Here is a 56,951-nt window from a genome sequence, read left to right as displayed (position 1 = left end):
ACCATCTTTGGACCGCTCGAGCACGCCGCGACACCGATCAGGGTGCCGGTAATTGCACCGGCGACAAATAAAGTCCGGGATACCGCGTACGCCATGTCTTACCTTTCAGCCATCCGAGCTAGATGAATCGGCGAAAGTATTGCATGCCAAACCGATGTAATATCGTGCATTTAAGGTTAAGTTTACGTTAATCACGACCACCAAAACTCGACAATCGCGGACGCTGGTAGGCGCCGTCAGCTACGGTTCCAGCAACCCGCCAGCGGCGCACCCACGGCCACGATGGGCGGGCGACTCGACAAAGGAGCGCATTGATGAAAACTCCGGTGGCCGCGGCGGCGGCCTTCATGGCCGCCACCGTGCTGGTAGGACTATCGGTGGCCGGCTGCAGCAGCAAGTCAGACAAGTCGGCGGCGACATCATCGTCGTCGGCTGCATCGTCCACCGCCACGAGCTCGGCCGGCTCGGAGCCGAGCTCGTCGGCGGAGGCGGGCGGTTATGCCAAGTTGTTGATCAAGCCCGAGGACATCGCGCTCCCCGGCGACACGTTCTCGGTGTCGACGCCAACCGAGAACCCTAACGGAAAGCCCGGCGTCGCAGCGGTTTTCAGCAACCAGGCAGATACCCGCGAAATCGGCGACACGATCATGATCCTGCCCGACTCGGCGGGTGCCGCCACCTCGTTGGAGGGCGCCAAGTCGTCACTCGGCAGCAACGTGACCGGCGGGGACCCCCAGCCGGCAGCGGTGGGTGAAGGCGGAACGATCGTGCAGGGCCACTCGCCCGACGGTGCCAAGTCGGTGACGGTGTTGCTCTTCACCGAAGGCAAAGCCTTTGTGACGCTTGAGTTTGACGGCAAGCCCGACGATCCCGTGCCGCCCGCGTTCGCCACTGACATCGGCCAGAAGCAGGACGCCGCCATCAAGAGCGGTCTGGCCGGCTGACCAGCTTGGTGCCGCGATACCGGGACGGCGCTTAGCGCCTTATCGCGGCACCAAGCTCAGCACCAGGTCCGGGCCGACCCGTTCGACGCCGTCGTAGCGCCAACGCAGGGCCCGGGCGATGCTTGGTACCCCGACGTCGTCGACCGCGGCGATCGGCCCGCCGAGCAGTATCGGCGCGACGTAGGCCAGGATGCGGTCGATTGCCCCGGCGCGCAGGAAAGCCCCCGCAAGGGTCGGGCCGCCTTCGAGTATCACGTCGGTCCGGTCAGACAGCGCCCTGAGTACCTCGGCCGGGTCGTGCGTGCGAATCACCATGGTCCGCGAGTCGTCGTTGAGAACCTTTGCCTCAGAAGGTATATCGCGCATACCGACCACGACGCGCATCGGCTGACGGTCGGCCAGGCCGTTGTCGGCCAGACGGGCCGTCAGCGTCGGATTGTCGATGAGCACAGTGCCGGTGCCGACCACTATCGCGTCGGCCGTCGCCCGCCGGCGATGCACGTCGGCGCGGGCGGCCTCGCTGGTGATCCATTGGCTGGAGCCGTCCGCGGCCGCGCTACGACCATCGATGCTGGTGGCGTATTTCCACGTCACGTGCGGCAGCCCGGTGCGCTGTTTGTGCAACCATTCGCGCAGTGGGCCGGCGCTGACCAGGTCGGCTTGCACATCGCCGATGACCTCGACACCGGCGGCGGCCAGACGGGCCGCCCCCCCGGCGGCTTTCGCATTCGGGTCGCTGACCGCGTAGATGACCGAGGCGATGCCCGCCTCGAGCAGCGCATCGACGCACGGAGGCGTCTTGCCCTGGTGGTTGCAGGGTTCCAGGGTGACGACGGCGGTTCCGCCGGACGCCAGCCGGCCCGCCCGGCGCAACGCCATCACCTCGGCATGCGCGCTGCCCGTCCGCTGCGTGCCGCCAACCCCGACGACCTTGCCGTCGCGGTCCAGGATGACCGCGCCAACCGGCGGATTCGGATATGTCTTGCCCTTGACCAGATTGGCCTGCTCGACGGCCAACTGCATGGCGGCGTCGTGGCTGATGGCCGCCACTGGACCCATTAGCGCCACTCCTCCACGCCGGCCACGCCGGCGTGATCGTCGCTGGCGCGGCTCATCGGCGCAGGTGCGGTGACACGGCACTGGCCTGTCGCCGCAACGCTTCGACCGCCGCGGCCGGGTCAGCGGCGCCGTAGACGGCCGATCCGGCGACGAAGCAGTCGACGCCGGCCTCGGCGGCCTGCTCGATCGTGTCGGCGTTGATGCCGCCGTCGATCTCGACCAGGATCGTCAACTCGCCGGAGTCGACGAGCTTGCGCACCTCGCGCACCTTGCTCAGCACCTCGGGAATGAACTTCTGTCCGCCGAAGCCGGGCTCGACCGACATCACCAGAAAGGTGTCGAAGTCCTTGAGGATGTCCAGGTACGGGTCCAGCGGGGTACCGGGCTTGATGCTGAGCCCCGCCAAGGCGCCCGCGGCCCGGATGTCTCGGGCCACGCCGACGGGGTTGTCGGTGGCCTCGGCATGGAAGGTGACGTTGTAGGCGCCGGCCTCGGCATACGGCGGGGCCCAGCGGTCGGGATCCTCGATCATCAGATGGCAGTCCATCGGAATGTCGCTGGCCGCCAACAGGCTTTCCACCACCGGCAGCCCGATCGTGAGGTTCGGCACGAAGTGCGCGTCCATCACGTCGACGTGCAACCAGTCCGCACCCTCGACATCGGCGGCCGCGTCGGCCAGCCGGGCGAAATCGGCGGCCAATATCGAGGGAGCGATAAGCGGCCGGTCGGTCTTGCCTGACATGAACGTCACCTTACTGGGACCCCATTCGATGGGATGCGTGCCGGCGGGGGCGAGCCGCGGACATGCCGGAGTGCACCGTCGGTGAATTTGCGTAACCTCGAGTTGTCGACGACTACGAAGGATCTGCAATGACGAAGGCAACGGTCACCCCCGACGCCGAAAAGGCCATCGACGAGATCGCCGGGCGCTACGGACTTTCCCGCGGGGCCGTGTTGGCGATGCTGTTCGCCGTCCACGCCGGAGGCGGAACCATGGCGCAGTTCTCCATCCCCGAGCTCGGCGGCTCCGGGCAGTGGATGCGGGGCGGGATGACAATGGTCGGCGACATGTTTGACAACGGACTGAAAGCGCGTGTCGACGCACTCTGCAACGAGCTGGCCCAGCTGCTGACAACCACGACGGTCTTTCCCGCCTCGGCCGAGGGAGCCGCGCGCGGGTTCACGTCGGCCAACTGGTGGCCGGCCGAGCTCGGAGTTCCCAGCGCAACCGGCGCTCAAAACGAGGCGCGCTATGCCGTCTTTCCGGGCACGCGGCGGCTGGCCATCCAGATTAACGGTGTGACAAAGGTTTTCGACACCGGCGAGCACCAGATTGCCGGCGTACAGCAACAGCAGGGAACCGGGTATGGCTCGGTCGCTTTCACCAGTCAGCTCGGTACCTTCTCGGTGTCCACTCTCGCCGAGCTCGGTGCCCCGCAGGTCCACGAGACTCCGGTCGCCGCCCCCACCCCGCAACACCAGAGCCAGCACCAGTCCAGCCGGCCATCCCCATTCCCCACTCAGACGCAGGCGCAAGCGCCCACCCCGCAATATCAGGGTCAATACCAGTCCAGCCCACCACGGAGTTCAGCTCCGCCGCCGCAGGCAGCCGCACCCCCTCCGGGAGATCCGGCGGGCATCGTCGCAGCCATCGAGTCGCTGGCTGGGTTGCACCAGCGCGGCATCCTGTCGGATGAGGAGTTCGCCGCGAAGAAAGCCGAACTGCTCGCCCGGCTCTAAAGGCGTCGAAGGCAGGTGAAGCGCGCACCGGGCCTAGCCGGTTGACTTGACGAGAGCCGCGGCGAACATGGCGTCGGTGCCGTGGCGGTGTGGCCACAGCTGAACGTACGGGCCGTCGCCCAGGTCGGCCACCGGCTCGAACAGCGGCCGGGCATCCAACGCGGACACCGGATGCCGGCGCAGCGCGTCAGCGACCACGCCGACCGTCTCGGCCAGATGCGGCGAGCAGGTCGCGTAGAGAACCACGCCGCCCGGCCGGGTCAGCGCGATCGCGGCCGCCAGCAGCTCGCGTTGCAGTTTGGTCAGCGCCGGCACGTCGGCAGGCTGACGCCGCCAGCGCGCGTCCGGCCGTCGCCGCAGCGCACCCAGCCCGGTGCACGGCGCGTCGACCAGGACCCGGTCGAACCCAGGTACGAGCCCGCTGCTGCGCCCGTCCACCCGCAACACCTCGACGGGCAGGCCACGGGTGTTTTCGATCACTAGGTCGGCGCGATGATCCGCAGGCTCAACCGCGGTAACCCGAGCTCCCGATCCGGCGGCCAGCGCGGCCAGTAGCGCCGTTTTGCCGCCCGGGCCGGCACACAGGTCCAGCCATCGACCGGCGTCGTCTGCCACCGGCGCCAAAGTCAGTGCGCGCGCGACTAATTGGCTACCTTCGTCCTGGACCAGGGCCTGGCCGTCGCGCACCGCGGCCACTTGCGCCGGGTCGCCGGCGGGCAGGTACACGGCGTACGGCGAATAGCGGCCCACACTGCCCTCGACCGCCGCGGCCAACTCCTCGACCGTCAGCACGCCGGGTCGAGCCGCCAGGTGGACCTGGGGCCGCGCGTCGTCGGCGGCCAGCGCCGCATCGAGTTCGCCCGCGGCGGCGCCCAGAGCGTCGACGAATGCCTGCGCGATCCAGCGCGGATGGGCGTGCAGGAAGGCGGCATTCCCGATCGGATCGGCGGACTTGGCGGGGGCCAACTCGTCGAGCCAGGACTGCTCATCGCGAGTGCTGATCGTTCGCAGTACGCCGTTGACGAAACCGGCTCGTGCCGTGTCGAATTCGATGCCCGCCTGTTCGACGGTGGTCGAAACGGCGGCATGCGCGTCGACGCGGGTGCGGAGAAGCTGGTACGTCCCGAGTCGCAACAGGTCGAGTAGGACCGGGTCGATGGCGTCCGGCGACCGGCCGGCCGCGGCCCCGATGACGGCGTCCAGCAGGCCCCTGATGCGGCTGCTGCCGTAGGTCAATTCGGTGGCGAAGGCGGCGTCGCGGCCGCCGATCCCCCGCTCGCGCAACAGAACTGGCAACAGCAGGTTCGGGTAGGCATCACGCTCTCGCACGGCGCGCAGCACGTCGAACGCCGCCCGACGCGCGGGGTCGAGCGGCTTGCGCCTCGGGGGCCGCTGGGGGTTGCGGCGCGGCTTGTCCTGCGGTCGGCTCATGAGGCTCGCGCCGCGGGTTCGAGACGGGCTCCCCTGGCCCAGTCGACCGCATTCATCAGCTTCTTTCCCGGCGCCTGCACCTGACCCAACCGCACCGCACCGGACGCCGTGCCGACGCGCACGCTGCGGCGATCGACGTGGATATCACCGGGCGCCAACGGGTTTGGCAGACTCTGGCCGTCGGTGTCGAGATAGACCGGTCCGAGTTTGACCCGCAGGTCGCCGATCAGCGTCCACGCTCCGGGATTGGGTGTGACGGCACGGATGCGCCGTTCGACGACTTCCGCCGGCAGGTCCCAACGCACTCGCGCCTGCTCGACGGTGATTTTCGGTGCGATGCTGACACCGTCGGCGGGCTGCGGAACGGGCGTGAGCGCCCCGTCCGCGATGCCGTCCAGCGTGGTCGACAGCAACGCCGCGCCCGAAACCGCCAGTCGCTCAAGCAGATCCCCCGCGGTGTCGATCGGACGTACGGACTCGGTGACCACTCCGTAGACCGGCCCGGAGTCCAGACCTGACTCGATCTGGAATGTCGTTGCGCCGGTGACGGTGTCGCCCGCGGCGATCGCCGCCTGCACCGGGGCCGCCCCACGCCAGGCCGGTAACAAAGAGAAATGCAGATTGACCCAGCCGTGGGTCGGGACTGCCAGCAACTCGTCCCGCAGCAGTGCCCCGAACGCCACCACTGGACAGCAATCGGGTTCCAACGCCGACAGTTCCGCGACGAATTCCGCAGAGTTGGGTCGCTCCGGTCGTAGCACCGGGATGCCCTGCTCCAGCGCGAGGCGCGCTACCGGCGACGGCTTCGGCTTGCCGTGCCGGCCCGACGCGGCGTCCGGCCGGGTGAGCACGGCGATCACCTCATGACGCGGCGAGTCGATGAGACTGCGCAGCGCGGGCAGCGCGGGTTCGGGTGTTCCGGCGAAGACGAGACGCACCGGACCAGTGTAGGAAGAAGCAGGCGTCGCCCATCGAGCTAGGGAGTACGGGAATGACACTGACGACCATCTCAGGCCTGCCTGCCCACGTGCTACTGGTGCACGCATTGGTGGTGTTGGCACCTTTGACGGCGCTGCTGGAAGTTCTGTGCGCACTGTGGTCCGCGGCGCGGCGGCACCTGGTATGGCTGGTCCTCGCCCTCGCCGCGGTGACGACCGCGCTGACACCGATCACCACGGAAGCCGGTGAGTGGCTGTACGACCAGGAACACCGTCATCGCGACATCTTGAATATCCATGCCGGTCGCGGCAGCGTCATGATCTATTTCTCGATCTCGCTGCTCGTCGTCGCCGTCGTACTGGCAGTGGTCCACCGGCGTGAAGTCCGCACTGGAAAACCCGGGCTGGCCCTCAGCGTGGCTGTCGCGGTCTTCGCGATCGTGGCCGGCGTCGCTTCCGTCATCCAGGTCGTGCGCATCGGCGACTCCGGCGCGCGGTCGGTGTGGGCGAATGAGCTGACCAAATCGGACAAGCCCTAGCCCGCCGGCCAATACGTCCGCCCGAGCGACCGCGAAAATAACTAGTCGCGGTGATACTGATCCGTGCTGAGGATTTCGACCCCGCGCCATCCCCAATACACCCGGTGGGCCTGGATGAGTCCGTCGTCGATTTCCATGACTTCGACGAAGTCCATCTGTTCTCCGTCTGGCGTCTGGCGCGGGTATTCCCACGTCGCGCGGCGCCCGTCGGTGAAGAACCCGGCGCGGTGGTACTGCCGCTCATCGGGCGTGCGCGCCACCACCTCGGCCAGGAATGGGCGCAGCTCCTCGTGGCCACGGCAGATCCCGGGACCCCCGAGTATGTGCGCTGCGACGGGGCTTTCCAAGACCGCGTCGCGGGCGTAACAGGCCAGCAACGCCTCAGCGTCGTGACTGGCCAGCGCGTCTTCCCAACGTTGGATTACCGCTTCGATGCCGTCCACCTGGCCATACCTACTTCTCTTCCTCGGCCAGACGCGGGATCAGGCCACCGGCCAATACATCCTTGACTTGCCGCGGCGAAAGTCGATGCCGCACAGTGAAAGACGTGTCCTTGGTGACGTTATCGACCTTGAGGGTGTCGGTGTCGCCGAGCGCGTCGCGAATTCCCTTGATGCGCAACGTGTCGTCCTGGTCGATGCCGTCGTAGTCGTCGGGGTCGTCGAACTCGAGCGCCAGCACCCCGAAGTTGGCGAGGTTCTGCCAATGGATCCGGGCGAACGACTTGGCAATGACGACCGCGAGCCCGAGGTGCCGCGGGGCGATTGCGGCGTGCTCCCGCGACGAGCCCTGGCCGTAGTTGTCCCCGCCGACGATGATGTGGCCGGTCTCGTCGGCCTCCTTCGCCCGTTCCGGGTACGACTCGTCGATCTGGGTGAAGCTGAACTCGGCGAGCTTGGGAATGTTGGATCGATACGGGAGAGCGCGCGCGCCGGCCGGTGAGATCTCGTCGGTAGAGATGTTGTCGCCGACTTTGAGCAACACCGGCGCCTCGATCTCGTCGGCCAACGGTGGAAGCTCGGGCAGGCTGGATACGTTGGGCCCCTTGACCGGCTCGACCTTTTTCGCCTCTTCCTCGTCGAGCGGAGGCACCAACATGGCGGTGTTCACCGAGGACTGAGGCGGCAGGTCGAGCGTGGGATAGTCCATCTTGTTGTCGCGCGCCCAGTCGCGGGGATCGGTGATCACTCCCGTCAATGCCGATGCGGCCGCGGTTTCCGGCGAGCACAGCCACACCGAATCCTCCTTGGTGCCCGAGCGGCCAGGGAAATTGCGCGGCATCGTTCGCAAGGAGTTGCGACCCGTGGCGGGCGCCTGGCCCATGCCGATGCACCCCATGCATCCCGCCTGATGTATGCGGGCCCCGCCGATCACCAATTCCGTTGTGGCGCCCATCTTTGTCAGATCAGTCAGGATCTCACGTGACGTCGGGTTCACGTCGAGGCTGACGTTCGGCGATGTCTGCCGCCCGGCAACCATCGCCGCGACGATCGCGAAGTCGCGCAGGCCGGGGTTGGCGCTGGACCCCACGACGGCTTGCGCGATCTCTTCGCCCGCCACCTCGCGCACCGGTACCACGTTGCCCGGTGACGATGGCTTGGCGATCAGCGGCTCGATCTGGGACAAGTCGATCTCCTCGTCGACGTCGTAGTCGGCATCCTTGTCGGCGAGCAGTTCGATCCAGTCGTCCTCGCGGTCCTCCGCGCGCAGGAATTCGCGCACCGCCTCGTCGCTCGGGAAAACCGTTGTGGTGGCGCCGAGTTCGGCTCCCATGTTGGCGATGACGTGGCGATCCATCGCGGTCAGGCTCTCCAAACCGGGACCGTAATACTCGATGATCCGGTTCACTCCGCCCTTGACGTCGTGGCGACGCAGCATTTCGAGGATCACGTCTTTGGCCGAACACCATTGCGGCAGTTCACCTTCGAGCCTGACGCCCCATATCTCGGGCATGCGGATGTGCAGCGGACGGCCGGTGATCGCCAGCGCGACCTCCAGCCCGCCCACGCCGATCGCCAGCATGCCGAGCGAACCCGCGGCCGGGGTATGCGAATCCGATCCCACCATGGTCTTGCCGGGAACGCCGAACCGCTGCATGTGCGTCGGGTGCGAGACCCCGTTGCCCGGCTTGGAGAACCACAGCCCGAATCGCTGCGAGGCGGTGCGCAGGTATTCGTGGTCCTCGGCGTTCTTTTCGTCGGTCTGCAACAGGTTGTGATCGACGTACTGCACGCTGACGTCGGTGCGGGCCCGGTCGAGCCCGAGCGCTTCCAATTCCTGCATCACCAATGTGCCCGTGGCGTCCTGGGTCAGCGTCTGGTCGATGTGGATGGCGATCTCTTCGCCCGGCGTCATCTCACCGGATTCCAGGTGCGACTCGATCAGTTTGCGCGCGACGTTGAGTGGCATGACGACCGTCCTGAAGTGACGTGGCTGAAAGATCACCTACGCGTACCCGGATATCGCCGCGGCCATGCGTCCGCGGGCCTCGCTACGGGGTGATCGTCGTCTTCTCGTCGATTGTGCTGGTCGCCGGCAGGGCCTTCTCGACCTGATCCGGCAGCGCATCGGCGTTGAGCTCGAGCAGGTAGATGACGTCGTCTTTGCCGTTGATCACGACGACCTTGTCCGCGACTGCCTTCACCTGGCCGTTCTGCGTCCAGGTGCCACCGATCTGGAAGGCGGGGAAACCGCCGAGGTTGTCCTCGGTGCCGTCACCGTGGGGCTTGAAACCGGGCAGGTTCTTGGTTGCGCCGGCCGCGAGCTCGATGAGTTTCTGCGGGTCGACATCACCGTCGAGCTTGGACACCGTCGCGATGATGCTGGGTGTGTACTTAGCGGCCTCCGGTCCGTTGTCGACGATCGCCCAGTACGCCGTGGGCGGGGTGTCCGGTCCGGCATCGGCCCAACCATCGGGAATCGGGAAGTTGATCGTCGGCGCTCCGGGATCACCCCGGTGGACCGGTGTCGCGGTGATGTGGTTGTCCTTGAAGTAACCGGCGATGGTCGGATTGGGGCCGTCGGCGGTGACGCGCGGGGCCACCTTCGGCTGCGGCGTGACGCTTGCCGAGGCAGAGGTGTTACTCGCCGCATCGTTGCCGCTCGGCGAGGAACCGCAGCCGGCCAACGTGATCGATGTCGCGAGGATCGCGACGGCTGCACCGGTGAGCGCCGTCCACTTCATTGCACTGACTCCTGTCGATCGACGCGTTCGCCGCTGGACAAAAACCGGCGCCCGCTCGGCCCACCCTAAACGGGCCGGCTTCCACGGCTGCGTGCTACGCGTTTTCGCTGAGTTCGCGGCGATCGAAGCTGTCGTGAGTCACCCGCCACGACGCGAATCCGTCGCCTGCGACATGCAGCGTGATCTGTGGGTCGCACGCGCATTCCTCGACATGATGCGGCTGCAGATCGTCGATGGGGACGATATGGATTTCGCGAGACCCGATCCAGCCCGTCCACCACCGGTTGCCTGGGCAGGCGCAGCCCAGCTCGGTGCAGTGGACGGGATCGATGATCACGCCGACCGCGGCCAGGCGTCGATGTACTGGTCCATGATCGCGTGCCACTGCATGGCCCGGATCTCGTCGCCGGCGGCGCGGGCCTGCTTCAGGTGTTCGCCCACAAAGACGAGGCAGCGCCCAATGCGTGTGGTGTTTGCCGTCGTTGCCATTATCTGACCTCCCTCGACACGGGAAAGAAGACCGGTTGGCGTCATTGGCGCTCGGCCAGCATTCGCATCGTCGCACGGAACCCGAGGGATTTCGCGCCGAGACACGCTGCCCGAGTCGCCGATCAGCCGATGTGCAGCGGGTCGATCTGCACGCGGACCGGCTCGCTGGTTTGACGTGCGCTGACCACTGCGACGCCCCGGCGCAGCTCCCCCGCCAGCGCCAGGCCCCGCTCGCGGCTGACCCGCACGAGCATCCGGCTCACCGGCTCGTCGGCGGCCACACCGGGCGGTCGCCGCACGCCGAGCGGCAGCGGCACGGGCCCAAGCAGCTCGGCGCTCTCCGGTAGCCGGATCTCGTCGAGCAGCGCCGCGACCGCCGGGCCGGTGCCGTCGAGCGCGGCCATGTGCACGCTCGGCGGCAACGCGACCTCGGTGCGGGCCGCCAGCTCGGCGTCTGCGTGGCCAACCGGATCCCAGCGGATGAGCGCCTGCACGGTCGGCACCGACTCCTCGGCGACGACGGCCACCACCCCACCGTCGCCGCGCGATCGCACCAGCGCCGCGGCGGCCATCCAACGGCGCAACGTGTCCTCGGCCGCGCGCAGATCCTGACGGCCCAGCAGCGCCCAGCTGTCCAGCAGCAGTGCCGCGCCGTAGCCCCCCGCGGCCCGCGGTTCGGCGCCCGGCGTGGCCACCACCAACGCCGGGCGAGCGTCGACCTCGGACACCATCGCCTCACCCGACGAGGTGATCACCGTCGTGCCGGCAAACGCGCGGCCCAGCTCCTCCGCGGTGCGACGGGCCCCGACCACGACGGCGCGCACCGCGTCGGACCCGCAGACGCCACAGCGCAGCGCGGTGTCGACCCGGCCACACCAGCGACATACCGGGGCGGCGCCACCCCGGTCGTCCAGCGACAGCGGGCCGGTGCATTGCCGGCAGCGGGCGATCGCCCGGCATCGCGCGCACGCCAGCGACGGGACGTAGCCGCGCCGCGGCACCTGCACCAGCACCGGCGTCTCGGCCTGCAGCGCCGTGCGGGCGGCGCGCAGCGCGACCGACGGCAACCGCGCGGTGCGCGCCGCCGGATCCCGTTCGTCGGCGTACCCGCCGTCATCGAGGGCCACCACTCGCGGCGTGCGGGCGCGCACCGCCGGTCGCGCCGCGACCACGTCGTGCGCCCAGCCGCTGCGCACCAGCGCCTGAGCCTCGGCGGTGCGGGCGTACCCGCCGATTAGTGCGGCGCAACGCATTTGGTGGGCGCGCAGCATCGCCACCTCGCGCGCGTGCGGGTACGGGGCGCGCGGTTCGGCGAGCGTGTCGTCACCGTCATCCCACATCATCACCAGCCCCAGGTCGCTCACCGGCGCGAACACCGCGCTGCGCGTGCCGATCACGAGCCTTGCGTTGCCGCGCAACGCGGCCAGCCAGCGCCGGTAACGTGCAGACGGTCCCAAGCCCGCCGACAACGCCACCACGGCGGCCTCGTCGAGCAACGCCGTCGCCGCGCGCCACATGGTGTCCACGTCGCGCTGATCCGGGACGATCGCCAACACCGCGCGACCCGTCTGCACGGTCTGCGCGGCGGCTTCGGCGAACCGGTCGGCCCACGACTCGCCGGGCAGCGCCTGCCACACCGCGCGGGCCGCGCGCGCCTCGGCCAGCGCCGTCAGGAACTGCCCGCCACTGCCGTAAACCTCCCAGCCGGCGCGGTCGACCCCGTCCACCGTGAAAAGCTCCGGCGGCGTTAGCTTTTCGGCTTCGACCTTGGCGTGCCGCGGTGGTATCGCCAGCCGCAGCACGTCGGCGCGGGTGCCCGCGTAACGCGCCGCGACGGCATCGACCAGCCGGCGGATCTCCGGGGTGAGCACCGCCTCGGCCGACACCACCCGGTCCAGCCAGGCCAGCGTGCCGACGTGATCGGTCTCGGTGCGACGTTCCAGGATGAACCCGTCGACCAGCCGGCCGTGGAAGCGCAGTCGCACCCGCACACCGGGTTGGGCATCGTCGGATTGCTCCTCGGACACCAGGTAGTCGAATTCGCGGTCCAGGTGCGGCACCGACAACATCGGCAGCACCCGAGCAATCGGCTCGAATGCGGCGGCCTGCCGGGTCCGGGTGGTCACCTGCCAGGTGTAGCAGAGGCCGTCGACACCCGACCGAAGAAAAAGCCCGCGGTGATCAAGACCTGCGCGGCCGCATACGTCCACCAGATCGGCACCGCCAGCGCCTCGGTGCCCAGCACGAACCGGCTAATCCCGATCATCGCGTCAGACCAGGCGAAGCACACCGCACCGACCGCCGTCCACCGCGTCGGCAGTCGCGCCAGCAGCGCCGACGACACCATCGCCACCAGCACCACCATGTAGACCGCGACCGGGACCGTCATGCCGTCGTGAACGAGCTGCGGCCAAAACCACGCCAGCAGCCCCACGCAGAGCGCCCACACCAGCCCGACGGCGACCCACCGCGCACGGGAGCTACGGGACTGCCTGGCGAGCGGAATCAGCGCGCCCAGAAAACACAAGTGCGCCAACAGGAATGCGCCCAGCCCGAACACGAACGACGGCGCCCACCACGGAACGGCCAACAGCACATCGCCGGCGGCCGAGAGCAGCAAAGCCGGCATCAGCCAACGCCGTTCGCGAACAATCGGATGCGCGGCCGCGGCCAGCGCCAGCAGTAGCGCCATCGATGCCTTGAATGCCGGCTGGGCAGCCCACACCCCGGTCAGCTCCGAGCCCGGCGGCGAACGAACCGCCACGATGGTCAGGAACACGCCGTAGGCCAGGGCGGCCCAGCCGCCCGCCACCCAGGCGCCGAGCATGACCCGCGGTGCGTACGGTGTCTGCATGTCCAGCGTCGACGACCCCGGCTCCGCCATCGATCCCATCCTGCAGAAGGTACTGGACGCGGTCCCGTTCCGGTTATCCGCGGACGACGGTGTCGAGGCGGCCCGGGCGGCGTTACGGAACCTGCCGCGGCGCAGCTTCCATCCCGAACTCCGAGTGCAGGACCGCGCGATCGAGGGGCAGGCCGGGCCGATCAACATCCGGATCTACTGGCCGCCAACCGATAACGCCACTCCTCCGGTGGTGATGTTCTTCCACGGCGGCGGCTTCGTCGTCGGCGACCTGGACACCCACGACGGCACGGCCCGTCAGCACGCCGTCGGCGCCGACGCGATGGTGGTGTCGGTCGACTATCGGTTGGCGCCCGAGCATCCCTACCCCGCCGCGATCGACGATGCCTGGGCCGCAACGCAGTGGGTCGCGCGACACGGCGACGAAATCGGGGCCGACGTGAGTCGGCTTGCGGTGGCCGGGGATTCCGCGGGCGGCAACATCTCGGCGGTCATCGCGCAGCGTGCGCGCGATGAGGGCGGCGCGCCAATTGCGTTCCAGCTGTTGTGGTATCCGGCGACGCTGTGGGACTCGTCGTTGCCATCCTTCAGCGAGAACGCGAACGCGGCGGTTTTGGACAGCGCCGCCGTCGCCGCGTTCAGCCGCTACTACGCCGGCGAGATCGACCTGTTCAATCCTCCGGTCGGGATGGCGCCGGGCCGGGCGGCCAATCTGGCCGGCCTGCCGCCCGCCTACATCGCGGTCGCCGGCCACGATCCGCTGCGCGACGACGGAGCCCGTTACGGCGAGTTGCTCGCCGCCGCGGGCGTTCCCGTCGAGGTGCACAACGCCACGTCGATGGTGCACGGCTACCTCGGCTACGCCGGGGTGGTGCCCGCCGCGACCGAGGCGATGGATCGCGGGTTGACCGCGCTGCACGAGGCCCTGCACGTACGGTAGGGCCATGACGGAGCCGACCATCGCCCGACCGCAGATCGACCCGACGCTCAAGGCCTTGGTCGACGCGTTTCCGCTGACTTTCAAGGAGTCCGACGGCGTCGAGGTCGCCCGCGCCAAACTGCGCCAGCTCAAGGCGCCCCCGGAGATGCTGCCGGATCTGCGCATCGAGAACCACACCGCCAACGGCGTTCCCGTGCGCGTCTATTGGCCGCAGGCCGAACCCGGCGACCTGCCGATCGTCGTCTTCTACCACGGCGGAGGCTTCGCACTCGGCGACCTGGAAACCCACGACCCGGTCGCGCGGGCGCACGCCGTCGGCGCCGACGCGATCGTGGTGTCCGTCGACTACCGGCTGGCGCCCGAGCACCCCTTCCCGGCCGGGCCGGACGACTGCTGGGCCGCGCTGCAGTGGGTCGCCGAGCACGCCGCCCAGCTCGGCGGCGACCCCGACCGGATCGCCGTCGCCGGCGACTCGGCCGGCGCCAACCTGGCCGCGGTAACCGCCCAGCGGGCGCGCGACGAGGGCGGCCCGGCGCTGGTGTTTCAGCTGCTCTGGTACCCGACCATCACCGCCGACCTGTCGATGCCGTCGTTCACCGAGAACGCCGACGCGCCGATCCTGGACCGCGACGTCATCGACGCGTTCATGAGCTGGTACGTCCCCGGAGTCGACATCAGCGACCCGAAAGCGCTGCCCGCCGCGCTGGCGCCATGCAACGCGGCCGACCTCAGCGGGCTGCCTCCAGCGTTCATCGGCAGCGCCGAACACGACCCGCTGCGCGACGACGCCGCCCTCTACGCGGAGCTGCTCAACGCCGCCGGCACACCCGCTGAGCTGAGCAACGAGGGCACGCTGGTACACGGCTACGTCAGCTTCGCGCTGATCATCCCGGCCGCCGCGGAAGCCACCAACCGCGGTCTGGCCGCCCTGAAAGCGGCCCTGCACTAGTTACGCGGTACCGTCGGTATCGTGAACGGCGATTCTCCCGACTACCACTGCCTGATCGTCGGCGCGGGATTCTCCGGCATCGGCGCCGGGATCAAGCTCGACCACGAAGGTTTCAGCGACTACCTCATCGTCGAAGCCGGTGACGAAGTCGGCGGAACCTGGTACTGGAACACCTATCCCGGTATCGCCGTTGACATTCCGTCGGCGTCGTACCAGTACTCGTTCGAGCAGCGACCGGACTGGTCGCGGACGTACGCGCGCGGCGGCGAACTGAAGGCCTACGCCGAACACTGCACCGACAAATACGGCATTCGGCCGAAAATCCGGTTCAACACCAAAGTTGTGTCCGCCGAGTTCGACGACGAGCGGTCGCTGTGGCGGGTGCAGCTCGATCCCGGCGGGGAGGTCACGGCGCGATTCGTCTACAACGGCAGCGGCGTGCTCACCGTGCCCAAGCCGCCCGACATCGACGGCGTCGACTCCTTCGGCGGCGAATCCGTGCACACCGCCCGCTGGGACCACAACCTCGACCTGACCGGCAAACGCGTCGCGGTAATCGGCACCGGCGCATCGGCGGTCCAGCTGGTCCCGCAGATCGCGCCAATTGTCAAAGAGCTCACCGTCTTTCAGCGCACACCGATCTGGTGCTTCCCGAAGTTCGACGTGCCGCTGCCCACGCTCGCGCATCGGGCGCTGCGTCTGCCCGGCGCAAGGACCCTGCAGCGGCTGATCACCCAGACCTACGTCGAGGTGACCTTCCCGCTTCCCGCGCAGTACTTCACGGTGTACCCGCTGGCCCGCTGGATGGAGTCGCTCGGGCGCGCCTATCTGCGGCTGAAGGTCCGCGACCCGGCGGTGCGCAAACAGCTCACCCCGAGTTATGCGATCGGCTGCAAGCGGCCCGGTTTCCACAACAGCTACCTGTCGACGTACAACCGCGACAACGTCCGGCTGGTGACGCAGCCGATCGACAAGATCACGCGAGAAGCGGTGGCCACCACCGACGGCACCCACCATGACGTTGATGTGTTGGTGCTGGCCACCGGTTTTCACGTCTTCGACGCCGACACCACGCCGACGTTCGCGGTGACCGGCAGCGGCGGGCGGTCGCTGAAACAGTTCTGGGAAGAGAACCGGGCCCAGGCCTACGAGGGCACCGCCATTCCCGGTTTTCCGAACTTCTTCTCCACGATGGGCCCCTACGGCTACGTCGGATCGTCGTACTTCGCGCTCATCGAGGCGCAGACCCACCACATGGTGCGCTGCATGAAGCGGGCGCAGCAACGCGGCGCCACCCGCGTCGAGGTCAGCGAGGAAGCCAACGCCCGTTACTTCGCCGAGCAGTTGCGGCGCCGCGGAAAGCAGGTGTTCTGGCAGGACAGCTGCCAGGCCGCCAACAGCTACTACTTCGACAAGAACGGCGACGTGGCCCTGCGGCCGGCGCACACGTTCGAAGTCTATTGGCGCAGTAGACGTTTCGACCTCGACGACTACCAATTCACGGCCTGATAGTCGAATGTGACAGTGCAGTCAGGCTCGACGCTCACCGTGACTGCACCGTCACGCTCGGCGACAAGCTAGACGGCGCGCTGCAGGTCCTCGACCTTGTCCAGGCGCTCCCACGGCAGGTCGATGTCGGTGCGGCCGAAGTGGCCGTACGCGGCGGTCGGCGCGTAGATCGGACGCAGCAGGTCCAGATCGCGGACGATCGCGCCGGGCCGCAGGTCGAACACCTCGGGCACGATCTTCTCGATCTTGACCGGGTCGACGGTCGCGGTGCCGAACGTCTCGATGAACAAGCCGACCGGGGCCGCCTTGCCGATGGCGTAGGCCACCTGCACCTCGACCCGTTCGGCCAGACCGGCGGCGACGATGTTCTTGGCCACCCAGCGCATCGCGTACGCCGCCGACCGGTCCACCTTTGACGGGTCCTTGCCGGAGAAGGCGCCGCCGCCGTGGCGGGCCCACCCGCCGTAGGTGTCGACGATGATCTTGCGGCCGGTCAGGCCGGCGTCACCCATCGGCCCGCCAACGACGAACTTGCCGGTCGGGTTGATCAGCACCCGGGTCGACGAGGTGTCCAGCGTCTCGTGGGCGAGGTCGGCGAGCACGGTCTTGATGACATGCTTCTGCAGGTCGGGGTCCAGCGTCTTCACCAGGTCGACGCCCTCGGCGTGCTGGGTCGAGATCACGACGGTGTCCAACCGGGTCGGCACGTTGTCGTCGTACTCGATGGTGACCTGGGTCTTACCGTCCGGGCGCAGGTAGGGCAGCGTGCCGTTCTTGCGGACTTCGGTAAGCCGCCGCGCCAGGCGGTGGGCCAACGCGATCGGCAGCGGCATCAGCTCCGGGGTGTCGCTGATCGCGTAGCCGAACATCAGGCCCTGGTCGCCGGCGCCCTGCAGGTCCAGCGGGTCAGCGGCGCCCTCGACGCGCGTCTCGTGGGCGGTGTCCACACCCTGGGCGATGTCGGGCGACTGGCGGCCGATGCCGACGTTGACGCCGCAGGTCTCCCCATCGAAGCCCTTGTCGGAGTGGTCGTAGCCGATCTCGAGGATGCGCTCGCGGACGGTGTTGGTGATGTCGGCGAAGGCTTCCTTGGCGTTGGTGGTGACCTCGCCGATGACGTGGACCTGACCGGTGGTGACGGCGGTCTCGACGGCGACGCGTGAACGCGGGTCCCCGGCCAGCAGCGCGTCGAGCACCGAGTCACTGATCGCGTCACAGATCTTGTCTGGATGCCCCTCGGTCACCGATTCGCTGGTGAACAAACGACCCTTTTCGCTCACACTCTCTCCCTTTCAAGGCACATGGAAAAATGTTAGTTAGGCAAATTATATCGCCGAGCTGGTATATGTTACCGGCCGGTCCGCGGTGCCGAAGATGCTAGGTGGCGTCTTGGGTGCCCCGCTGGAGGAACGTGGCGATCGCGTCCACGATACGGCTGGCCATCAAAGTCTTCGAGCCGGGCTGCAGAGCCGACTCGGTGCCGTCGGCGGCGAGCAGCCAGCCGTCGTTGTGGTCAACCTCGAAGGCTTTCCCGTCGCCGACCGCGTTGACCACCAACAGGTCACATCCCTTGCGCCGCAACTTGGCCCGCGCGTGAAACAGCACGTCACCGTTGGCGTCGCCGGTCTCGGCAGCGAAGCCGACGATGGCCCGCATGTTCGGCAGTTGCCCGGCGCTGCGGGCCTGCACGGCCGCCGCCAGCACGTCGTCGTTGCGGATCAGCCCGATGGACTCCGGTTCCTCGGCACCCTTTTTAATCTTGGCGGTTGCGACCTGCGCGGGGCGGAAGTCGGCGACGGCCGCGGCCATCGCCAGCACGTGGACGTCGGGTGCGTGCTTGGACACCGCGTCGCGGAGCTGTTGAGCGCTGCTGATGTGCACAACCTCGACGCCGGCCGGGTCGATCAGCCCGGCGGTGTGGCCGGCGATCAGGGTGACCTCGGCGCCGCGCTGGGCGGCCACCCGCGCCAGCGCGTAGCCCTGCTTGCCCGAACTGCGGTTGCCGATGAAGCGAACCGGGTCGATCGGTTCGCGGGTGCCGCCGGCCGTCACCAGGAGCTTCACCCCGGCCAGGTCGTAGGGCATCGCGTCGGGACGTTCCAGCAGCAGCTGGGCGAAGGTGACGATCTCCTCGGCCTCGGGCAGCCGGCCCGCGCCGCTGTCCTCCCCGGTCAGCCGTCCGGACGCCGGCTCGAGCACCACATTGCCGCGACGGCGCAGCGTGGCGACGTTGTCGACAGTCGCGGGATGCTGCCACATCTCGGTGTGCATGGCCGGCGCGAACAGCACCGGACATCGCGCGGTCAGCAGCGTCGCGGTCAGCAAGTCGTCGGCACGGCCGTGGGTGGCACGCGCAAGCAGATCGGCGGTGGCCGGCGCGACGACGACAAGGTCGGCCGCCTGGCCGATGGCGACGTGCGGCACTTGCGGCACGTTGTCGAACACCCCGGTCTGCACGGGCTCACCGGACAGCGCTTCGAACGTGGCGGCCCCGACGAACCGCAACGCGGATTCGGTGGGGATGACGCGAACCTGGTGACCGGCCTCGGTGAGCTGACGGACGACGGTGGCGGCCTTGTAAGCGGCGATGCCTCCGGCGACGCCGACGACGATGCGCTTGCGGTCACCCGAGAGGCTCATGCCAAGCCCGCCGCTACTCGCCTTCGGTGTGCTCGAGCAGGTCGCCGTGGATCTCGCGCATGGCGATCGACAGCGGCTTCTCCTGCAGGCCCGGCTCGACCAGCGGGCCGACGTACTCGAGGATGCCCTCGCCGAGCTGGTTGTAGTAGTCGTTGATCTGCCGGGCGCGCTTGGCGGCGTAGATCACCAGCGCGTACTTGCTGGACACCCGCGCGAGCAGCTCATCGATGGGCGGGTTGGTGATGCCCAGCGGCGTGTCGTAAGCGCCGATGCCACCCGACGACGGGTCGAACTGGTCGGGAACGGCGGCTAACGATGTGTCGGTCTGCGAACTACTCACGAAAATATTCTCCTGGCGGCCTATAGCGACGTGCAACGGAATGGGAATCGAGTCTGGTTGGAAGGTCACGCCGTCTCAGGCGAGGTACCGACCAGCAATGATACCAATTCTGAGCATGCGGTTTCCAATTGGCGATTTACAACGACCTCGTCGAAGTCTTCCTGGGCCGCCAGTTCGACGCGCGCGGTGGCCAGGCGGCGCTCGATGACCTCGGGCGTCTCGGTCCCCCGGCCGACCAGCCGGGCCTCCAACGCCGCCCAGCTCGGTGGGGCCAAAAACACCGTGATCACCTCGGGCATCGCGCGCTTGACGGCTCGAGCCCCGGCCAGGTCGACCTCGATGAGTACCGGGTGTCCGGCCGCGACGGCGTCGCGGACAGGGCCGGCCAGCGTGCCCGAGCGATGCAAGCCACCGTGGATTTCGGCCCATTCCAACAGCGCACCGTCATCGATCAGCCGCTGAAACGCATCCGGCGACACGAAGTGGTAGTCGACCCCGTCGACCTCGCCGGGGCGGGGTGCCCGAGTGGTCGCCGAGACGCTGAAATGCAGATCGGGAATCCGCTCCCGCAGGCAGCGGACGATTGTCGATTTACCCACCGCGGACGGACCGGACAGCACGATCACGCGTGCCATGCCGTCCGGTCCCCCGTCGGTGCTCAACGACTCTCCCGGGAGGCGCTCAGGCGGCTGCCCGGACCTCCCTCAAGTCGCGGGGTCAGGAAAAGTCGAACTTTTCCAGCAGAGCCTTGCGCTGACGGTCGCCGAGGCCGCGCAGACGGCGCGTCGGGGCGATCTCCAGCTCGGTCATGATTTCCTGCGCCTTGACCTTGCCCACCTTCGGCAGGGCCTCCAGCAACGCGGAAACCTTCATCTTGCCCAAGACCTCGTTGGTCTCGGCGTCCTTGAGCACCTGCTTGAGATTGGTGCCGCCACGCTTCAGCCGGTCTTTGAGCTCGGCTCGGGCTCGGCGTGCGGCGGCAGCCTTCTCCAACGCTGCCGCGCGCTGCTCGTCGGTCAACTGGGGAAGGGCCACGATTCCTCCGTATCGATCAGCAACTGATTTCGATCTTTGTTTGTCTCGGCTAGGTAGTCCAGCCAGCGGTGACGACCGTACCCACGCCTTCAGACGAAATCTAACCCGCCCCCCTGCTTGAAGCTACAAAGTTGCAGCTTATGGCGTCGAAAAGGCGCCGTCGTGGGCGCGCGGGCCGCCGGTGGCCAGCTGTGGATAAGTCCCCTGTGAGCCATCGCTGACGACCCTGCAAAATCGCTTCTACCTGGCCTTTTAGCCGCTCGGGTGATATTGGCCGGTCATCGTGAAATCCGCCCTCCGACCGCTTTGACACAGGTCAAAAAGCCGAATGTGGTCTGGTTACGAATATCGCGGCGTGTCGCGCGTGTCGCCGCCAATCAGGACTTCCGGCCGAAAAGTGAACGACGCCGTGTCGTAGATGGGCCTCGGGCGATCAGCGGGCCAGGTAAGCGACCGCGTCGCGCATCCGCTCGCCCGCCGCGCGCACCGCTGACGCGTCCGGTCCGGCCCGCAGCACGTCGCGGGACACCGCGGGTAGCAGTTGCCTGGAAACGGCCCCACCCAGGCCGCTGAGAGCCTCAGGCCGTCCGCCCTGAAATCCGACCCCGGGGACCAGCACCGGTCCATCGAGCCCGCTGACGTCGGGCACCTCGGTCAACGTGGCGCCGACGACGACCCCGACGGTGCCGGGTCCCAGCGCGCGGTTGGCCGCCGCGGCCGCATCGACGATCAGCTGAGCCACCGGCTGCCCGCCGCTCCGGGCCCGCTGCACGCTGGCCCCCTCCGGGTTGGACGTCGCGGCCAGCACGAACACCCCGCGACCGTGCGCCGCGGCGCTGTCCAGCAGCGGCTGCAGTGAGCCGAAACCCAGGTAGGGCGATGCGGTGACGGCGTCGGCCGCCAGCGGGGAGTCGCCGGTCCAGGCGGCCGCGTAGGCCGCCATCGTCGACCCGATGTCGCCGCGTTTCGCGTCGGCCAGCACCAGCACCCCGGCGTCGCGCAGGGCCGCCATCGTGTGTTCCAGCACCGCATAGCCGGCGGCGCCGTAGGCCTCGAAGAACGCGACCTGAGGTTTGACGACGGCGAACTCGGCGTAGGCCGTGACGCAGATGTCGCAGAACGTCGCCAGGCCGTCAGGACTGACCGGCAGGCCCCAGGCCTGCAGCAGCTCGGGGTGCGGGTCGATGCCCAGACACAGCGGTCCGCGACGAGATATCGCGTCGGCCAGCCGGGCGCCGAACCCGCGCATGGCTAGTGGCCGCCGTTGCTCAGCGCGCTGTGCAGCTCCTGCAGCGAGCGCACGCCGATGTCGCCGCGAATCCCGGCCTCAATGCCCTGCACGGCCGCCGACACTCCCTGGACTGTCGTCACACAGGGGATGTTGACTCCGACTGCGGCCGAACGGATTTCGTAGCCGTCGATGCGTGGACCCGAGTTTCCGTACGGCGTGTTGAATACCATGTCGACCTCGCCGGCACGGATGGCGTCGACGGCCGACATCGCCGGCCGGCCCGGTTGAGCGTCTTCGAAATGCTTGCGCACCTCGTCGCAGGGAATGCCGTTGCGGCGCAACATCTCCGCGGTGCCCTCGGTGGCCAGCACCCGGAAACCCAGATCGGCCAGCCGCTTCACCGGGAAGACCAGGGAACGCTTGTCCCGGTTGGCGACCGAGACGAAGATCGTCCCCGACGCCGGCAGCGACCCGTAGGCCGCGGTCTGGCTTTTCGCGAACGCACTGCCGAAGTCGCGGTCGATGCCCATCACCTCGCCGGTCGACTTCATCTCCGGGCCCAGCAGCGAGTCGACACCCGAGCCGTCGGCGCGGCGGAACCGGTGGAACGGCAGCACGGCCTCCTTGACCGCGATAGGCGCGTTCGGTGGCGCGTTGCCGCCGTCCCCGACGGACACCAGCAGACCTTCCTCGCGCAATTGGGAGATTTTGGCGCCCAGCATGATTCGTGCGCACGCCTTGGCCAGCGGTATCGCGGTGGCCTTGGAGACGAACGGGACGGTGCGGCTGGCCCGCGGGTTGGCCTCGAGCACGTAGAGCACGTCGTCCTTCAGCGCGTATTGGACGTTGAGCAACCCGATCACGCCGATGCCGTGCGCGATCGCCTCGGTGGCCTTGCGCACCTTCTCAATATCGCTGCGGCCCAGGGTAACCGGGGGCAACGCGCACGCCGAGTCGCCGGAATGGATGCCGGCCTCTTCGATGTGCTCCATGATGCCGCCGATGTAGACCTCGTCGCCGTCGCAGAGCGCATCGACGTCGATCTCGATCGCATCCTCGAGGAAGCGGTCCACCAGCACCGGGTGCTCGGGCGAGAGTTCGGTGGCACGGGCGATGTAGCCCTGCAGGGTGTCGTCGTCATAGACGATCTCCATGCCGCGCCCACCCAACACGTACGACGGCCGGACCAGCACCGGGTAGCCGATGTCGGCGGCGATCCGCCGCGCCTGCGCGAAGGTGGTCGCCATGCCGTAGCGCGGCGCGGGCAGCCCCGCCGCGGCCAGCAGATCACCGAAGGCGCCGCGGTCCTCGGCCAAGTCGATGGCCTCGGGTGGGGTGCCGACGATCGGAACGCCGGCGTCAGCGAGCCGCTGCGCCAGCCCCAGCGGGGTCTGGCCACCGAGTTGCACGATCACCCCGACCACGCCCGGACCGCCTTCGCCGGAGAGCTGCTCGGCGTGGAACACCTCGAGGACGTCCTCGAATGTCAAGGGTTCGAAGTACAGCCGGTCGGCGGTGTCGTAGTCGGTGGAGACGGTCTCGGGGTTGCAGTTGACCATCACGGTCTCGAAACCGGCCTGCGACAAGGTCGTTGCCGCATGCACGCAGCTGTAGTCGAATTCGATGCCCTGGCCGATCCGGTTGGGCCCCGATCCGAGGATCAGCACCTTGGGTTTCTCGGTCTGCGGCGCCACCTCACTCTCGGCGGCGGGGTCGAGCTCGTAGCTGCTGTAGTGATAGGGCGTCTTGGCCTCGAACTCCGCGGCACAGGTGTCAACGGTCTTGTACACCGGATGGATGCCGAGCCGTCGCCGCAGCGACCGCACGCCGTCTTCACCGGCCAATTCCGGCCGCAGCGAGGCGATTTGGCGGTCGGACAAGCCGCTGTGTTTGCAGCGGCGCAGCAGGTCACCGTCTAGCACCGCGGCCTCGCTGACCTCCTGCCGCAACGTCAGGAGCTCGGCGATCTGCGCGACGAACCATGGGTCGATCCCGGACGCTTCGGCCACCCGGTCGACGGACGCGCCCAGCCGCAGCGCCAGTTCGACGTCGTAGAGCCTGCCGTCGGTCGGTGTGCGCAGCCGCTCCAGCGCATCTTCTGCGGTGCCGTCGGCGTCGGGACCGGTCCAGAAGCCGGTGCGCTTGGTCTCCAGCGACCGCATCACCTTGCCCAGCGCCTCGATGAAGTTGCGGCCCAACGACATCGCTTCGCCGACGGATTTCATCGTGGTGGTCAGCGTCGGGTCGGCGCCCGGGAACTTCTCGAACGCGAACCGCGGGGCCTTGACGACCACGTAGTCCAGCGTCGGCTCGAAGCAGGCCGGGGTTTCCTTGGTGATGTCGTTGAGGATCTCATCGAGGGTGTAGCCGACGGCCAGCTTGGCGGCGATCTTGGCGATCGGAAAGCCGGTGGCCTTGGAGGCCAACGCACTTGACCGCGACACCCGGGGGTTCATCTCGATGACGATCAGCCGGCCGTCACGCGGGTCGACCGCGAACTGGATGTTGCAGCCACCGGTATCGACGCCGACTTCGCGCAGGATGTCGATGCCGAGGTCGCGCATCCGCTGGTATTCGCGGTCGGTGAGCGTCATCGCCGGGGCGACGGTCACCGAGTCGCCGGTGTGCACACCCATCGGGTCGACGTTTTCGATCGAGCACACCACGACGACGTTGTCTTTGCCGTCGCGCATCAGCTCGAGCTCGAATTCCTTCCAGCCGTAGATGGATTCCTCGATCAGCACGTTGGCGCTCGGCGACGCGGCCAGCCCGGCGCCGGCCATCCGGTCGACCTCGTCGGCGGTGTGCGCCAGGCCCGAGCCCAGCCCACCCATGGTGAACGACGGCCGGACCACCACCGGCAGGCCGAGCTCGCCGACGGTCTCGCGGACCTCGTCCATCGTGAAACAGACTCGGCTGCGGGCTGATTCGCCGCCGACCTTGGCGACGATGTCCTTGAACCGCTGCCGGTCTTCGCCGCGCTGGATGGCATCGAAATCGGCGCCAATCAACTCGACGCCGTACTTCTCGAGCACACCGTTCTCGTAGAGGGCGACCGCGGTGTTCAGCGCGGTCTGGCCGCCGAGGGTGGCCAGCAGGGCGTCGATTTTGTTGCCGCGCTCGGCCTGCTGCGCGATGACCCGTTCGACGAAGCCCGGCGTGATGGGTTCGACGTAGGTGTGGTCGGCGTACTCCGGGTCGGTCATGATGGTGGCCGGATTCGAGTTGACCAGGCTCACCTCGAGGCCTTCGGCGCGAAGCACACGGCACGCCTGGGTTCCGGAGTAGTCGAATTCGCAGGCCTGCCCGATGACGATCGGCCCGGAGCCGATCACCAGGACATGCTTGAGATCAGTCCGCCGTGGCATTACCTACGCTCCCCTGCCATCAGGTCGACGAATTGGTCGAACAAGTACTCCGCGTCGTGCGGTCCGGCCGCGGCCTCCGGGTGGTACTGCACCGAAAAGGCGCGTCCATCAACCAGTTTCACACCCTCGACGACGCCGTCATTGGCGCAGGTGTGGCTGACGACGGCCGCTCCGAACGGGGTGTCGAACCGCTGACCGGCCTCCCCCTCGAGCGCGAACCCGTGGTTCTGCGCGGTGACCGCGACCCGTCCGGTCGCGTGGTCGATCACAGGGATGTTGATACCCCGGTGGCCGAAGACCATCTTGTAGGTCGACAGACCCAGCGCGCGGCCCAGGATCTGGTTGCCGAAACAGATGCCGAACAACGGGATCCCCGCGCCGAGCACCTCGCGGGTCACCTCGACGACGTGCTCGGCGGTGGCTGGGTCGCCGGGCCCGTTGGACAGAAACACCCCGTCGGGTTTGAGCTCGGCGATCTGCTCGAAGGTCGCCGACGAGGGCAGCACGCGGGAGCGCACGCCGCGGCGGGCGAAGTTACGCGGCGTGTTGGTTTTGATACCGAGATCGATTGCGACGACGGTAAACCTGTGCGGCCCTTCGGGTTCCACCACGTACGCGTCCGGGGTGCTGACCTCGCCAGCCAGGTCGGCGCCGAGCATCGGCTGCTGGCCGCGGACCCGCTCGGTCAATTCCTCCGGCGAGGCGAGCGCGTCGCCGGAGAAGACGCCGGCCTTCATAGAACCCCGGCTACGCAGATGACGGACCACCGCGCGGGTGTCGATACCGGCGATCCCGACGATGTGCTGGCGGATCAGTTCGTCCTCCAGAGTTCCGGTGGCCCGCCAGTTCGACACTCGCGGCGAGGGGTCGCGGACCGCGTATCCGGCGACCCAGATCTTGTCGCCCCGGCTTTCGCCGTCCTCACCATTCCAGCCGGTATTGCCGATCTGTGGGGCGGTGGCCACCACGATCTGGCGGTGATAACTGGGGTCGGTCAGCGTCTCCTGGTATCCAGACATCCCGGTGGAAAAGACTGCCTCGCCGAGTGTTTGGCCGATCGCACCGAACGCGGTTCCGGTGAACGTCCGGCCGTCGTCGAGAACCAGCATCGCCTTCACAGTGCGACTCCTTCCGGCCAAATCCGTAGCCACCCCTGATATTCGTCACGGTTGTCGGCGCGAAATCCGGTGTCGATCTTGACCCCCGACGGCAGCCGCCACCGAATTGCCAGAATTCCGTCGCGAGCGGCGACTTTTCCGGCGACCACGTGTTCGGTTCGGATGCCGGAGATCGCCTCGGTCGGGATCCAGATCGGCTGTGCGCCCGTGCGCTGCACCAGGATCCCTTCTGGGTGCCGGGTCAGCACGGCCTTGCTGCGATAACCCAGGTCGCCGACGGTGATCCGCTGGCTCCAGGCCGGGGCCATGGTGCAGCCGACGTAGATGCCGCGGGTGGTGACCGAGGCCGGACCGACACGCGCCGGGATTTCGGGCAGTTCGCCGATCATCTCAGCCTGGCGCTGCGCGCGCTTACGCCAGCCTCGCAGCATCAGCTGGATGATGAACGCGATCAACAGCGCCAGCACCGCAGCCACGATCAGCGAGGCGACCAGCGTCTGGGAGTTCACGCCGGACTCTTTCCGTCGCGCGCGGTGACCTTGCCGCGCAACAGGGTTGCCGTCACGGTGGCGGGCAGCGTCATCGCCTCGTAGGGGGTGTTGGCCGACCGGCTGGCGAAATCGGTCCCGACGACGGTCCACGTGGCATCGGGGTCGACGACGGTCAGGTTGGCCGGTTCGCCGATGTCCAGCGGACGTCCCTGGTCCGGCAACCCGGCAATGCGGGCCGGGTTCTCGCTCATCACCCGCGCGATGTCGCGCCACGTCATCAGGCCCGGAACGACCATCGCCTGGACCACCGCCGACAACGCAGTCTGCAGCCCCAGCATCCCCGGCAGCGCGGCGGCGAATTCCACGCACTTCTCATGTTCGGCGTGCGGGGCGTGATCGGTGGCCACGCAATCGATCACGCCGTCGACGAGCGCCTGCCGGAGCGCGACGGCGTCGGAGGCCTCGCGCAGCGGCGGGTTGACGCGGTTCACGCCGTCGTAGCTGACGAGCCGACTGTCGTCCAACAGCAGGTGATGCGGCGTCACCTCGGCGGTGATCGAGATACCTTGCGCCTTAGCCCATTTCACGATCTCGACGGTGCCCGCGGTGGACGCGTGGCAGATGTGCACGCGGGCCCCGGCGTCGCGGGCCAACAGGGCGTCCCGCGCCACGATCGACTCCTCGGCGGCCCGGGGCCATCCGGACAGCCCCAACCGGGCGGCGGTCGGGCCCTCGTGCGCGACCGCACCCACGGTGAGCCGCGGTTCCTCGGCGTGCTGGGCGATCAGGACACCCAGGCCGGTGGCGTATTCCAGTGCGCGGCGCATGATCAGCGGGTCGTCGACGCATTTGCCGTCGTCGGAGAACATCCGCACTTGCGCGGCCCCGGCGGCCATCATGCCCATTTCCGTGAGGTCTTTTCCGGCCAGTCCGACGGTGACCGCGCCGACCGGATGGACGTCGACCAGACCGACCTGCTGCCCGCGATGCCAGACGTGGTCGGTGACCACCGGGCTGTCGGCCACCGGATTGGTGTTCGCCATCGCGAACACCGCAGTGAATCCACCGAGTGCGGCGGCGGCCGAACCGGTTTCGATGTTCTCGGCGTATTCGCGGCCCGGCTCGCGCAGGTGGGTGTGCAGGTCGACGAACCCGGGCAGCAGCACCTGGCCGCTCGCGTCGATCACGTCTGAGGCCTTCTCGAGTGCTCCGGACTCGGCCAGCCCCGCGCCGATGTCGGCGATCTGCCCGTCGTCGACCAGCACGTCGACCGGATCCCCTTCGCCGTAGAGCCGCACCCCACGCAGCAACACGCTCACGCCATCACCCCCTTGCCGGCGAGCCCCGATACGCCCGACTCGGTGCCAACCAGCAGATGGAAGAGCACCGCCATCCGAACATGGACACCATTGGAAACCTGTTGCAGCACAGCTGATTGCGACGAATCAGCCACCGACGACGATATTTCCATCCCGCGCAGCATCGGTCCGGGATGCAGCACGATCGCATGCCCGGGAAGCATCGCCTGACGCCGGTCGGAAAGTCCGTAACGCACCGAATACTCACGCGTGGAAGGAAAGAAGCCGCCGTTCATCCGCTCGGCCTGCACCCGCAGCATCAGCATCGCGTCGGCGCCCGGCAGCTCGGCGTCCAGGTCGTGGGACACCGTGACCGGCCAGTCGTGGACCCCGACCGGCAACAGGGTCGGCGGGGCCACCAGCACCACCTCGGCGCCAAGCGTGTGCAGCAGCATGACGTTCGACCGGGCCACCCGGCTGTGCAGGATGTCGCCGACGATGACGACTCGCCGTCCCTCGAAGCCACCGAGTCGCTGCCGGATGGTCAGGGCGTCCAGCAGCGCCTGGGTCGGGTGCTCGTGGGTGCCGTCGCCGGCGTTGACCACCGACGGGGCGCCGTCGGCACTGGCCGTCCAGTCCGCGAGCCGGTGTGCCGCACCGGAAGCCGGGTGCCGGATGATCAGCGCGTCGGCCCCGGCGGCGCGCAGGGTCAGCGCGGTGTCGCGCAGCGATTCGCCCTTGCCCACCGACGATCCGGCGGCGCTGACGTTGATCACGTCGGCGCTCATCCACTTGCCGGCGACCTCGAACGACACGCGGGTGCGGGTGGAGTTCTCGTAGAACATCGTGATGACCGTGCGGCCCCGCAGCGTCGGGAGTTTGCGGACCTCGCGGCCGACCAAGGCCTCGGCGAAGCGGTCGGCGTCGTCGAGGATCGCGGTGGCTTCGTCGCGGGACAGGTCGCCGGCGGCGAGCAGATGCCTGGTCACGCGTCCCCCCGCGAGATGACGACGGCGTCGCGACCGTCCAGCTCGGCCAGCAGCACGCGCACGTTCTCGGTTCGCGACGTCGGCACGTTCTTTCCGACGTAGTCGGCGCGCAGGGGCAGCTGTCGATGGCCGCGGTCGACCAGCACCGCCAACTGAACCACCCGGGGACGTCCGATGTCGCGCAGGGCATCCAGCGCGGAGCGCACCGAGCGACCGGAATACAGCACGTCGTCGACCAGGATCACCAGCGCATCGTCGATGCCGCCGGCTGGGATCGAGGTGGTCTCCAGGGGCCGCGGCGGCTTGGTCATCAGATCGTCGCGATAGAGCGTGATGTCCAGTGCCCCGTGCGGGATCTCGGCGCCGGAGAATTCGGCGATGTTGGCCGCGAGCCGCTCGGCCAACGTGACGCCGCGGGTCGGGATTCCCAGTAACACCACCCGGGGCGCGTCGGCGCCGTCGAGGGCGGTTTTTTCGATGATCTGATGCGCAATGCGCGAAATAGTGCGACCCACGTCGGCCGCCGACATCAATTCGCGGCCGGTGGCGGCGTCACCCGCGGCACCCATGCGAGATCTTGACCTCCTTCTCCGCCTCTCTGGACGGATCGTTAAAGGATGTCGACTGCCGGGCAGCCTAGCATTTGCGGGCCGGGTTAGCCGAAACGGCGGACGTGAGTCCTCACCGGCATCGCCGGGGCTGCCTCAAGTAACGTCATCCGCGTTGCCACTGACAGCCCAGCCAACCGAGGATCGGATGAGCGACCAGCCAGATGAGTCGGCCCGACCCCTGATCAGCTTCGTCACCGGTGACAACGCGCCCCAATTCAGCCCGGCCGCGATCAACCGGCCGTGGATGTCGGAGATGCACCGGGGATGGGCGAATCGCTGCCTACCGATGCTGATCGCTAATCAGAGCGGCTGGGAACTGCGCAACCCGTGCGCGTTCAGCGCGACCTGGATGGGCGGCGACGACCTCAGCAAAGTCACGGTCGCACCAGATCGGCGCGGCCCAGGACAGTTCCTGCCTGTCAGCAATTTCGGTTACGGCATCCTGACGTGGCATTTGCCGATCCTGTTTCGCACTCCACCCGGGTACGACCTGTTGGTGCGCGGGCCGGCGAATCATCCGAAGGATGCCATCTCACCGCTTGAGGGGATCGTCGAAACCGATTGGACCAGCTCGGGTTTCAGCATTAACTGGAAGTTCACCCGCGAATATGTGCCGGTGCGTTTCGAGGTCGACGAGCCGATCTGCATGATCGTCCCGCAGCGCCGCGGCGAGCTGGAAGAGTTCGCGCCCGAAGTCCGGCCCATCGCCTCCGATGACGATCTGCGCCGCCAGCACGAGTTCTTTCTTCGGTCGCGTCGCGAGTTGGGGCAAGCCCAGGCGGCAACGGACGCCACCACGGGAGACAAGGTGCCGTGGCAAGGGGACTACACCCGAGGCGTCCATGCCGACGGCCAGGCCGGGGCGACCGATCACCAGACGCGCCGCCGGCTTCGTCCGTTCCTGCATTTTCAGGAAGAGCAAACCCACTAGGTGCCGACGCGGCCGATTCAGTCTGGACGCCTCCGCGGACTCGCGGCGTTCGTCGTCTACCTGCTCGGGGCCCTCGCCGTCACCAGCCGGGCCTGGCGCGGCCCCACGTCCGGTTGGGCCGGCAGCTGTTGCGACCCGGAACAGGCCATCTGGTATCTGGGCTGGACCCCCCACGCGCTGGCCAATGGTCTCGACCCGTTCTTCACGACGCAGATCGGCGCGCCCGACGGCGTGAATCTGATGTGGAACCCGTCAATGCCGCTGCTGGGGATTCTCGGCTGGCTGCCCGCGAAGCTCGGCGGCCCGATCTTCGGCTTCAACGTCCTTGTGGTGCTTGGTATCTCGCTCAGCGGGCTCACCGCGTGGCTGGCGATCCGCCGCTGGACCGGTGACGGGCTCGGCCCGGTCGTCGGTGGCGCGGTCTACGCGTTCTCGCCGTACGTCGTCTCGCATGCGGCCCTGCATCTGAACCTGGCTACGGCCTGGGTGCCACCGCTGCTGTTGCTCGCGATCGACGAATTGGTTGTGACGCGCCGGCGACCGCCGTGGCAGTCGGGTCTCGCGCTGGGCGTGCTCGGCGTCGTCCAATTGCTGATCAGCGAGGAGTTGCTCGCCACCAGCGTGGTCGCGGCCGTGGTGCTCGTGGGTGTGCTGGCTTCGACGCACCAGGGGCAGCTCCGCAACCGGCTCCTGCCAGCCCTCGCGGTCGCTGTGGTGACGTTCCTGCTGCTCGCGGGCTGGCCTTTGGCCGTACAGTTCTTCGGGCCGCAACGCGTCAGCGCGCAGGTTCAAAACCCGACGACCTTCTCGACCGATCTGCTGAACCTCGTTCTTCCAACCCCGTATCAGCTCATCGCCCCGGCGGCAGCGACACAGGACTTCAGCGGCTTCCACCACGAGGCGACCGCGTATCTCGGCGTACCGCTGCTCATTCTGCTCGTCGTTGCGGCCATTCGTCTGTGGAGTGATCTGCGAATCCGGGTCGCCACCATCACAGGGGCCGCGATCCTCGTCCTGTCGCTGGGGCCGTGGCTGCACATCGGCACGAAGGCGCTGCCGGTTCCGCTTCCGTGGTTGGCCCTTGGCAAGCTGCCCCTGCTGAAGCATGTTCTGCCAGGGCGCTTTACGGTCTTCGTCTGGCTGGCGGTGGCGGTGCTGATTGCGGTCGTGATCGCGCGAGCGCGCCGCCTTGCTCCGCGGCCGGCGGCGACGTGGCTGCTGGCCGTGGGCATGTCGCTGGTGTTGCTGATCCCGGCGCCGCTCCCCCGGACACCGTTCACCACGCCGATGTTCTTCCGCAACTGGGCGAGCCACCACATCGCACCCAACGAAACCGTGCTCGTCGCACCATATTTCGTCAACGGCAGCGAGGCCGCCCCGATGGTGTGGGCGGCCGAGGCCGGCTACGGGCTCCGGATGCCCGAGGCCTACGCGTATCTACCGCAGCCAGATGGCAAGACCTATTCCGGGCCGGCGCAGTCGCAGCTGACCTTCACCATGTACGTGATTCAGCAGCGCGGTGCCTGGCTGGTGGCACGCGGCGACATTCGTGCGCAGATCGCCGCCGACCTCGAGGCCGCCGGCGTTCGCCATGTGATCGTCGGGCCGACACAGCATTGGCAGCAGTTGATCGCCTTCTTCACCGACCTCTTCGGGCACGCCCCCGAGATAGTCGAGGGAGTTGCCCTCTGGCGAGACGTCACAGTCCGGTGACCAGGGCCTCCGCCAGACCGACGGCTAATATTTCGGGGCTGCCGACAACGAGATTGTCGAATCCGCTAAAACCGAAGAGCAAGCCTTCCGCCAGTTCACCGTCGGCGAAGTACGTTGCCGATTGTGCGAAATCCTGCGACGCCACGGTGGCGATGTCCTGCAGATCGCTGAAAGTCGCAGCAAGATCCGTTGGCGGGGTGAATGATTCGACGTCTGGCCACATCAGATCATACGACGCGTCGGTGAGGTGTCCGGTGAGTGCGTCGGCGATGTCGACGGTCAGCACCTGACCGGACGACACGAGATAGTCGTCGGTGCCGAAGAACGTCAACCCTAGCCCGGTCGCGAAGTCGCCGTAGGCGAGATCGGTCGCGCCCGCCGTAAGGTCGGACGACCCGGAATCGAACAACAACGCCAGATCGGCGGCAATATCGGCGACCGCGTCGTCGGCGCGGGCTGCGGGCGCCAAGCTCAGCTGGCCCAACGCGATTCCTGCGGCCGCGGCACCGGCGATGGCGGCGATGCCGCGGGCGGGTCGCAGAGTGCGTGTCGTCATGTCGAAACCTCCGTGGACGCTGTGCGGAAATGCCTGGGAGGAATCGTCGCTGGGCCGCTGGATACCGTCTATGGGGAAAGCTCCCCATATTCGGGTGACCCGGGAGGCCGGCGAGACACCCACTAGCCTGAATCGGGTGAACCTCGAGGGCAATCAGGCCTCCATCCGCGAAGCCTGTGACACCGGCCTGCTCGCCGGTGCGGTGACGATGGTCTGGCAGCACGGGAAAATGCTGCAGGTCAACGAGATCGGCTACCGCGACGTCGATGCCCGGTTGCCCATGCAGCGCGACACGTTGTTCCGCATCGCCTCGATGACCAAGCCGGTCACCGTGGCCGCCTTGATGAGCCTGGTCGACGAGGGCAAGATCGCGCTACGCGACCCGATCGTGCGCTGGCTGCCGGAATTCGCCGAGATGCGGGTGCTCGACGACCCGACCGGCCCACTGGACCGCACCCATCCGGCCGGGCGCGCGATCCTCGTCGAGGATCTGCTCACCCATACCAGCGGGCTCGGTTACGGATTCTCGGTCGTCGGGCCGATCTCGCGGGCTTACGTCCGACTGCCGTTCGGCAGCGGCCCCGACGCCTGGCTGGCTGCGCTGGCCGAATTGCCGCTGGTGCACCAACCCGGCGCGCGGCTGACTTACGGGCAGTCCACCGACGTGGTCGGCGTGCTGGTATCGCGCATCGAGGGCAAGCCGTTCCATCAGGTGCTGGACGAGCGAATCCTGCAGCCGCTGAACATGGTTGACACCGGTTTCCACGTCACCCCCGAAGGTCGCCGGCGTGCCGCGACCATGTACCGGCTCGACGACAAGGATCGACTTCAGCACGATGTGATGGGCCCGCCGCACATCACGCCACCGGCCTTCAGCAATGCCGGCGGCGGTTTATGGTCGACTGCGGACGAGTATCTGCGGTTCATCGAAATGCTTTTGCGCGAAGGAACTTTGAACGGCACACGGGTACTTTCGCCGGAGTCGGCCCGGCTGATGCGCACCGACCGCCTGACCGACGAACACAAGAAGCACAACTTTCTGGGCGCGCCGTTCTGGGTCGGGCGCGGGTTCGGGCTCAACCTGTCGGTGGTGACCGACCCGGCGAAGTCGGCGCCACTGTTCGGGCCCGGTGGCGTCGGAACATTCAGTTGGCCGGGCGCGTACGGGACGTGGTGGCAGGCCGATCCCGCCGCCGACCTGATTCTGGTGTACCTGATCCAGAACATGCCGACGATGTCGGCCGACGCCGCGGCCGCGGTCGCGGGCAACACCTCACGGGCGAAACTCCAAGCGGTACAACCCAAATTCGTACACCGGACCTATCGGGCGCTCGATCTCTGATGGCCGAATTCACCCCCGAGCGAATCGAAGGGCCTCGACTCCTGTTGCGCCTGCCCGTGATCGACGACGCAGGGCCCCTTTTCCAGCGGGTCGCCCGCGATCCTCAGGTCACGAAATATCTGTTGTGGACACCGCACCCCAATGTCGCGGCGACGCAGCAAGTGATCACCGAGCGGATGAATACCGATCCACACCTGCGCACCTGGGTGATCGTGTTGCAGCACAGCGACGAGATCGTCGGGATGATCAGCTGCGCGCGACCGGTCCAGTACGTCGCCGAGATCGGTTACTGCATCGGGCGGCGTTGGTGGGGCAAGGGTTTGATGTTTGAAGCGCTTCGCATGCTGCTCGCCACACTGAGCGACGATCCGGACGTCTACCGCGTGTGGGCGACCTGTCACATCGACAACGATCGGTCGGCGCGACTGCTCGAGCGCGCCGGATTCACCCTCGAGGGACGAATGGCACGTCACGGGATCTACCCCAACCTCGGGACCGAACCGCTCGACAGCCTGTTGTTCGGCAAGGCGCTGCGCTAAACCATCGCGAACGGTGAGACTTTCGCGCCGACCTCCAACGCGCCGGCGAGTTCGCGGCTGCCGTCGTAGTCGAACACCACGTGCCCGGAAATGACGTCGACATCCCGCTTGGCCCGCTGCAGGGGATGGCCCAGGAATTGCGCGCTGGCACCGGACGCCTCGAGCAGATCCGCGATCACCGAGCGTGATTCATGCACGGCGTGCGCCGCCGCCACCCGCACACCGGCCCGCACCTCGCGTCCGATGTGTTCCCCGCTGGCGACCCGCGCCTGGATGTCCTCGGCGGCCGAATCGGCCAGGGCGCGGATTGCTCGCAGCCGGGCCCGGGCATCGCCAAGTCGCACGTGTGCCGCGGGCTGATTCTTCTGCGCCGCACCGGAATACGCGATCATCCGCTCACCGAGCCGGCGGGCGAAGAGGTCGGCAACCAACTCCGCCGATCCCAGCGCGGGCATCGCCGCGGTCAGCGCCAGGGCCGGCACCATCGGCCACCGGTACACCGCCGCGTCGTGCAGTTCGGCCCCAGGTGCTGTGCCGCCGTAGATGTCGGTCACCGCGACCAATCGATGCTCGGGCACCCACACGGCGTCGACGATGACATCGTTGGAACCGGTCGCGCACATGCCTGCGGTGTGCCACACGTCTTCGACGCCGACGTCGGCGACCGGTAACAACACCAACGCCGGAAACGTCGCGTCGTCGCGTCCGCAGATGGCGCCGACCAGCACCCAGTCGGCGTCCATGATCCCGGTCGCCCACGACCACCGTCCGGTCAGCCGGACGCCACCGCTTTCCGGGACGGCGCGACCGGTCGGCGCCAGGGGAGCGGGACACAACACCGGGCCGTCGGCGAACACCTCGTCCTGGGCCTGTTCGCCGAACAACGCCAGCATCCAATTGTGCAGCGTGTAGAAGCCGAGCGTCCACGCACTCGACGTGCAGCCGTGCGCCATCAGCCGCACCGCCTCGAGAATCTCCGGAAACTCCGCCTGGCTGCCGCCGTAACGCTTGGGCAGCAGCAACCGGGCGAGACCGGAATCCCGATAGTCGTCGACGGTGGCCTGCGGCAGCCGCCGCAGCTTCTCCGCCTCCCCCGCCCGATCGACCAGCCGCGCGACGAAATCGGAGCTGACCTTCGGGTGCGACGTCTGCGGTGGCGCCATCGTGCGGACATTACCATACCTTTTGGTATGGAGATATGAGCCGGATGTCAGTGCCGCAGCATGACTTCCAGAAATTGCTCACGACGGCCGGCGGCCATTGGACTCGGCCGCGAGCCGGACAGATGCAAGAAGCCAATGCCGGCGGCGAATGTCGCGGTGGCCCGCATCTCGGCCTCCTCGCGATCGAAGCCGGAATCAAGGAACGCCTGCCGGACGGCGGCGATCACGTTGTGGTCCGAAGCCCGCACGGCGGCGGCCACCGAGGGCTCCGATCGCGCCCATTCCCGCATGGCCCGCTCCAGCATCCACTGCCGCGGGCCCACCAACGTGGTCATCATTCGCGACAGTCGCTCCCGCGGAGGCAGACTCGCCAATTCGTCGAACGATCGGTCCTCGTCGCGTACCACCGCCCAGGTGTCGGCCAGTGCAGCGCGGTACGCCGTCATGTCGCTGAAGTGCCAGTAGAAGCTGCCTTTGGTGACGCCCAAGCGGCTGCACAGGTGGCCCAGCGTCAGCGATTTGACCCCGTCTTCGGCGAGCACGCGGAACCCCTCTTGCACCCAGTCATTCGCCGACAGCCGGGAGGTGGTCGCGCTCGCGGAAGACGCCATGGGCGGTAAGCCTAGACCGGCCACGATGCGATCCGGCACGGATCGCTGAGGAGCCGGGCCATCAAGCCAAGCGACGACGACTCGATTCAGTGATCTAATGCCCGACGGGCGTAGGCGCGCACGTCGGCGTCGTCGTCCTTGAGTGCAACGCTGAGCGCATCGCGCGCCGCGCCATCCGCCGTCCACCGGCTGAGGCTGAGCACCGCGGCCTTGCGCACGTCGAGATGCTCGTCGACCAGCGTCCTCGACAGTCGCGGTACCGCGTGCTCGGGCGCCGCACCCGACAGCGCCCGGGCGGCGCCCTCGCGTACCTGCCACGCCGGGGCGCTTAGTGCCTGGTCGATAGCGGTGAAGTCGGCTGCGCTGCAGCCTAATTGGCCCAACGCTGTCAGCGCCGCCGCGCGCACCAGCGGGTCGATGTCGGCGACTAGTTCACGGACCGCGTCGTGACCCGAGCGCAGCGTGGACAGGCCGTTGGCCGCGACGATGCGGACCTCGCGGTTGCCGTCGCGGGTAGCCTCGCCGACGCCGTCCGCGTCGTCGATGGACACCAAAGCCCGCACGGCTTCGATCCGAACCCGGTGATCGACATCGCCGAGGGCACGGCGGAAGGCAGCGGCTTCACCGACCCGCCGCGCCGCCAGCAGATAGACGCTGACCGCCCGCACGACGGGATCGGGTGACGCCAGAAACTCGTCGGCGTCCTGGGGAGCCGGCAGCACCTCGACGAGTTCGCGGACGCCGTCGGCGGCGGCGCGGCGCACGGACGCGTCGTCGTCGTGCAGTGCCCGCAGCAGCTCGGCCGCGTAGCCGTCCGGGGTGTGCTCGGTCAGCGTCGCGACCGCGGTGCGCCGGACCCCGGCGTCGGCATCGCGGAGGAACTCGGCCAGCGCGGCGACCGTCGGCTCCTCGATCGCGAGCACCGCCACGATGCGCGGCGACGGGGGTTCGGCCGACGGCGAGGCCACCCGGGACGGCGCCTCGACCGGGGCCCGGGCGCCGACCAACGGCGGCTGCTCGACCGGCCACACCGTCCGGTCGGTGGGGGGCAACGAATCCAGCTCGGGCACCGAGACGAAGTACGGGGCGACGGGTCGCTTGAGAAATTCCATCGACCCGTCGGCCGCCTTGCGCAGGTTGAGGTGATAGCCCCATTCCTGATCGTCGCGAGCCGGCAGGTCGGCGCGCTCGTGATACAGGCCCCAGCGCGACTCGGTACGAGTCAGCGACGCGCGGGCCGCGAACTCCGCGCAGTCCCGGATGAACGACACCTCGATGCTGCGCATCAGCTCGTGCGGGGTGCGGGCGCCCATCTCGGCGATCTCACCGCGCATCCGTTCGAAGGTGTGCACGGCGATCGACATCTTGGCCGCGGTCTTGGGCGGTGCCACATAGTCGTTGACGAAGCGCCGCAGCTTGTACTCGACCTGCGGCTGTGGCGGCCCGTCTTGATGCCGCAGCGGCCGGTAGATCAACTCGTGCGCCTCGTTCAACTGGTCCTGGGGAAGCTGTTGCGGGGCAACCACATCGGACATGGCCGCGGCTGCGTCGGCGCCGGCCAGGTCGCCGAAGACGAATGCACCGATCATGTAGTTGTGCGGCACGCAGGCCAGATCCCCGGCGGCATACAGGCCGGCCACGGTGGTGCGGGCATTCTCGTCGACCCAGACGCCGGAGGCGGAATGGCCTGAGCACAAACCGATTTCGGAGATGTGCATCTCCACGTCGTGGGTACGGTAGTCGTGGCCGCGGTTGGCGTGGAAGGTGCCACGGGTGGGTCGTTCGGTCGTGTGCAGGATCCCTTCCAGCGCGGTCAGGGTCTCGTCGGGCAGGTGCGACACCTTCAGGTAGATCGGCCCGCGCGCCGATTCGATCTCGCTGCGCACCTCGGACATCATCTGGCCCGACCAGTAATCCGAGTCGACGAACCGCTCGCCCAGCGCGTTGACCTGGTAGCCGCCGAACGGGTTGGCCACATACGCACAAGCCGGGCCGTTGTAATCCTTGATCAGCGGATTCACCTGGAAGCATTCGATTCCGGAGAGTTCGGCGCCGGCATGGTAGGCCATCGAGTAGCCGTCACCCGCGTTGGTCGGGTTCTCGTAGGTGCCGTACAGATATCCCGATGCGGGCAGGCCGAGCCGGCCGCACGCGCCGGTCGCCAAGATCACCGCTTTGGCGCCGACCGCGACGAATTCGCCGGTGCGGGTGTGCAATGCCGCGGCGCCGACCGCCCGACCGCCCTCGGTGAGCACCCGCACGGGCATCAGCCGGTTTTCGATGCGGATCTTCTCCCGCATCGACTTTTGCCGCATCACCCGATAGAGGGCCTTTTTGACGTCCTTGCCTTCGGGCATCGGTAGTACGTACGAGCCGGAGCGGTGCACGCGACGCACCGCATACTCGCCATGCTCGTCCTTTTCGAACTTGACGCCGTAGCGCTCGAGCCGCTGGACCATCGCGAACCCGCGGGTGGCGGTCTGATAGATGGTGCGCTGGTTGACGATTCCGTCGTTGGCGCGGGTGATCTCGGCGACGTAGTCCTCGGGTTCGGCCTTGCCCGGGATGACGGCGTTGTTGACACCGTCCATGCCCATGGCGAGCGCCCCGGAGTGCCGCACGTGCGCCTTCTCCAGCAGCAGCACCTGAGCGCCGTGCTCGGCCGCGGTCAGCGCGGCCATGGTGCCGGCGGTTCCACCACCGATGACCAGCACGTCGCAGTCCAGCCGGGTGGGCTCGGTCGGATCGGGAATCTGCATCAGGCGGCTACCAGATCGTGAAGCGCGGCAATGACTTCCGCGCGCTGCTCAGGATGCGCCTGGTCGCCGCGCGGGTGCTGCACATCGACGACCGCCCGCAGCGGCTGGCCGGCCCGGCCCAGCACCGCGACCCGGTCACCCAGCGTCAGCGCTTCGTCGACGTCGTGGGTGACGAACACGATCGTGGTCGGATGCGCCCGCCACGAGTCGATCAGCAGCCGCTGCATGGCCGCCCGCGTCTGGGCGTCCAAGGCCCCGAACGGCTCGTCCATCATCACCGCCCGAGGCGCGCCGGCCAGCCCGCGGGCCAGCTGCACGCGTTGGCGCATCCCGCCGGACAGGTTCTTGGGCAGGTAATCGCCGAAGCCGGTCAGCCCCAGTTCGGCGATCCACCGGTCAGCCTGGGCGGTCCGTGTCGCCCTCGGCTCGCCACGCAACCGCAATGCCAGCTCGATGTTGGAACGCACACTGCGCCAAGGCAATAGGGCATTGTCCTGGAACACCACCCCGCGGTCCCCCGACGTGCCGGTCACCTCGACGCCGTCGGCCAGCACCCGGCCGGCTTCGGGCGCCAGCAGACCCGCCAGCGCGCGCAGCACGGTCGTCTTGCCACAGCCCGACGGCCCAGTGAGCACCAGGATCTCCCCCGGCCGCACTGCGAAGCTGAGGTCATCGATCACCGCAACATCGTGGTAGGACAACCGCACCCGATCCAGCTCCAGACTCGTGGCAGTGCTTTTTGGGGTCAATTCCTTCGCTCCTCTCCGCGCGGCAGCCACCGCGTTGCCCGACGGCCGATCAACTCCACCGCCGCGGACGTCACGAACCCAAGCACGCCGATCGTGATGATGCCGACGAACACCTGCGGGTACGCCAGCACCGTGTAGGCCTGCCAGGTGCGGTACCCGACACCGAGCCGGCCGGAGATCATCTCCGCCGAGATCACGCAGATCCATGCCACACCCATGCCGACCGACAGTCCGCCGAACACACCCGGCAGAATTCCCGGCAGCACAACCTGAGTCAGCACATCCCAGCGGCCACCGCCCAATGTCCGCACCGAGTCCTCCCACAGCGTCGGCAACGCGCGCACCGCATGCCGAGTGCTGACCATGATCGGGAAGAACGCCGCGAGAAACGTGATGAACACGATCCCGGTCTCGTCGTTGGGAAACAGCAGAATGGCCACCGGGACAACGGCTATCGCGGGGATCGGCCGGGCGAGTTCGGTCAGCGGGCCGAACACGTCGCCTGCCAATCGTGACCGGCCGAGCAGGATGCCGCTGGCCACTCCGATCACCGCCGCCAGCCCGAAACCGCTGAGGATGCGAACCAGCGATTGCCCCAAGTCAAGCCAGTACGGCTGGGTGCTGACGGCGCGGGTCAGGGCGCCGACGATGTCGGTGACGGTCGGCAGCGTGTCGAAGCGCAGCCCGAACCGGACGTGGCCGGCGGTGAGCAGCTGCCACAGCCCGATCGCGGCCACCACCGATGTCAACCGCAGCACCCGTGACCGCCAGGCCGATGCGGGCTTGCGCGCCTTGGCAATACCGGCCACCGGTACGGCGACGGCCGCGTCGGTGATAGTGACGTCGACAGCGGTCATGCGCGCCGCTCCTCAGCATCGCTGCGCTCTGCATCGTCGCCGGCGGTGGTCATGCGCGCCGCTCCTCAGCATCGCTGCGCTCTGCATCGTCGCCGGCGGTGGTCATGCCGCACCCGCCAATGCTTGTTGATAGTCCACGGATGTGCTGCCTGGGTGTGCATTGAGGTAACGCTGCGCGCCCGCGACGGTGTCGAACGGTAGGTAATTCGCGCCGTCACGCACCCAGATCGACTTGTCGGCGAACCAGCGGGTACCCAGCTCGCTGTCGGGGACATAGGCGGCCCGCACCTGCGATCCGCGAGCGGTGGCGTCGCGAACGGCTTTCAGCAGTTCGGCCGGCGAGGCGACGGGCTGGGTTCTGTCGGATCCCTGCAGCCAGAGCTCGCTGCCCCGCAGTGGCGCGGCGGCGCCCAATGTCGCGTCATAGTCGAGCTTGCGGGCCGAGAACGCCACTCGCAGTGGGCCGTCCTGAACGAAGTTCGCCACGTCCAGATTGGCGAAATCACCGATCGACTTCAGGTATGGCACATCGTTTTTCAGCGCGTCGACGAGCGACGGTTTGAGCGTGGTGTCGAAAGCCGTGCCACCCGGGCCGTTGTAGAGGTAGACGACCTCCTGGGGCAGCCCGCTGGACTCGGCGACGATCCGCGCGGCTTCGAGTGGTTTGGAGTTGAGAAACTCGGTGGCGTCGAGTTGGGCTTGCAGGAAGGCGTCGAGCACCTCGGGGTGCGCGGCCGCGTAGGCGCGACGGATCACCACCCCGTGCAGGGTCGGGTAATTCAGCTCCGCGCCGTCGTAGAGTAGCTTGGCCTTGCCCTGGTAGACCAACAGCCCGGGCCAGGCCACGAACTGCGAAAGCCCCTGCACCTGACCAGATTCCAGAGACGACGCGCCGACCTGCGGCTGCTGGTTGAGCACTTCGACGCCGGTGGTCGGATTGATCCCGACGCCTGCCAGTGCCCGCACCAGGGTGCCGTGACCGGCGGAGCCGACGCTGGCCGAGATCTTCTTGCCAGCCAGGTCAGGCAATGTCTTGGACGCCGAACCCGGTTCGACCACAACCATATTCAGTGCGCCCTTGGCGTTGTAGCCGGTGACCGACACGATCTCCGTGGCAGCGCGCGGGTTGGCCTGAGTTTTGGAGCCGTTGATCAGCATCGGATAGTCACCCATCGAACCGATATCGATCTTCTCGGCGACCATCTGTGCGGTGATCGGAGCGCCCGTGTCGTAGTCCTCCCACACCACGTGGAACTTGGTACCGGTGCGCTTGGTGACATCGGCGAGCCGGTGTTCGAGGTATCCCTGGGCTCGCAGCAGCGTCCCTGCGGTCACGGTGTTGATGGTCTTGGACTGGTAGCCGATGACCACGTTGACCGCATTGCCGGAATCCAGTGCGCAGCCGGCGACCACGGTGAGGGCGGCCGCGGCCGACGCCAGACTGGTGGCAAATGTCTTCATGCGGGTTCCGTTTCAGCGGATGAGGTATGGCATGTTGACGGTGACGGCGCCGGTCGGACAGCGGGCCGCGCACGGGCCGCAGTACCAGCATTCGTCGACGTGCATGAAGGCCTTCCCGGTCTCGGGGTTGATGGCCAGCGAATCCAGCGGGCAGATGTCGACGCACAGGGTGCAGCCGTCGATGCACAGCGATTCGTCGATCGTCACCGGAACGTCGGAGCGGTTGTTGACCAAAGTCATGGCGTATTCCTTATCAAGTTGCCGCGCATGGTGATTCGATCTCCGCGCATCCGGATGTACTCCAAGTCCACCGGTGTGTCGTCGCCCAGGCTGGTGAGCCGTTCCAGCATCAGCAGCGGCGCGCCGTCGGGCACCTGCAGCGCTGCGGCGGAGTGCGCGTCCGCGGGAATCGCCTCCAACGCCAACGATGCCGCGCCCAGCGGCCGACCGGTGAGCTGTTCGATGAGTGCGAAGATGTCGTTGCTCTCCAGCGGGTGCGTCAACACCCGTGCGCCGATCTCCGGCTCCAGATATGTCAGGTCGAGGCTGAGCGGCAGGCCGCCCAGGTAACGCAACCGCTCGATGAAAACGACTTGCTGTCCGGGTTCCAGCCGAAGCCGCTGCGCCACCGTCGGCGGGGCGGACACGGACATCGCGGCGCGTACCTCGTTGCGGACCTCGCCGTAACTCTTGAACGTTTCCTTCAGGCCCAGCAGTGTGTCGAGACCGTGGTCGTATTTGCGCTGCGCGACGTGGGTACCGACCTTGGGTCCGCGCTCGATCAGACCTTCATTTTTCAGCGTGGTGAGGGCTTCGCGAATGGTGTTGCGCGACACCGAAAATTCGGTGGCCAGCACAGTCTCGCCGGGCAGGCCGACGTCATAGGTACCGGAGTGGATCTGGTGGCGCAGCACGTCGGCCACCTGACGCGCCCGATCGGCACGCGGTTGACGAATCGGCAATGGTACGGCTTCACCCACGCCGTCAAGCTATCGACCTTCGTACGTCGATCCTGATCGTCCGATTTTCATCGGGATCGGGCGCCGGCGATTGCGCCGGTGGACGGCGCACGCGACCAGCTAAAACTGATCGGGGCCGGGCCATTGCGCCACTTGAGCCGTGGTGCGGTTTTTCTGATCCCGGTGAGCAGAATGTTTTTCGCACCGCGTCCACGGGTGTCGAACTTTCCGCCGGGTTCACACAGCCGACGGCGGCTCCCAAAGGTAGTGTTCTCCTGGGTATTTGCTGAGAGTTGGGTGAGAGCATGCTGTTCTACCTGTCGGGTGCGGTAGAAGTCCGCGTTGACGACAGGTCCGTGCCGCTGGGCGGACCCAAACAACGGTGTGTGTTGGCAGTGCTGCTGGCTCACCACGGCACCGTGGTGAGCATCGACCGGCTGATTGACGCCGTGTGGGGCGACGCCGCACCGCCCAAGGCATTGGTATCGCTGCGCTCCTACATCGCAAATCTGCGTCGCATCCTCGACCCGACTACCGAACCCGATCGTCAACGGCTGGTTTCGCATTCGCACGGCTATCAGCTCAATGTGCTCCGCGACGATTCGGTGGATTTGTTCAGGTTCGAGAGCCTGGTCGCGGAGGGGCGTGCCGCGTTGATCCGGCAGGACGCCGGCGCCGCGGTCGGACTGCTGCACGATGCGCTGGCGCTGTGGCGCGGTGACCCGTTCGGCGAGTTCGCCTATCACGAGTTCGCCGCCCCCGCGGCAATCCGGTTGGCCGCACTGCGAACCACCGCCATCGAAGCCTCGTTCGATGCTGCTCTTGAACTCGGCGCCGGCGGCGAACTGGTTCCCGAGATCGAGGCCGCGTTGAGCGAACATAGTTTGCAAGAGCGCCTGTGGGGACATCTGATGCTCGCCTTGCACCGGGCAAACCGAACCGCCGATGCGATCCAAGCCTATGAACGGGCATGTGCCACATTGGATCGCGAAATCGGGGCCCCACCGGGCGAAGGTCTGCAGACCCTGTACGACAAGATCCGCAATGGGTCCCCCGAACTGCGCGTCACACCGGCCCGACAGCTGCCCGACCCGCCTCGTGAGCTGGCCGCGGCGCCGGCATTCGTCGGTCGTGACGCGGAGCTCGGCGCGATCTCCGCGGCGGTGCGCCGCGCTGACGGCGGCGTCGGCGGTCTCACGATGCTGACCGGCGAGAGCGGGATCGGCAAGACGACGTTGGCGCAGGTGGCCGTGGACGGTGCTCGCGCGGCTGGGATGACGGTGGCCTGGGCCGGCCATCCCAGCGGAATCAAGCTGCCCCTGCTCTGGACCTGGATCCAGCTGTTACGGCAGCTGGGTAGCGAACTCGGGACCGAGGGTCGCACGGCGGTGCTGCGGGAGGCACCGGGCGTCGTCGATGCATTGGTTCCGGAGTGGAACGAACGTGACAACGTGGGCTCGGCAAACCGCTTGGCGGCAACGGGTTTCGCTCTCGTCGAGGGCATCGTGTCCGCGCTGCGCGCGCTGTCGGCCCGCTCGCCACTGCTGCTGGTCATCGACGATCTACAGCGCGCCGATCCGGCCTCGATCAACGCGTTGGTCTTGCTGGTGGGGCAGTTCCCGCGGTTGCCGATTCACGTGATTGGCAACTGGACCTTTTTCGGCGCCGACCGACCGATGAACCGGTCCGCCTTCGAGCGCCTCATTCGACCCGAGCATGCCGGCACGGTGCGCCTGGGCGGCATCGACTGCACCGACGCCGCGAAGCTCATCGATGCCACCGCCGGCACGACGATCTCACCGAGCGTCGCCGAGCATGTCTGGCACCAAGCCGGCGGAAACCCTTTCTACATCAAGGAACTCGCACGCGCTCTCGGCACCGACCACCAAACGCCCGCGCTCTCGGACGCGGTGGTCGGAGTAGTCGGCCGACGGATCAGCGTGCTGGATCGACCGTCTCGCCGGGTCCTGGCGGCCGCGGCCGTGGTCGGACCCGAATTCGACGTGGCGGACCTGGCCGACATCGTCAACCTGTCCATATCCACCGTGCAGAGCCGACTGCGGCCGGCGTACGAGCGGGGCCTGCTCGACGAGCTGCCGACGCGACCGGGCTCCTACCGATTCAGCCACGGGCTGGTTCGCGACGCGCTGATCGCGCAACTCGCGACCACCGACCGCACCACCGTGCACGCCGCGATCGCCACCACGCGCACACCCACGCTGGCCACGGCCGCCTACGAACACGTCATCGCGACCGCCGATCATGCCTGGCGCGCTGGCACCGAGTTGGACCCAGACGCCGGTCTCTACCTCCTCGAAACCGCCATTCAGCGCGCCCTGAGTCGGTCGGCATACCAGGACATCGCCGGTTTGACCGAGCATGCACTGCAGATATGCGAGCGGCTACCGGCCAAACCGGAGCACCTCGAGCGGCAGGCCACTCTGTGGCTGCACCTGGCCGGCGCCAGGGGCATTCTCGAAGGACAAGGCAGCGAGTCCGCTGCCGCCGCGGTTCAGCGTGCCTTCGAGATCGGCCAGGAGGTCAAAGGCCGCAGCTTCTACGGCGCGATCGCCCTGCAGTGCTTGATGTTGTGTGGCCACGGGCGTATCGACGAAGCCGAAATCATCGCGACCGGGTTGCGCGAACAGTATGAGCAATCCGGCGATCCTGACATCGGCGTCGTCAACGACTTCGCGCACATCATGATGTACTCGCTGCGGGGCGACGTCGAATTGTTGATCGCCACCGGCCACCACATGATGGATACTTTCCCGCCACCCGAGACGGTCACCGACCCGCTGCACTTCTTTCATCCGCGGGTGTACTGCTGGATGGCCTTGGCCGAGGCGATCCGCGGCGACCGCGATGCCATGCACGAATATCACCGGCGCGCACTACATCTCGCTCAAAGCCGGGGCGACATGTTCAATATCTTGGCGGCGAAACTGGTCGAGGTCGAATGCGCCGCCATCCTCGGTGTCGTGGACGGCACGGCCGAGCGGGCCGACGAGGTCGACCGCGAGTTCTGCGCCGCCGGTGGCCATCAGTGGGGCGCGGCGGCGCGGATCATCAGTGTCTGGGCGCAGACCCTGCACACCGGGGACGGCGACGCCGACGTGGCATTCGACGCGTTTGAGGCGCTCACCTGCGATGGCACCACCGCAATGAACCCGCTGTTTCTCTGCCTGCTGGCCGACATCGAGCTCCATCACGGCCGAATCGACAGCGCTACCGAGTTGCTGCACCGGGCCCGACGGGTAGCCGAGGCCACCGGTGAACACGCCTCCGATCGGATGATCGAGGAACGGTTCACCGCGTTGGCGGCCCCGACCGCGCAGCCCCGGCTGGTCACGCCTTGACGGTCGTGCCGGGCAACGCCTCCCGCCACTGACGCCAGATCGAACGGTCAGTCATCAGGTCCAGCATGGCCCCGAATCCGGACGGGTATACCAGCGAGACAAGCCATTTGCGGGAATCGCCGCAACTGATCTCGCATCCGCCTCGGTAGAACTGCCGGAGCCATTTGACCGTCACCGCGGAGCGCGGGAAGTCGAAAATCACCGCCTCTTCAGCGGCATCGAGTTTGGCCTTGAAGTCGGGCTGACCCAACTCCTCGTCGACCCACCTCGAATATTCAGCGGCAATGCATCGCACCCGAGTGTCGGTCAACTCCAATTCGACGTTCACCCACCAGGAATTCGCGCGACTCTTGAGCAGATACGCCTTGGTCCGCGGTGGTGCGCTCGCCATCTACGACCCGTCCGGATTGATCGCGATGCTTTTGTCGATGCCCTCCAACCCGTCGAACAGGGCCTGACTCTGACTCTCGTCGCTGGTCCCGTTGATCTGAAGCACGTAGAGGCCACCGCTGCCCTTGAAGACGACAGTCTCCTGCCCCGACGCGGCTTTTGTACCTTTCAGGTCGTACGTACCGGCGATCCGGTACGCCGGAAATCCGGACACCGTGGCGTTTTCCTCGCCGGCCGGGGCGAAGCTTGGAAGGTTCTTCATCTCGCCGCCGGCCAACTGCAACAGCTTGTCCGGATCCACCTCGCCGTCGAGTCGTGACACCAGGGCAATGATGTTCGGTGTGTACCCGGAGTCCGCGGCCCCGGCGCCGTGGTAGACGAGCGCCCCGTAGACGTAGTCCGGTGTGTCGGCCCCCGCACTTTGCCAACCGTCCGGAAATTGAATCTCGATGGCTGGTGCGCCCGGATCGCCTCGGTGGATCTGCGTCTCGGTGATGTGCTGGTCGCGGATGTAGTCCGCGATGGTCGGGTTGGTGGCGGCGGTAGCGGCATCACGCAGCTTGCGGGGCTGCAGTTTGGTCGACGACGACGCATCGGGCTTGGCCGACGAAGTCGCGGTGCTACTGGAGCTCGCCGAGCTGGATGCGGTCGAGCTCGTGCTCTTCTCTTTGCTGGTGCAAGCGCCCAGCGAGGTGCTCAGACATATCGCGGTGACGACGGCCAAGACCGGCCGATGCGCAAGACGCATCGTTACTCCTTCGGGTCGGGTGTCGGACGTCGGTAACGCCCGCGGCGGTGACCTTATGGCCGGCCGATTGGAATCTGGTTGAATCCGATTGCCCCGCTAGTTGGAACGCCGGCCGCTACCCGGTGACGGAATGCGTCGACGCGACGTTGAGCGTCGACGCGTCGCGGTGGCCGTTGGACGCAAGCATCGCCTGCCGTGCCGCGGCGATCCGTTTCAAAGCATCATCGGTGAACACCGACAAGCCCAGATCGGGGTTGTATCCGTGGATCTCTTTGACGTCGAGTTGAGCAAGGAAGTACAGGATCTGTTTGGACACGACCTGCCCGGGCACCAGGACCGGAAAGCCCGGCGGGTAGGGCACCACGAAGCCGGTTGACACCAAGGACTTTCCATCGGCGAGCCGCCGCCCGGCCTCCCCGATCATGACGTGTTCGCGGTCGTTGTCCTCGTAGCCGGCATAGAACGCCGAACGCATGTCGCCGAATGAGCTGGCCTCATCGGGCCGAAACGCCCCGTCGAATTCGCTGAAGTCCGGCAGCGCCGGCAGGTCCTCGGTGATCTCTTCGACGCGACGCTGGTGCAAGGCGCGGTCGTCGCGGCTGGCCGCAGCCTCGGTGTGGTCGAAATCGGTGGCGATCCGGCGCAGCACGTCGAGCAGGTAGTGCACGCTCGACCAGGTGACGCCGATCGTGAAGATCAGCAGGACGCTGTTGATCGACGTCTTGTTGATCTGGATGCCGAAGCGGTCCATCAAGACCTTTTCGCGGAAGTCGTAGCCGTTCATCCCGGTTTTCCCGATGAACAGAGTGACCCGCGTCGGGTCGAGAACGAACTGGTCGGACCGCCACGCCTCGTTCCAATCCGCCAGCGCCCCCTGACGCACTTGCCGATACGAACTGACCGCCGAGAGCCTGAATTCGTCTGGCACCAAGTCGGATTCGTCGAGGATGCGGAACCATTTACTGATCAGCCGGTCCTTGCGAACGCGGTGCCGGAAAACCAGCGCCATGTCATAGACGTAGCGCACCATCTGGAAGCCTTCGATGTCGACCTGGCGGCGCGCCAGATCCAACGAGGCCAGCAGCTGCTGGTTCGGCGATGTCGAGGTGTGCGTCAAAAACGCTTCACCGAATGCGTCGCGGGACTGCGCATTGAAGTCCTGGTCGCGGATGTGGATCATCGACGCCTGCCGCAGTGCCGACAGCGACTTGTGGGTCGAGTGCGTGGCGTAGACCCGTACCCGCGCCTTGGCCGGGTCGGGAAGCAGCCGATGCTGACCCCACTCGCTGCGCGGGACATCGCGCATCGACTCACGCCACTGCAGGTACTCCTGGGCGTAGGCCGGCGAGGACAGCATCGATTCGAGGTGCTCGGCGGACACCATCGCGGTGCGTTGCCGCGCCCACGGCACTGCGGTGGCGAATGCGTACCAGGCCTCGTCCCACAGAAAGCAGATGTCCGGCTTGATCGCCAACACCTCCTCCATCACCCGCCGCGGGTTGTAGACGACGCCGTCGAAGGTGCAGTTGGTGAGCAGCAGCATCCGCACCTTGCTCAACTGCCCGGCGGCCTCGAGGTCCAGCAGCGCCTTCTTGATCGTCTGCAACGACACCGCGCCGTAGATCGCGAACGGTTGCAGCTCATAGGCATCCAGATACAACGGGTAGGCGCCGGCCAGCACCAGGCCGTAGTGGTGCGACTTGTGGCAGTTGCGGTCGATCAGCACGATGTCGCCCGGTCGGGTCAGCGACTGCACGACGATCTTGTTCGCGGTCGACGTTCCGTTGGTGACGAAGTAGGTGTGGTCGGAGTTCCACGTACGCGCGGCCTTGTCCATCGCTTTCTTGATGTTGCCGTGCGGATCCAGCAGCGAGTCCAGGCCGCCCGAGGTGGTCGACGTCTCGGCCATGAAGATGTTGCGGCCGTAGAACTCCCCCATGTCCTGCAGGGTCTTGGAGTTGAAGATGCTGGCGCCGCGGGCGACGGGCAGCGCGTGGAACTGGCCGGCCGGGCGGGCGGCGTAAGCCCGCAAGGCATCGAAAAATGGTGTGGCATAACGGTTTCTGATGCCGGCCAGCACGGTGCTGTGCAGATCGGTGACGTCGTTGAGCCGGTAGAAGGTCCGGTCATAGATGTCGGGCTGGTCCTCCGCCTCGGCGGCGATCGACTCGTCGGTGAGCAGGTAAAGGTCGATGTGCGGCCGCAGCTCGCGGATCCACTCACCGCACTCGACCCAGTCGTGCGTGCGGTCGGTGGCGATCACCTCGTCATTCGGACCGAGCAGGGTGGTCATCAGCGGCACCCGGTCGTGGGAGCGCAGCGGAATGTCGTGCCGGATGATCGCGGCCTGGATCTCGCCGTTCAGCGCGACGGCGGTGATCGCGTCCTCGACGCTGGACACCACCAGCAACTCGAACTGGACGTCGTGGCCGACGTCGCGGATCGCGCGCAGGCTTTCGGCGAGCCCTTCGGGTGCGTTGACCGGGGCGTCGTCGGCCAGCAGCACGGTATAGAACTGTTGTTCCTTGGCGCGCGCCACCAGTTCCTGGTCGGCCAGCGACATCGAGGTGTCGAACAGCGCTGCGCGGTCGCCGTATTCGGAGAGCAGCCGCACAGCCAGCGACACCTGCTCAGCCAGGCTCACCGTGGCGAGCTGGTCCAGATAGCCGCGGTAGGCCGCGAGATTCTCCGGGCCCGGGTAGATCCAGTAGCGCTCGTAGGCGCTGAGCCGGTTCAGCAGGCGCCGCACCCGGGCGGCCTCGTGGGCGGTGTCCATCCCGGCGCGGTCGACGACGGCGAGTTGGTGGCACGCGTCATCAAGCAGGTTCCAGGTATCGACGCGCGAGTACGACGGGTTCGCCACTGCCGCCAGCGCGGACACGCACAGCCGTCTCGGCTGTCTGCCGTTTCGGTCCATAACGCCAGTGTGTCCCTCCGTTCACCTGCGCGCGGCCGTTTCGAGCGTGGGCGAAAGTCAGGATTCCCATTCGTCGTCGTCGGCTTTTCGGCCACGGGTGATCGGAATCCAGCGCCGCGGCGGCGCGACCTCAGCGACGTCGGACAGCGATCGCACGACGGCCTGGGTGAGCGCCATGATGGCCGCCATCACCGGTAGCAACGGCCGAAACGGTGTGACCGCCGAGCGAACCGTCTCGATGCGGCGGGCCAGCATCAGCCGCTCGATCGAGTGATACAGCCATGCGCCGACGCCGAGCGCATAGATCGCCAGCGCCGCCGCGATCGCCGCCTGCCCGTAGGCCGCGCACAACACCGCGCCCAAAATCACCGTCGCCGCCAGGATGCTGGCGATCAGGACGCGCAGCTCCAGCCGGGTCATGACTCGCCGGCGGCTGCGGCTTCGGGTCCGTCTCCTTCTCGGGCGCCCTCGGGCGTCCGCATCGTCGACGAACGGACTGCCTGGGCTGCGGCCCGGATCTGCGGGGTCACCAGCATCACCTGGCCCAGCACGCCGTTGACGAAACCCGGTGAGTCGTCGGTGGACAGCTCCTTGGCCAGCTCGACCGCTTCGTCCACGGCAACCGGCGCCGGTACGTCGTCGGCGTGCAGCAGCTCGTACACCGCGACCCGCAGGATGGCCCGGTCGACGGCCGGCAGCCGGTCCAGCGTCCAGCCCTGCAAATGCGAGGAGATCAGGTCGTCGACGTGCGCGGCGTGTTCGGTGACGCCGTGCGCCACCGTCACCGTGTACGGATGCGGCGGCGCCACATCGTCATTGGCCTCGGCCAGCGCGGTGCGGGCGTCGGCCGCCTCGGCCGGGGTCAATCCGCGGGCCTCGGCTTCGAACAACAAGTCGACGGCGCGCTTACGTGCCTGGTGCCGTCCCTTGACGGGCCGGCTCACGCGTTGACACGTCCCAGGTAGCTGCCGTCGCGCGAGTCAACCTTCAGCTTGTCGCCGGTGTTGATGAACAGCGGCACCTGAAGCTCGGCGCCGGTCTCGACGGTGGCGGGTTTGGTGCCGGCGCTGGAGCGGTCGCCCTGCAGGCCGGGCTCGGTGTGGGTGACGACGAGTTCGACGGTTACCGGCAGCTCGATGTACAGCGGTGCGCCGTTGTGGAACGCCACCTGCACGGGCAGACCCTCGAGCAGGAAGCGGGCGTTGTCGCCGACCAGCGATTCCGGCAGCGGGTGCTGCTCGTAATCCTGGCTGTCCATGAACACGAAGTCGGAACCGTCGCGGTAGAGGAACGTCGTGTCGCGGCGGTCGACCGTCGCGGTCTCGACCTTCACGCCGGCGTTGTAGGTCTTGTCGACGACCTTGCCGGACAGCACGTTCTTCAGCTTGGTACGCACGAACGCCGGACCCTTGCCGGGCTTGACATGCTGAAACTCGACGATCTGCCACAGCTGGCCGTCGATCACCAGTACAAGTCCATTTTTGAAATCGGCAGTGCTTGGCACGGTCGGTGAATCTCCTAGACGATGGCCAGTTCCTTGGGGAACCGGGTGAGCAATTCCGGTGCATTCCCGGAGGTTTCGTCTGCGACCACCAGCGTGTCCTCAATGCGGACACCGCCACGGTCGGCCAAATAGACGCCGGGCTCCACGGTGACCACGGAGCCCGCACGTAGTGTACCGGCGGCGGTGGCGTTGATCCCGGGCGCTTCGTGGATCTGCAGGCCCACCCCGTGACCCAGGCCGTGACCGAAGTTCTCGCCGTGCCCGGCGTCGACGATCACGGCGCGCGCGGCGGAGTCGACGTCGGCCAGGCCGGCGCCGGCTGCCAGCGCCGCCCGGCCGGCTCGCTGCGCGGTGCTGACCAGCTCGTATATCTCCAGCTGCCAGTCGGCGGCCTTGTCGAGCACGAAGGTGCGGGTCATGTCGGAGTGATACCCGCCGACGAGGGCGCCGAAGTCGATCTTGACGAAGTCACCGCTGGCCAGCACGGCGTCGCTCGGCCGGTGGTGTGGGATCGCCGAATTCGCGCCGCTGGCCACGATCGTCTCGAACGAGACGCCGTCGGCGCCGTGGTCGAGCATCAGCGCCTCGAGCTGGCGGCCGACTTCACGTTCGGTGCGGCCGGGCCGCAGCCCGCCGCGTTCGACCAGGTCGGCCAGGGCCGCGTCGGCGGCCTCGCACGCCAGCCGGAGCAGCGCCACCTCACCGGCGTCTTTGACTTCGCGCAGCGCCTCGACGGTCTGCGAGGCGCGGACCAGCTCAGCGCCGCCCGCCGCGGCGGCCAGCGCGTCGTACCCGTCGACGGTCACGACGTGACTCTCGAAGCCCACCCGGTGTGCGTTGCCGGCCGCCGCGCGCCCGGCCAGGTAGCGCCCGCAGGCCCGCTCGATCGCCACTTCCAGATCGGGCGCCTGCTGCGCGGCCTGGGTGCGGTAGCGCCCGTCGGTGGCCAGCACGGCGTCCGCGCCGTCGGCGAACACCAGCAACGCGGCATTCGACCCGGTGAATCCCGACAAATAGCGGACATTGATCAGGTCCGTGACCAGGATGGCGTCCAATTCCGCCGCCCGGAGGCGAGCCCCAAGAGCGGCTCGCCGCTGGGAATGTGTCACGCCAGCTGACGCTACTCGCTACGCTGTGGCCCCATGACTAACTGGATGCTGCGTGGCCTGGTGTTCGCCGCGGGGATGGTCGTCGTTCGGCTGTTCCAGGGGGCGCTGATCAGCGTGTGGCAGACCCAGGCCACCGTGATCAGCCTCGTGCTGCTCGTGCTGTTCATCGCGGGCGTGCTTGCCTGGGGCTTCATCGACGGCCGCGAGGACGCCGCCGCCAACCCCGACCCGGACCGCCGCGACGACCTGGCGATGACTTGGCTGCTGGCCGGTCTGGTCGCCGGGCTGGTCAGCGGCGCGGTGACCTGGCTGATCGCAGTGTTCTACAAGGCGCTCTACGTCGGCGGGCTGATCAACGAGCTGACCACGTTCGCGGCGTTCACCGCCCTGGTGGTGTTCCTCGGCGCGATCAGCGGTGTGGCCGTCGGTCGTTGGCGGGTGGACAGGACCGGCGCCTACAAGCCGCAAGGCGATGCTGCCCACGGCGATGACGAACGTGCCGACACCGACGTATTCGCCGCGGTCCGGGGCCAGTCCGCTGGTGAAGGCGCCGTTGCCGAATGGCCGGAAGAGCAGACCAGCGCGGTGGCCACGGCTGAGCACGAAGCGCCGACCGCCTACAGCGAGGAAGCCGAGCAGACGAGCGAAGTTCCGGCCCACGAGCACGCGGAGCCGGCCACCGAGCACATCGAGAAGCCGAAGACCGACTAGGCGTTCAGGCTGACCAGATAACGCAGGGCCAGCGCGTACCCCTGAACCCCGCAGCCCACGATCACCCCGCTCGCGATCGGGCTCAGGTATGAGTGATGCCGGAACTCTTCGCGGGCAAAGACATTGGAGATGTGCACCTCGATCAACGGTGCGCTCAGCTCGGCGCAGGCGTCGCGTAGTGCGATCGACGAGTGGGTCAGCCCACCGGCGTTGAGGATCACCGGCTCCTTGGCGTCCGCGGCCTGGTGGATCCAGTCCAGCAGCTGAGCCTCGCTGTCGCTTTGCCGCACAACGGCTTTCACCCCGAGCTCGGCCGCCTCACGTTCGACCAACGCGACCAGATCGTCGTGGGTGGTGTCGCCGTAGACCTCCGGCTCGCGGCGGCCGAGACGCCCGAGGTTCGGGCCGTTGATCACGTTGATGATCGCGCCGCTCTTCCTCATCGCTGCGCTCTGCCTGGTCGCCGGCGGGATCGTCATCGGGTGCCCACCTCCGCGTAGGCCGCCGCCAGCAACGTCGGGTCCGGGCCTTCCAACCGACCCGGTTTGGCCAGCCCGTCGAGCACCACGAACCGCAACACCCCCGCCCGGGTTTTCTTGTCGCCGGACATCGACTCGATGAGCTGCGGCAGCGCGTCGGCGTCGTAGCTGGTCGGCAGTCCGATCGAAGTCAGGATGTCGCGGTGGCGTTGTGCGGTGGCGTCGTCGAGACGCCCGGCCAGCCGCCCTAATTCGGCGGCGAACACCATGCCGACCGAGACCGCGGCGCCATGACGCCACTGATAGCGTTCCCGTCGCTCGATCGCATGGCCCAAAGTGTGCCCGTAGTTGAGGATTTCGCGCAGCTCGGCTTCCTTCTCGTCGGCTGCGACGACTTCCGCCTTGACCGCGATCGCGCGCCGGATCAATTCCGGCAGCACTTCCCCCGACGGGTCCAGGGCGACCCGCGGGTCGGCTTCGATCAGATCCAGGATCACCGGGTCGGCGATGAATCCGGCCTTGACAACCTCGGCCATGCCGGCGGCGATTTCGTTGTGCGGCAACGTCTGCAGCGTCGCGAGGTCGACGAGCACGGCGGCAGGCTGATGAAAGGCGCCGACCAGGTTTTTACCGGCGTCGGTGTTGATGCCGGTCTTGCCGCCGACCGCCGCGTCGACCATCGCCAGCAGCGTGGTCGGCACGTGCACGATCGACACCCCGCGCAGCCAAGTCGCCGCGGCGAAGCCGGCGACATCGGTCGCCGCGCCGCCGCCCAGGCTGACCAGTGCGTCCTTGCGGCCAATCCCGATGCGGCCCAGCACTTCCCAGATGTATCCGACGACGGGCAGGTCCTTACCCGCTTCGGCGTCCGGGATTTCGATCTGGTGTGCGTCAATACCCTTCTCGACCAAGTAGTTTCGAATGGCTTCGGCGGTCTGTGCCAGCACCGGCTGGTGCACGATGGCGACGCGGTGCCTACCGGCGAGCAGGTCGCCGAGTTCGCCGAGCAGGCCGGTGCCGATGACGACCGGATAGGGCGGGTCGACATTCACGTGCACGGTGACCGGTTCGCGGGGCTCCGTCATTTCTCCGCCTCGGCGCGACGAGCAGCGGCCAGTGCGGCCGGGGTCGCGGGCGTCGGCGGCGGTCCTTTCCGGGGCTCCGGCACGCTGAGCGTCTTCGGCGACGACGGGCGGCGCCACGGTGGCCGGCGGCGGTTGTTCGGGGAGCTGCCCAGCTTCGGGTCTTTCAGGCGGCACACGATGTGGCGCACGACGGCGCCGGGGTTGCGACGGTTGGTGTTCACCCGGATCGTGGCGACCTTTCGGTAGAGCGGGACGCGCTGGGTCATCAGCGCGCGGAATTTCTCGGCTCGGTCCGGCCCGGCTAGCAACGGCCGCACGGTGTTACCGCCGGTGCGCCGAACCCCTTCGGCCGCATTGATTTCCAGGTACACGACGGTGTGGCCGGCCAGCGCGGCACGTACGCCGGGGGTGGTGACGGCGCCGCCGCCCAGCGATAGCACGCCGTCGTGTGAGGCCAGTGCCTCCCGGATCACTTCTTCCTCGATCCGGCGGAACTCGGCCTCGCCGTCGGTGGCGAAGATGTCGGCGATGCGGCGGCCGGTCTTTTCCTCGATCGCCGCGTCGGTGTCGAGCATCGCGACGTCGAGGGCCTTGGCCAGCCGTCGACCAATCGTGGACTTACCGGATCCCGGTAGTCCCACCAATACGGCCTTGGGCACCATCGCGTTACCCGGACGCCCGGACTTCGGTGACGGGTTCGCGCTCGGCGACCGAGCGCCGGTAGGCCTCGATGTTGCGGCGCGTTTCGGTCAGCGAGTCGCCGCCGAACTTCTCCAGCGCCGCGCGGGCCAGCACGAGGGCCACCATCGTCTCGACGACGACGCCGGCGGCGGGTACCGCGCAGACGTCGGAGCGCTGGTTGATCGCGACGGCCTCGTCGCCGGTGGCCATGTCGACGGTGGCCAGTGCGCGCGGCACGGTGGAAATCGGCTTCATCGCGGCACGCACCCGCAGCGGCTCGCCGTTGGTCATGCCGCCCTCCAGGCCGCCGGCCCGGTTGGTCGAGCGGATCACGCCGTCGGGGCCGGGATACATCTCGTCGTGCGCGCGGCTGCCGCGGCGGCGGGCGGTGGCAAAGCCGTCGCCGATCTCGACGCCCTTGATCGCCTGAATCCCCATGACGGCGGCGGCGAGTTGGCTGTCGAGGCGGTTGTCGCCGCTGGTGAACGACCCGAGCCCGATCGGCAGGCCGGTCACGACGGCTTCCACGACACCCCCCAGGGTGTCGCCGTCTTTTTTGGCGGCTTCGATCTCGGCGATCATCGAGGCTTCGGCGGCCTTGTCGAAGGCCCGCACGCCGCTG

55 protein-coding genes and 2 pseudogenes (1 of these 57 running past the window's edge) are annotated in these 56,951 nt (G+C 67.6%); 12 read left to right on the top strand and 45 right to left on the bottom strand.

The features are described 5' to 3' along the window. Window positions 1-95 carry the start of a DUF4333 domain-containing protein gene (locus A5658_RS10920; RefSeq protein ID WP_067333968.1) on the bottom strand. The gene continues 439 nt to the left of window position 1, outside the view, so only the first 95 of its 534 coding nucleotides appear in the window; the start codon lies at window positions 93-95; its stop codon lies off the left edge, out of view. A 219-nt stretch (window positions 96-314) separates the two neighbouring features. Here A5658_RS10920 and A5658_RS10915 point away from each other — a divergent pair, with 219 nt between their 5' ends. Further along, on the top strand, window positions 315-944 hold the full coding sequence (locus tag A5658_RS10915) for a hypothetical protein (protein WP_067333965.1): 630 nt from the start codon (window positions 315-317) through the stop codon (window positions 942-944). 39 nt (window positions 945-983) lie between these two features. Here A5658_RS10915 and ribD read toward each other — a convergent pair whose 3' ends face one another. Together ribD and rpe are read right to left on the bottom strand one after the other, a co-directional pair. Then, a complete protein-coding gene (gene ribD, locus A5658_RS10910) occupies window positions 984-2,003 on the bottom strand; it encodes a bifunctional diaminohydroxyphosphoribosylaminopyrimidine deaminase/5-amino-6-(5-phosphoribosylamino)uracil reductase RibD (protein WP_067333962.1) in 1,020 nt (339 codons plus the stop codon). Window positions 2,004-2,055: 52 nt separating this feature from the next. Then, window positions 2,056-2,745 carry a ribulose-phosphate 3-epimerase gene (gene rpe / locus A5658_RS10905; RefSeq protein WP_067334058.1) on the bottom strand — a complete coding sequence of 230 codons (690 nt, stop codon included), beginning with the start codon at window positions 2,743-2,745 and terminating at the stop codon, window positions 2,056-2,058. 128 nt (window positions 2,746-2,873) lie between these two features. Here rpe and A5658_RS10900 point away from each other — a divergent pair, with 128 nt between their 5' ends. Next, a complete protein-coding gene (locus A5658_RS10900; protein ID WP_067333959.1) occupies window positions 2,874-3,743 on the top strand; it encodes an SHOCT domain-containing protein in 870 nt (289 codons plus the stop codon). A gap of 33 nt (window positions 3,744-3,776) precedes the next feature. On the opposite strand, the gene A5658_RS10895 is transcribed toward A5658_RS10900, so the two are convergent. Further along, window positions 3,777-5,174 carry an RsmB/NOP family class I SAM-dependent RNA methyltransferase gene (locus A5658_RS10895; protein ID WP_067333956.1) on the bottom strand — a complete coding sequence of 466 codons (1,398 nt, stop codon included), beginning with the start codon at window positions 5,172-5,174 and terminating at the stop codon, window positions 3,777-3,779. Beyond that, window positions 5,171-6,112 (bottom strand): methionyl-tRNA formyltransferase, encoded by a 942-nt coding sequence (fmt, locus tag A5658_RS10890; RefSeq protein ID WP_067333953.1) that lies wholly within the window; start codon window positions 6,110-6,112, stop codon window positions 5,171-5,173. Before fmt ends, A5658_RS10895 begins: the two co-directional genes overlap by 4 nt. Window positions 6,113-6,165: 53 nt before the next feature. Between fmt and A5658_RS10885 the strand changes: the two genes are divergently transcribed. Further along, complete coding sequence (locus A5658_RS10885; RefSeq protein ID WP_369830507.1) at window positions 6,166-6,651, top strand: DUF2231 domain-containing protein; 486 nt, start codon at window positions 6,166-6,168, stop codon at window positions 6,649-6,651. 41 nt (window positions 6,652-6,692) lie between these two features. Here the strand turns inward: A5658_RS10885 and A5658_RS10880 are convergent, their stop codons facing one another. The 7 genes from A5658_RS10880 to A5658_RS10855 form a co-directional block, all read right to left on the bottom strand. After that, on the bottom strand, window positions 6,693-7,094 hold the full coding sequence (locus tag A5658_RS10880) for a nuclear transport factor 2 family protein (RefSeq protein ID WP_067333951.1): 402 nt from the start codon (window positions 7,092-7,094) through the stop codon (window positions 6,693-6,695). Window positions 7,095-7,104: 10 nt separating this feature from the next. Then, entirely contained in the window at window positions 7,105-9,060 is a 1,956-nt protein-coding gene (locus tag A5658_RS10875; protein WP_067333949.1) for an aconitate hydratase, read from the bottom strand. Window positions 9,061-9,142: 82 nt separating this feature from the next. Next, window positions 9,143-9,835, bottom strand: a complete 693-nt coding sequence (locus tag A5658_RS10870) for an LpqN/LpqT family lipoprotein (protein WP_067333947.1) — start codon at window positions 9,833-9,835, stop codon at window positions 9,143-9,145. Between the two features lie 94 nt (window positions 9,836-9,929). Next, window positions 9,930-10,172, bottom strand: a complete 243-nt coding sequence (locus tag A5658_RS10865) for a hypothetical protein (RefSeq protein ID WP_067333945.1) — start codon at window positions 10,170-10,172, stop codon at window positions 9,930-9,932. Continuing rightward, window positions 10,169-10,324 (bottom strand): hypothetical protein, encoded by a 156-nt coding sequence (locus tag A5658_RS28055; RefSeq protein WP_156751381.1) that lies wholly within the window; start codon window positions 10,322-10,324, stop codon window positions 10,169-10,171. Before A5658_RS28055 ends, A5658_RS10865 begins: the two co-directional genes overlap by 4 nt. A gap of 122 nt (window positions 10,325-10,446) precedes the next feature. Continuing rightward, window positions 10,447-12,393, bottom strand: coding sequence for a primosomal protein N' (locus A5658_RS10860; RefSeq protein ID WP_067334049.1), 1,947 nt, complete (start codon window positions 12,391-12,393; stop codon window positions 10,447-10,449). Between the two features lie 53 nt (window positions 12,394-12,446). Beyond that, window positions 12,447-13,178: a lysoplasmalogenase gene (locus A5658_RS10855; protein WP_067333942.1), complete on the bottom strand. Its 732-nt coding sequence runs from the start codon at window positions 13,176-13,178 to the stop codon at window positions 12,447-12,449. Between A5658_RS10855 and A5658_RS10850 the strand changes: the two genes are divergently transcribed. Genes A5658_RS10850 through A5658_RS10840 form a run of 3 tightly spaced genes read left to right on the top strand, consistent with a single transcriptional unit; the run spans window position 13,177 to window position 16,585 of the window. Next, on the top strand, window positions 13,177-14,127 hold the full coding sequence (locus A5658_RS10850) for an alpha/beta hydrolase (RefSeq protein WP_067333939.1): 951 nt from the start codon (window positions 13,177-13,179) through the stop codon (window positions 14,125-14,127). The two genes, A5658_RS10855 and A5658_RS10850, sit on opposite strands and share 2 nt — an antisense overlap. Before the next feature lie 4 nt (window positions 14,128-14,131). After that, the gene (locus tag A5658_RS10845; protein ID WP_067333936.1) at window positions 14,132-15,076 is read left to right on the top strand and encodes an alpha/beta hydrolase; all 945 of its coding nucleotides are present in this window, start codon (window positions 14,132-14,134) and stop codon (window positions 15,074-15,076) included. 21 nt (window positions 15,077-15,097) lie between these two features. Next, window positions 15,098-16,585 carry an NAD(P)/FAD-dependent oxidoreductase gene (locus A5658_RS10840; RefSeq protein ID WP_156751380.1) on the top strand — a complete coding sequence of 496 codons (1,488 nt, stop codon included), beginning with the start codon at window positions 15,098-15,100 and terminating at the stop codon, window positions 16,583-16,585. Between the two features lie 68 nt (window positions 16,586-16,653). On the opposite strand, the gene metK is transcribed toward A5658_RS10840, so the two are convergent. From metK to pyrR, 12 genes are all read right to left on the bottom strand, one after another. Further along, complete coding sequence (metK, locus tag A5658_RS10835; protein WP_067333930.1) at window positions 16,654-17,865, bottom strand: methionine adenosyltransferase; 1,212 nt, start codon at window positions 17,863-17,865, stop codon at window positions 16,654-16,656. Between the two features lie 97 nt (window positions 17,866-17,962). Further along, on the bottom strand, window positions 17,963-19,225 hold the full coding sequence (gene coaBC, locus A5658_RS10830) for a bifunctional phosphopantothenoylcysteine decarboxylase/phosphopantothenate--cysteine ligase CoaBC (RefSeq protein ID WP_067333926.1): 1,263 nt from the start codon (window positions 19,223-19,225) through the stop codon (window positions 17,963-17,965). A 13-nt stretch (window positions 19,226-19,238) separates the two neighbouring features. Beyond that, complete coding sequence (gene rpoZ / locus A5658_RS10825; RefSeq protein ID WP_067334046.1) at window positions 19,239-19,565, bottom strand: DNA-directed RNA polymerase subunit omega; 327 nt, start codon at window positions 19,563-19,565, stop codon at window positions 19,239-19,241. A gap of 65 nt (window positions 19,566-19,630) precedes the next feature. Beyond that, complete coding sequence (gmk, locus tag A5658_RS10820; protein WP_156751386.1) at window positions 19,631-20,200, bottom strand: guanylate kinase; 570 nt, start codon at window positions 20,198-20,200, stop codon at window positions 19,631-19,633. Between the two features lie 82 nt (window positions 20,201-20,282). Further along, window positions 20,283-20,600, bottom strand: a complete 318-nt coding sequence (mihF, locus tag A5658_RS10815) for an integration host factor, actinobacterial type (RefSeq protein WP_067333923.1) — start codon at window positions 20,598-20,600, stop codon at window positions 20,283-20,285. Between the two features lie 433 nt (window positions 20,601-21,033). After that, window positions 21,034-21,849, bottom strand: coding sequence for an orotidine-5'-phosphate decarboxylase (pyrF, locus tag A5658_RS10810; RefSeq protein ID WP_067333920.1), 816 nt, complete (start codon window positions 21,847-21,849; stop codon window positions 21,034-21,036). Between the two features lie 2 nt (window positions 21,850-21,851). Next, on the bottom strand, window positions 21,852-25,199 hold the full coding sequence (gene carB, locus A5658_RS10805) for a carbamoyl-phosphate synthase large subunit (protein WP_067333917.1): 3,348 nt from the start codon (window positions 25,197-25,199) through the stop codon (window positions 21,852-21,854). Beyond that, window positions 25,199-26,308, bottom strand: a complete 1,110-nt coding sequence (gene carA, locus A5658_RS10800; protein ID WP_067334041.1) for a glutamine-hydrolyzing carbamoyl-phosphate synthase small subunit — start codon at window positions 26,306-26,308, stop codon at window positions 25,199-25,201. The genes carB and carA overlap by 1 nt, the downstream gene beginning before the upstream one ends. Before the next feature lie 5 nt (window positions 26,309-26,313). Continuing rightward, a complete protein-coding gene (locus A5658_RS10795) occupies window positions 26,314-26,826 on the bottom strand; it encodes a transporter (RefSeq protein WP_067333914.1) in 513 nt (170 codons plus the stop codon). Next, the gene (locus tag A5658_RS10790) at window positions 26,823-28,127 is read right to left on the bottom strand and encodes a dihydroorotase (RefSeq protein ID WP_067333911.1); all 1,305 of its coding nucleotides are present in this window, start codon (window positions 28,125-28,127) and stop codon (window positions 26,823-26,825) included. Before A5658_RS10790 ends, A5658_RS10795 begins: the two co-directional genes overlap by 4 nt. Beyond that, complete coding sequence (locus A5658_RS10785; protein WP_067333908.1) at window positions 28,124-29,095, bottom strand: aspartate carbamoyltransferase catalytic subunit; 972 nt, start codon at window positions 29,093-29,095, stop codon at window positions 28,124-28,126. The genes A5658_RS10790 and A5658_RS10785 overlap by 4 nt, the downstream gene beginning before the upstream one ends. Then, window positions 29,092-29,664: a bifunctional pyr operon transcriptional regulator/uracil phosphoribosyltransferase PyrR gene (gene pyrR, locus A5658_RS10780; RefSeq protein ID WP_067333905.1), complete on the bottom strand. Its 573-nt coding sequence runs from the start codon at window positions 29,662-29,664 to the stop codon at window positions 29,092-29,094. The genes A5658_RS10785 and pyrR overlap by 4 nt, the downstream gene beginning before the upstream one ends. Before the next feature lie 187 nt (window positions 29,665-29,851). Here pyrR and A5658_RS10775 point away from each other — a divergent pair, with 187 nt between their 5' ends. Together A5658_RS10775 and A5658_RS10770 are read left to right on the top strand one after the other, a co-directional pair. Beyond that, window positions 29,852-30,637 (top strand): DUF6065 family protein, encoded by a 786-nt coding sequence (locus A5658_RS10775; protein WP_067333903.1) that lies wholly within the window; start codon window positions 29,852-29,854, stop codon window positions 30,635-30,637. After that, the gene (locus A5658_RS10770; RefSeq protein WP_067333901.1) at window positions 30,638-32,350 is read left to right on the top strand and encodes a hypothetical protein; all 1,713 of its coding nucleotides are present in this window, start codon (window positions 30,638-30,640) and stop codon (window positions 32,348-32,350) included. On the opposite strand, the gene A5658_RS10765 is transcribed toward A5658_RS10770, so the two are convergent. Continuing rightward, the gene (locus A5658_RS10765) at window positions 32,337-32,906 is read right to left on the bottom strand and encodes a hypothetical protein (protein ID WP_067333898.1); all 570 of its coding nucleotides are present in this window, start codon (window positions 32,904-32,906) and stop codon (window positions 32,337-32,339) included. The genes A5658_RS10770 and A5658_RS10765 overlap by 14 nt on opposite strands. Window positions 32,907-33,042: 136 nt before the next feature. On the opposite strand from A5658_RS10765, the gene A5658_RS10760 reads away from it, so the two are divergent. Continuing rightward, window positions 33,043-34,248 (top strand): serine hydrolase, encoded by a 1,206-nt coding sequence (locus A5658_RS10760; protein WP_197503094.1) that lies wholly within the window; start codon window positions 33,043-33,045, stop codon window positions 34,246-34,248. Then, entirely contained in the window at window positions 34,248-34,787 is a 540-nt protein-coding gene (locus A5658_RS10755; RefSeq protein WP_067333895.1) for a GNAT family N-acetyltransferase, read from the top strand. The genes A5658_RS10760 and A5658_RS10755 overlap by 1 nt, the downstream gene beginning before the upstream one ends. On the opposite strand, the gene A5658_RS10750 is transcribed toward A5658_RS10755, so the two are convergent. The 9 genes and pseudogenes from A5658_RS10750 to A5658_RS10715 all read right to left on the bottom strand — a co-directional run bounded on the left by A5658_RS10750 (window position 34,784) and on the right by A5658_RS10715 (window position 43,367). Next, the gene (locus A5658_RS10750) at window positions 34,784-35,950 is read right to left on the bottom strand and encodes an acyl-CoA dehydrogenase family protein (RefSeq protein WP_067333892.1); all 1,167 of its coding nucleotides are present in this window, start codon (window positions 35,948-35,950) and stop codon (window positions 34,784-34,786) included. The genes A5658_RS10755 and A5658_RS10750 overlap by 4 nt on opposite strands. Window positions 35,951-35,997: 47 nt before the next feature. Further along, window positions 35,998-36,561, bottom strand: a complete 564-nt coding sequence (locus tag A5658_RS10745; RefSeq protein WP_067333888.1) for a TetR/AcrR family transcriptional regulator — start codon at window positions 36,559-36,561, stop codon at window positions 35,998-36,000. An 86-nt stretch (window positions 36,562-36,647) separates the two neighbouring features. Further along, window positions 36,648-39,320, bottom strand: a complete 2,673-nt coding sequence (locus A5658_RS10740) for a fumarate reductase/succinate dehydrogenase flavoprotein subunit (protein WP_067333885.1) — start codon at window positions 39,318-39,320, stop codon at window positions 36,648-36,650. Next, the gene (locus tag A5658_RS10735; RefSeq protein ID WP_067333882.1) at window positions 39,320-40,069 is read right to left on the bottom strand and encodes an ABC transporter ATP-binding protein; all 750 of its coding nucleotides are present in this window, start codon (window positions 40,067-40,069) and stop codon (window positions 39,320-39,322) included. Before A5658_RS10735 ends, A5658_RS10740 begins: the two co-directional genes overlap by 1 nt. Further along, on the bottom strand, window positions 40,066-40,926 hold the full coding sequence (locus A5658_RS10730; RefSeq protein ID WP_067333878.1) for an ABC transporter permease: 861 nt from the start codon (window positions 40,924-40,926) through the stop codon (window positions 40,066-40,068). Before A5658_RS10730 ends, A5658_RS10735 begins: the two co-directional genes overlap by 4 nt. 16 nt (window positions 40,927-40,942) lie before the next feature. Beyond that, window positions 40,943-41,013: pseudogene (locus A5658_RS29315) on the bottom strand (hypothetical protein); the annotation flags it as partial. Window positions 41,014-41,028: 15 nt separating this feature from the next. Further along, on the bottom strand, window positions 41,029-42,387 hold the full coding sequence (locus A5658_RS10725; RefSeq protein ID WP_067333875.1) for an ABC transporter substrate-binding protein: 1,359 nt from the start codon (window positions 42,385-42,387) through the stop codon (window positions 41,029-41,031). Between the two features lie 12 nt (window positions 42,388-42,399). Further along, complete coding sequence (locus A5658_RS10720; protein ID WP_067333870.1) at window positions 42,400-42,627, bottom strand: ferredoxin family protein; 228 nt, start codon at window positions 42,625-42,627, stop codon at window positions 42,400-42,402. Beyond that, on the bottom strand, window positions 42,624-43,367 hold the full coding sequence (locus A5658_RS10715; RefSeq protein ID WP_067333867.1) for a GntR family transcriptional regulator: 744 nt from the start codon (window positions 43,365-43,367) through the stop codon (window positions 42,624-42,626). The genes A5658_RS10720 and A5658_RS10715 overlap by 4 nt, the downstream gene beginning before the upstream one ends. 284 nt (window positions 43,368-43,651) lie before the next feature. On the opposite strand from A5658_RS10715, the gene A5658_RS10710 reads away from it, so the two are divergent. Beyond that, window positions 43,652-46,705 (top strand): BTAD domain-containing putative transcriptional regulator, encoded by a 3,054-nt coding sequence (locus A5658_RS10710; protein WP_067333864.1) that lies wholly within the window; start codon window positions 43,652-43,654, stop codon window positions 46,703-46,705. Here the strand turns inward: A5658_RS10710 and A5658_RS10705 are convergent. The 7 genes from A5658_RS10705 to A5658_RS10675 all read right to left on the bottom strand — a co-directional run bounded on the left by A5658_RS10705 (window position 46,695) and on the right by A5658_RS10675 (window position 53,373). Further along, a complete protein-coding gene (locus A5658_RS10705; protein ID WP_067333860.1) occupies window positions 46,695-47,096 on the bottom strand; it encodes a hypothetical protein in 402 nt (133 codons plus the stop codon). The two genes, A5658_RS10710 and A5658_RS10705, sit on opposite strands and share 11 nt — an antisense overlap. After that, window positions 47,097-47,843, bottom strand: a complete 747-nt coding sequence (locus tag A5658_RS10700; RefSeq protein WP_067333857.1) for an LpqN/LpqT family lipoprotein — start codon at window positions 47,841-47,843, stop codon at window positions 47,097-47,099. Window positions 47,844-47,958: 115 nt separating this feature from the next. Next, window positions 47,959-50,760: an aminotransferase class I/II-fold pyridoxal phosphate-dependent enzyme gene (locus A5658_RS10695; RefSeq protein ID WP_067333854.1), complete on the bottom strand. Its 2,802-nt coding sequence runs from the start codon at window positions 50,758-50,760 to the stop codon at window positions 47,959-47,961. 57 nt (window positions 50,761-50,817) lie between these two features. Further along, window positions 50,818-51,180, bottom strand: a complete 363-nt coding sequence (locus A5658_RS10690) for an antitermination protein NusB (protein WP_067333850.1) — start codon at window positions 51,178-51,180, stop codon at window positions 50,818-50,820. Further along, on the bottom strand, window positions 51,177-51,704 hold the full coding sequence (gene nusB / locus A5658_RS10685) for a transcription antitermination factor NusB (protein ID WP_082993083.1): 528 nt from the start codon (window positions 51,702-51,704) through the stop codon (window positions 51,177-51,179). Before nusB ends, A5658_RS10690 begins: the two co-directional genes overlap by 4 nt. Continuing rightward, entirely contained in the window at window positions 51,701-52,264 is a 564-nt protein-coding gene (gene efp / locus A5658_RS10680; protein ID WP_067333847.1) for an elongation factor P, read from the bottom strand. Before efp ends, nusB begins: the two co-directional genes overlap by 4 nt. A 14-nt stretch (window positions 52,265-52,278) precedes the next feature. After that, window positions 52,279-53,373, bottom strand: a complete 1,095-nt coding sequence (locus tag A5658_RS10675; RefSeq protein ID WP_067333844.1) for a Xaa-Pro peptidase family protein — start codon at window positions 53,371-53,373, stop codon at window positions 52,279-52,281. Between the two features lie 33 nt (window positions 53,374-53,406). On the opposite strand from A5658_RS10675, the gene A5658_RS10670 reads away from it, so the two are divergent. Beyond that, a complete protein-coding gene (locus tag A5658_RS10670; protein WP_082993082.1) occupies window positions 53,407-54,084 on the top strand; it encodes a B-4DMT family transporter in 678 nt (225 codons plus the stop codon). Here A5658_RS10670 and aroQ read toward each other — a convergent pair. The 4 genes and pseudogenes from aroQ to A5658_RS10650 form a co-directional block, all read right to left on the bottom strand. Continuing rightward, window positions 54,081-54,527 carry a type II 3-dehydroquinate dehydratase gene (aroQ, locus tag A5658_RS10665; protein ID WP_067334035.1) on the bottom strand — a complete coding sequence of 149 codons (447 nt, stop codon included), beginning with the start codon at window positions 54,525-54,527 and terminating at the stop codon, window positions 54,081-54,083. The genes A5658_RS10670 and aroQ overlap by 4 nt on opposite strands. Window positions 54,528-54,559: 32 nt before the next feature. Beyond that, window positions 54,560-55,648, bottom strand: coding sequence for a 3-dehydroquinate synthase (gene aroB / locus A5658_RS10660; RefSeq protein WP_067333837.1), 1,089 nt, complete (start codon window positions 55,646-55,648; stop codon window positions 54,560-54,562). A 155-nt stretch (window positions 55,649-55,803) separates the two neighbouring features. After that, window positions 55,804-56,310, bottom strand: a pseudogene (locus tag A5658_RS10655) (shikimate kinase); the annotation flags it as partial. Window positions 56,311-56,314: 4 nt separating this feature from the next. After that, window positions 56,315-56,951: chorismate synthase (locus tag A5658_RS10650; RefSeq protein ID WP_156751379.1), on the bottom strand; the 637-nt coding region annotated here is incomplete at its 5' end.

The sequence above is a fragment of the Mycobacterium sp. 1245111.1 genome, assembly GCF_001673405.1.
Classification (GTDB): Bacteria; Actinomycetota; Actinomycetes; order Mycobacteriales; family Mycobacteriaceae; genus Mycobacterium.
This window is presented reverse-complemented; position numbering and strand designations above follow the sequence as displayed.

Coding starts and splice junctions, on each gene's coding strand:
- A5658_RS10915 (WP_067333965.1), top strand. CDS start 315: ATGAAAACTCCGGTGGCCGCGGCGGCGGCCTTCATGGCCGCCACCGTG.
- ribD (WP_067333962.1), bottom strand. CDS start 2,003: ATGGGTCCAGTGGCGGCCATCAGCCACGACGCCGCCATGCAGTTGGCC.
- rpe (WP_067334058.1), bottom strand. CDS start 2,745: ATGTCAGGCAAGACCGACCGGCCGCTTATCGCTCCCTCGATATTGGCC.
- A5658_RS10900 (WP_067333959.1), top strand. CDS start 2,874: ATGACGAAGGCAACGGTCACCCCCGACGCCGAAAAGGCCATCGACGAG.
- A5658_RS10895 (WP_067333956.1), bottom strand. CDS start 5,174: ATGAGCCGACCGCAGGACAAGCCGCGCCGCAACCCCCAGCGGCCCCCG.
- A5658_RS10885 (WP_369830507.1), top strand. CDS start 6,166: ATGACACTGACGACCATCTCAGGCCTGCCTGCCCACGTGCTACTGGTG.
- A5658_RS10875 (WP_067333949.1), bottom strand. CDS start 9,060: ATGCCACTCAACGTCGCGCGCAAACTGATCGAGTCGCACCTGGAATCC.
- A5658_RS10870 (WP_067333947.1), bottom strand. CDS start 9,835: ATGAAGTGGACGGCGCTCACCGGTGCAGCCGTCGCGATCCTCGCGACA.
- A5658_RS28055 (WP_156751381.1), bottom strand. CDS start 10,324: ATGGCAACGACGGCAAACACCACACGCATTGGGCGCTGCCTCGTCTTT.
- A5658_RS10860 (WP_067334049.1), bottom strand. CDS start 12,393: ATGTTGTCGGTGCCGCACCTGGACCGCGAATTCGACTACCTGGTGTCC.
- A5658_RS10850 (WP_067333939.1), top strand. CDS start 13,177: ATGTCCAGCGTCGACGACCCCGGCTCCGCCATCGATCCCATCCTGCAG.
- A5658_RS10855 (WP_067333942.1), bottom strand. CDS start 13,178: ATGCAGACACCGTACGCACCGCGGGTCATGCTCGGCGCCTGGGTGGCG.
- A5658_RS10845 (WP_067333936.1), top strand. CDS start 14,132: ATGACGGAGCCGACCATCGCCCGACCGCAGATCGACCCGACGCTCAAG.
- coaBC (WP_067333926.1), bottom strand. CDS start 19,225: ATGAGCCTCTCGGGTGACCGCAAGCGCATCGTCGTCGGCGTCGCCGGA.
- gmk (WP_156751386.1), bottom strand. CDS start 20,200: ATGGCACGCGTGATCGTGCTGTCCGGTCCGTCCGCGGTGGGTAAATCG.
- pyrF (WP_067333920.1), bottom strand. CDS start 21,849: ATGCGCGGGTTCGGCGCCCGGCTGGCCGACGCGATATCTCGTCGCGGA.
- carB (WP_067333917.1), bottom strand. CDS start 25,199: ATGCCACGGCGGACTGATCTCAAGCATGTCCTGGTGATCGGCTCCGGG.
- carA (WP_067334041.1), bottom strand. CDS start 26,308: ATGCTGGTTCTCGACGACGGCCGGACGTTCACCGGAACCGCGTTCGGT.
- pyrR (WP_067333905.1), bottom strand. CDS start 29,664: ATGGGTGCCGCGGGTGACGCCGCCACCGGCCGCGAATTGATGTCGGCG.
- A5658_RS10775 (WP_067333903.1), top strand. CDS start 29,852: ATGAGCGACCAGCCAGATGAGTCGGCCCGACCCCTGATCAGCTTCGTC.
- A5658_RS10765 (WP_067333898.1), bottom strand. CDS start 32,906: ATGACGACACGCACTCTGCGACCCGCCCGCGGCATCGCCGCCATCGCC.
- A5658_RS10755 (WP_067333895.1), top strand. CDS start 34,248: ATGGCCGAATTCACCCCCGAGCGAATCGAAGGGCCTCGACTCCTGTTG.
- A5658_RS10750 (WP_067333892.1), bottom strand. CDS start 35,950: ATGGCGCCACCGCAGACGTCGCACCCGAAGGTCAGCTCCGATTTCGTC.
- A5658_RS10745 (WP_067333888.1), bottom strand. CDS start 36,561: ATGGCGTCTTCCGCGAGCGCGACCACCTCCCGGCTGTCGGCGAATGAC.
- A5658_RS10740 (WP_067333885.1), bottom strand. CDS start 39,320: ATGCAGATTCCCGATCCGACCGAGCCCACCCGGCTGGACTGCGACGTG.
- A5658_RS10730 (WP_067333878.1), bottom strand. CDS start 40,926: ATGACCGCTGTCGACGTCACTATCACCGACGCGGCCGTCGCCGTACCG.
- A5658_RS10725 (WP_067333875.1), bottom strand. CDS start 42,387: ATGAAGACATTTGCCACCAGTCTGGCGTCGGCCGCGGCCGCCCTCACC.
- A5658_RS10720 (WP_067333870.1), bottom strand. CDS start 42,627: ATGACTTTGGTCAACAACCGCTCCGACGTTCCGGTGACGATCGACGAA.
- A5658_RS10710 (WP_067333864.1), top strand. CDS start 43,652: ATGCTGTTCTACCTGTCGGGTGCGGTAGAAGTCCGCGTTGACGACAGG.
- A5658_RS10705 (WP_067333860.1), bottom strand. CDS start 47,096: ATGGCGAGCGCACCACCGCGGACCAAGGCGTATCTGCTCAAGAGTCGC.
- A5658_RS10700 (WP_067333857.1), bottom strand. CDS start 47,843: ATGCGTCTTGCGCATCGGCCGGTCTTGGCCGTCGTCACCGCGATATGT.
- A5658_RS10695 (WP_067333854.1), bottom strand. CDS start 50,760: ATGGACCGAAACGGCAGACAGCCGAGACGGCTGTGCGTGTCCGCGCTG.
- A5658_RS10690 (WP_067333850.1), bottom strand. CDS start 51,180: ATGACCCGGCTGGAGCTGCGCGTCCTGATCGCCAGCATCCTGGCGGCG.
- A5658_RS10670 (WP_082993082.1), top strand. CDS start 53,407: ATGACTAACTGGATGCTGCGTGGCCTGGTGTTCGCCGCGGGGATGGTC.
- aroQ (WP_067334035.1), bottom strand. CDS start 54,527: ATGAGGAAGAGCGGCGCGATCATCAACGTGATCAACGGCCCGAACCTC.
- aroB (WP_067333837.1), bottom strand. CDS start 55,648: ATGACGGAGCCCCGCGAACCGGTCACCGTGCACGTGAATGTCGACCCG.